This window comes from Catellatospora chokoriensis, from assembly GCF_011297315.1.
GTDB classification, from domain to species: Bacteria; Actinomycetota; Actinomycetes; order Mycobacteriales; family Micromonosporaceae; genus Catellatospora; species Catellatospora citrea.
Window position 1 is genome coordinate 1 of record NZ_JAAOTI010000037.1, and the last position, 57,671, is coordinate 57,671.

General features: G+C 73.4%; 43 protein-coding genes, 1 tRNA gene and 1 pseudogene (1 of these 45 running past the window's edge). 20 read left to right on the forward strand and 25 right to left on the reverse strand.

Annotated elements, in window-relative coordinates:
- Positions 1-890: pseudogene (locus tag HAV39_RS36830) on the reverse strand (amino acid transporter); the annotation flags it as partial.
- Positions 891-1,007: 117 nt separating this feature from the next.
- On the opposite strand from HAV39_RS36830, the gene HAV39_RS36835 reads away from it, so the two are divergent.
- Positions 1,008-1,080: transfer RNA gene (locus HAV39_RS36835), tRNA-OTHER, on the forward strand.
- A 26-nt stretch (positions 1,081-1,106) separates the two neighbouring features.
- Positions 1,107-2,813, forward strand: a complete 1,707-nt coding sequence (locus HAV39_RS43465; RefSeq protein ID WP_191843791.1) for an ankyrin repeat domain-containing protein — start codon at positions 1,107-1,109, stop codon at positions 2,811-2,813.
- Between the two features lie 3 nt (positions 2,814-2,816).
- Here HAV39_RS43465 and HAV39_RS36845 read toward each other — a convergent pair whose 3' ends face one another.
- The 8 genes from HAV39_RS36845 to HAV39_RS36880 form a co-directional block, all read right to left on the reverse strand.
- A complete protein-coding gene (locus tag HAV39_RS36845; RefSeq protein WP_239120402.1) occupies positions 2,817-4,487 on the reverse strand; it encodes a PucR family transcriptional regulator in 1,671 nt (556 codons plus the stop codon).
- Positions 4,488-4,699: 212 nt separating this feature from the next.
- On the reverse strand, positions 4,700-5,857 hold the full coding sequence (locus HAV39_RS36850; RefSeq protein ID WP_239120401.1) for a M20/M25/M40 family metallo-hydrolase: 1,158 nt from the start codon (positions 5,855-5,857) through the stop codon (positions 4,700-4,702).
- Positions 5,857-9,192, reverse strand: coding sequence for a serine hydrolase (locus tag HAV39_RS36855; protein WP_191843792.1), 3,336 nt, complete (start codon positions 9,190-9,192; stop codon positions 5,857-5,859). Before HAV39_RS36855 ends, HAV39_RS36850 begins: the two co-directional genes overlap by 1 nt.
- A gap of 107 nt (positions 9,193-9,299) precedes the next feature.
- Positions 9,300-10,346 carry an ABC transporter ATP-binding protein gene (locus tag HAV39_RS36860; RefSeq protein ID WP_191843793.1) on the reverse strand — a complete coding sequence of 349 codons (1,047 nt, stop codon included), beginning with the start codon at positions 10,344-10,346 and terminating at the stop codon, positions 9,300-9,302.
- Complete coding sequence (locus HAV39_RS36865; protein WP_239120400.1) at positions 10,343-12,259, reverse strand: dipeptide/oligopeptide/nickel ABC transporter permease/ATP-binding protein; 1,917 nt, start codon at positions 12,257-12,259, stop codon at positions 10,343-10,345. The genes HAV39_RS36860 and HAV39_RS36865 overlap by 4 nt, the downstream gene beginning before the upstream one ends.
- 3 nt (positions 12,260-12,262) lie before the next feature.
- Entirely contained in the window at positions 12,263-13,255 is a 993-nt protein-coding gene (locus HAV39_RS36870; protein ID WP_239120399.1) for an ABC transporter permease, read from the reverse strand.
- 184 nt (positions 13,256-13,439) lie between these two features.
- Positions 13,440-15,023: an ABC transporter substrate-binding protein gene (locus HAV39_RS36875; protein ID WP_191843794.1), complete on the reverse strand. Its 1,584-nt coding sequence runs from the start codon at positions 15,021-15,023 to the stop codon at positions 13,440-13,442.
- 109 nt (positions 15,024-15,132) lie between these two features.
- Positions 15,133-16,515 carry a serine hydrolase domain-containing protein gene (locus tag HAV39_RS36880; protein ID WP_191843795.1) on the reverse strand — a complete coding sequence of 461 codons (1,383 nt, stop codon included), beginning with the start codon at positions 16,513-16,515 and terminating at the stop codon, positions 15,133-15,135.
- A gap of 262 nt (positions 16,516-16,777) precedes the next feature.
- On the opposite strand from HAV39_RS36880, the gene HAV39_RS36885 reads away from it, so the two are divergent.
- The gene (locus tag HAV39_RS36885; RefSeq protein ID WP_191843796.1) at positions 16,778-17,425 is read left to right on the forward strand and encodes a hypothetical protein; all 648 of its coding nucleotides are present in this window, start codon (positions 16,778-16,780) and stop codon (positions 17,423-17,425) included.
- Between the two features lie 67 nt (positions 17,426-17,492).
- A complete protein-coding gene (locus HAV39_RS36890) occupies positions 17,493-18,245 on the forward strand; it encodes an aminoglycoside adenylyltransferase domain-containing protein (RefSeq protein ID WP_191843797.1) in 753 nt (250 codons plus the stop codon).
- Between the two features lie 99 nt (positions 18,246-18,344).
- On the opposite strand, the gene HAV39_RS36895 is transcribed toward HAV39_RS36890, so the two are convergent.
- From HAV39_RS36895 to HAV39_RS36940, 8 genes are all read right to left on the reverse strand, one after another.
- Positions 18,345-18,866, reverse strand: coding sequence for a hypothetical protein (locus tag HAV39_RS36895; RefSeq protein WP_191843798.1), 522 nt, complete (start codon positions 18,864-18,866; stop codon positions 18,345-18,347).
- Between the two features lie 70 nt (positions 18,867-18,936).
- Positions 18,937-19,413 (reverse strand): hypothetical protein, encoded by a 477-nt coding sequence (locus tag HAV39_RS36900; RefSeq protein ID WP_191843799.1) that lies wholly within the window; start codon positions 19,411-19,413, stop codon positions 18,937-18,939.
- Between the two features lie 797 nt (positions 19,414-20,210).
- Complete coding sequence (locus tag HAV39_RS36905; protein WP_191843800.1) at positions 20,211-23,231, reverse strand: non-ribosomal peptide synthetase; 3,021 nt, start codon at positions 23,229-23,231, stop codon at positions 20,211-20,213.
- Positions 23,228-26,344 carry an AMP-binding protein gene (locus HAV39_RS42385; RefSeq protein ID WP_203736160.1) on the reverse strand — a complete coding sequence of 1,039 codons (3,117 nt, stop codon included), beginning with the start codon at positions 26,342-26,344 and terminating at the stop codon, positions 23,228-23,230. The genes HAV39_RS36905 and HAV39_RS42385 overlap by 4 nt, the downstream gene beginning before the upstream one ends.
- Before the next feature lie 4 nt (positions 26,345-26,348).
- Positions 26,349-27,635: an SGNH/GDSL hydrolase family protein gene (locus HAV39_RS36925; RefSeq protein WP_239120398.1), complete on the reverse strand. Its 1,287-nt coding sequence runs from the start codon at positions 27,633-27,635 to the stop codon at positions 26,349-26,351.
- A gap of 195 nt (positions 27,636-27,830) precedes the next feature.
- Positions 27,831-29,066, reverse strand: a complete 1,236-nt coding sequence (locus tag HAV39_RS36930; RefSeq protein WP_191843801.1) for a macrolide family glycosyltransferase — start codon at positions 29,064-29,066, stop codon at positions 27,831-27,833.
- Positions 29,059-30,372, reverse strand: coding sequence for a condensation domain-containing protein (locus HAV39_RS36935; protein WP_191843802.1), 1,314 nt, complete (start codon positions 30,370-30,372; stop codon positions 29,059-29,061). Before HAV39_RS36935 ends, HAV39_RS36930 begins: the two co-directional genes overlap by 8 nt.
- A 161-nt stretch (positions 30,373-30,533) precedes the next feature.
- Entirely contained in the window at positions 30,534-31,634 is a 1,101-nt protein-coding gene (locus HAV39_RS36940; protein ID WP_191843803.1) for a hypothetical protein, read from the reverse strand.
- A gap of 57 nt (positions 31,635-31,691) precedes the next feature.
- On the opposite strand from HAV39_RS36940, the gene HAV39_RS36945 reads away from it, so the two are divergent.
- Together HAV39_RS36945 and HAV39_RS36950 are read left to right on the forward strand one after the other, a co-directional pair.
- Positions 31,692-33,491 carry an ATP-binding cassette domain-containing protein gene (locus tag HAV39_RS36945; protein WP_191843804.1) on the forward strand — a complete coding sequence of 600 codons (1,800 nt, stop codon included), beginning with the start codon at positions 31,692-31,694 and terminating at the stop codon, positions 33,489-33,491.
- Positions 33,488-35,263 (forward strand): ATP-binding cassette domain-containing protein, encoded by a 1,776-nt coding sequence (locus tag HAV39_RS36950; protein ID WP_191843805.1) that lies wholly within the window; start codon positions 33,488-33,490, stop codon positions 35,261-35,263. The genes HAV39_RS36945 and HAV39_RS36950 overlap by 4 nt, the downstream gene beginning before the upstream one ends.
- A 4-nt stretch (positions 35,264-35,267) precedes the next feature.
- Here HAV39_RS36950 and HAV39_RS36955 read toward each other — a convergent pair whose 3' ends face one another.
- Positions 35,268-36,236, reverse strand: coding sequence for a hypothetical protein (locus HAV39_RS36955; RefSeq protein WP_191843806.1), 969 nt, complete (start codon positions 36,234-36,236; stop codon positions 35,268-35,270).
- Positions 36,237-36,364: 128 nt separating this feature from the next.
- Here HAV39_RS36955 and HAV39_RS36960 point away from each other — a divergent pair, with 128 nt between their 5' ends.
- Positions 36,365-37,210: a hypothetical protein gene (locus tag HAV39_RS36960; RefSeq protein ID WP_191843807.1), complete on the forward strand. Its 846-nt coding sequence runs from the start codon at positions 36,365-36,367 to the stop codon at positions 37,208-37,210.
- Between the two features lie 42 nt (positions 37,211-37,252).
- Here the strand turns inward: HAV39_RS36960 and HAV39_RS36965 are convergent, their stop codons facing one another.
- Positions 37,253-39,130, reverse strand: a complete 1,878-nt coding sequence (locus HAV39_RS36965) for a sensor histidine kinase (RefSeq protein WP_191843808.1) — start codon at positions 39,128-39,130, stop codon at positions 37,253-37,255.
- Between the two features lie 3 nt (positions 39,131-39,133).
- Positions 39,134-39,802, reverse strand: a complete 669-nt coding sequence (locus HAV39_RS36970; RefSeq protein ID WP_239120397.1) for a response regulator — start codon at positions 39,800-39,802, stop codon at positions 39,134-39,136.
- 201 nt (positions 39,803-40,003) lie between these two features.
- Between HAV39_RS36970 and HAV39_RS36975 the strand changes: the two genes are divergently transcribed.
- The gene (locus HAV39_RS36975) at positions 40,004-40,450 is read left to right on the forward strand and encodes a hypothetical protein (protein WP_191843810.1); all 447 of its coding nucleotides are present in this window, start codon (positions 40,004-40,006) and stop codon (positions 40,448-40,450) included.
- Positions 40,451-40,738: 288 nt separating this feature from the next.
- The gene (locus tag HAV39_RS36980) at positions 40,739-41,914 is read left to right on the forward strand and encodes a damage-control phosphatase ARMT1 family protein (protein WP_203736159.1); all 1,176 of its coding nucleotides are present in this window, start codon (positions 40,739-40,741) and stop codon (positions 41,912-41,914) included.
- A 63-nt stretch (positions 41,915-41,977) separates the two neighbouring features.
- On the opposite strand, the gene HAV39_RS36985 is transcribed toward HAV39_RS36980, so the two are convergent.
- Positions 41,978-42,550 (reverse strand): TetR/AcrR family transcriptional regulator, encoded by a 573-nt coding sequence (locus HAV39_RS36985; RefSeq protein ID WP_191843811.1) that lies wholly within the window; start codon positions 42,548-42,550, stop codon positions 41,978-41,980.
- Positions 42,551-42,639: 89 nt separating this feature from the next.
- On the opposite strand from HAV39_RS36985, the gene HAV39_RS36990 reads away from it, so the two are divergent.
- The 3 genes from HAV39_RS36990 to HAV39_RS37000 are packed head-to-tail and all read left to right on the forward strand — an operon-like array spanning position 42,640 to position 44,414.
- Entirely contained in the window at positions 42,640-43,011 is a 372-nt protein-coding gene (locus tag HAV39_RS36990) for a DUF4267 domain-containing protein (RefSeq protein WP_191843812.1), read from the forward strand.
- A gap of 27 nt (positions 43,012-43,038) precedes the next feature.
- The gene (locus HAV39_RS36995; protein ID WP_191843813.1) at positions 43,039-43,536 is read left to right on the forward strand and encodes a cupin domain-containing protein; all 498 of its coding nucleotides are present in this window, start codon (positions 43,039-43,041) and stop codon (positions 43,534-43,536) included.
- A gap of 11 nt (positions 43,537-43,547) precedes the next feature.
- Positions 43,548-44,414 (forward strand): alpha/beta hydrolase, encoded by an 867-nt coding sequence (locus HAV39_RS37000; protein WP_191843814.1) that lies wholly within the window; start codon positions 43,548-43,550, stop codon positions 44,412-44,414.
- Positions 44,415-44,465: 51 nt separating this feature from the next.
- On the opposite strand, the gene HAV39_RS37005 is transcribed toward HAV39_RS37000, so the two are convergent.
- From HAV39_RS37005 to HAV39_RS37015, 3 genes are all read right to left on the reverse strand, one after another.
- Entirely contained in the window at positions 44,466-46,292 is a 1,827-nt protein-coding gene (locus HAV39_RS37005; protein ID WP_191843815.1) for a hypothetical protein, read from the reverse strand.
- Positions 46,293-46,399: 107 nt separating this feature from the next.
- A complete protein-coding gene (locus HAV39_RS37010; RefSeq protein ID WP_191843816.1) occupies positions 46,400-47,191 on the reverse strand; it encodes a maleylpyruvate isomerase family mycothiol-dependent enzyme in 792 nt (263 codons plus the stop codon).
- Between the two features lie 69 nt (positions 47,192-47,260).
- Positions 47,261-47,905: a M15 family metallopeptidase gene (locus HAV39_RS37015; RefSeq protein WP_191843817.1), complete on the reverse strand. Its 645-nt coding sequence runs from the start codon at positions 47,903-47,905 to the stop codon at positions 47,261-47,263.
- A 149-nt stretch (positions 47,906-48,054) separates the two neighbouring features.
- On the opposite strand from HAV39_RS37015, the gene HAV39_RS37020 reads away from it, so the two are divergent.
- The 8 genes from HAV39_RS37020 to HAV39_RS37055 all read left to right on the forward strand — a co-directional run bounded on the left by HAV39_RS37020 (position 48,055) and on the right by HAV39_RS37055 (position 57,355).
- Positions 48,055-48,519, forward strand: a complete 465-nt coding sequence (locus HAV39_RS37020; RefSeq protein ID WP_191843818.1) for a hypothetical protein — start codon at positions 48,055-48,057, stop codon at positions 48,517-48,519.
- Between the two features lie 70 nt (positions 48,520-48,589).
- Positions 48,590-50,263 carry an NAD-binding protein gene (locus tag HAV39_RS37025; RefSeq protein WP_191843819.1) on the forward strand — a complete coding sequence of 558 codons (1,674 nt, stop codon included), beginning with the start codon at positions 48,590-48,592 and terminating at the stop codon, positions 50,261-50,263.
- Between the two features lie 90 nt (positions 50,264-50,353).
- A complete protein-coding gene (locus HAV39_RS37030) occupies positions 50,354-51,631 on the forward strand; it encodes a hypothetical protein (protein ID WP_191843820.1) in 1,278 nt (425 codons plus the stop codon).
- Positions 51,632-51,806: 175 nt separating this feature from the next.
- Positions 51,807-52,412 (forward strand): TetR/AcrR family transcriptional regulator, encoded by a 606-nt coding sequence (locus HAV39_RS37035; protein WP_203736158.1) that lies wholly within the window; start codon positions 51,807-51,809, stop codon positions 52,410-52,412.
- Positions 52,406-54,139, forward strand: coding sequence for an ABC transporter ATP-binding protein (locus tag HAV39_RS37040; protein ID WP_191843821.1), 1,734 nt, complete (start codon positions 52,406-52,408; stop codon positions 54,137-54,139). The genes HAV39_RS37035 and HAV39_RS37040 overlap by 7 nt, the downstream gene beginning before the upstream one ends.
- Positions 54,140-54,260: 121 nt before the next feature.
- Positions 54,261-56,156: an ABC transporter ATP-binding protein gene (locus HAV39_RS37045; RefSeq protein ID WP_191843849.1), complete on the forward strand. Its 1,896-nt coding sequence runs from the start codon at positions 54,261-54,263 to the stop codon at positions 56,154-56,156.
- A 189-nt stretch (positions 56,157-56,345) separates the two neighbouring features.
- On the forward strand, positions 56,346-57,020 hold the full coding sequence (locus HAV39_RS37050; protein ID WP_191843822.1) for a hypothetical protein: 675 nt from the start codon (positions 56,346-56,348) through the stop codon (positions 57,018-57,020).
- Positions 57,020-57,355 carry a winged helix-turn-helix domain-containing protein gene (locus tag HAV39_RS37055; RefSeq protein ID WP_191843823.1) on the forward strand — a complete coding sequence of 112 codons (336 nt, stop codon included), beginning with the start codon at positions 57,020-57,022 and terminating at the stop codon, positions 57,353-57,355. Before HAV39_RS37050 ends, HAV39_RS37055 begins: the two co-directional genes overlap by 1 nt.
- Positions 57,356-57,412: 57 nt before the next feature.
- On the opposite strand, the gene HAV39_RS37060 is transcribed toward HAV39_RS37055, so the two are convergent.
- Positions 57,413-57,671, reverse strand: partial view of a class I SAM-dependent methyltransferase gene (locus HAV39_RS37060; protein ID WP_191843824.1) — the 3' portion only. The gene runs 470 nt beyond the window's last position; 259 of the gene's 729 nt are visible here — the last part of the coding sequence; the start codon falls outside the window, past its right edge; it ends in the stop codon at positions 57,413-57,415.

Genomic DNA, 57,671 nt, shown 5'->3' on the forward strand with positions numbered 1-57,671 from the left:
TTGCGGGTGTTACGCACCCGCGACGCCATCCGCGCGCGGCCGTCCTCACCCTCGGCGGCGACCAGCGGCATCATGCTCACGCCGGTCTCGAACCCGGACAAGCCCAGCACCAGCAGCGGAAACGCCAACACCGCCGGGCCCAGCATCCCACCGAAACCGCCACCACCACTGATCAACGCATCCGCCCAGCCCGTCCACGCGCCGGGCGTGGTGAACACCTCGACCAGCCCGTACACCGCGATCACCGCGTTCAGGCCCAGGAACACCGCGACCAGGGGGATCGCGACACCGACGGCCTCACTGAAACCGAGCAGGAACACCCCGCCCAGGATCAGCAGCAGCACCACCGTGATCGTGACCGCATGCCCCTCCAGGAAATGCGGGGCCAGGGGGTTCTCCAGCAGATGCACCGACGCGTCAGCCGCCGACAGCGTGATCGTGATGATCCACGACGTCGCCACGAAACCGAGCAGCACCAGCACGAACGCCTTACCCCGCCAGAACGGCAGCAGATCCTCCAGCATCGCCACCGAACCCTGCCCGTGCGGACTCTCCTTCGCCACCCGCCGATACATCGGCAACATGCCCAGCAACGTCAACGCCACGATCAGCAACGTCGCCAACGGCGACAACGCACCCGCCGCAGTCGCCGCGATCGCGGGCAGATACGCCAGGGTCGAGAAGTAGTCGACACCGGTCAGGCACATCACCTTCCACCACGACTGCGGCTTGGCGTGACTCTCATCAGCCTCCGGACCCACCGGCTGCACCCGATGCTGCAGCAACCAGCCACCGAGCCGACCGGCGGGCGGGCGCGCCCCCTCAGGACTGTCGACGACGGCAGGAATGGCGTACTCGACTGCCTTGGCGGTGGTGGTGTGGCTGCTCATGACCTTCCGATGCCCGATGTGCGAACCCGATTCGCGACCAGGGGACACCTTAGGCCTGCCGGTCACGTCCCACACACCCGCGTCCGCTGTCGGAGGCGCTGGGTACGCTGCCGGCGGCAGGCCGTAGCGCAGAGGTCGTCGCGCCACTTCGCGCAGTTGGAGGACGCCGGTTCGAATCCGGTCGGCCTGCCACCCACCGTCGGAGGAGGTGTGCGGATGATCACGCTGCTGCGGCCGGACCTGACGCAGTGGCGGCGCATCCGCGACCGCATGCCCTCCCCCGCGGCGGTCGCCGCCGCCGCGAGCGCCCGCGCCGCCGGTGACTGGCGCGCGGCCGCCGCGTTCGCCGACGCCGACATCGAGGTGGACCTGGACGCGGTGCGGGAGCGGTTCGGCACGCAGGCCGCGGCCGACATCGACGATGATCTCCACCACCTGGCCCTGGACCTGCTGCTCTGGCACCTGCCCCGGCACCAGGGCGGGATGACCACGCTGCGGGCCCGGACCAGCGCCGTGCTCGCGCCGCGTGCCGTGGACCACGGCACCCCGCTGATCCGGGTGCGCCTGCCGCTGTCGCCGACCGGCCCGCAACGGCTGCGCGTGGACGTGCTGACACTCAGCGAGCTGGAATGGCACCGCTGGTACGTGGCACCGCGCCACAACTGGGACGTACGCGAGACCGACGCACTGCGTACCGCGTGGGGCTGCGCGGCGGACCGGCCGCCGCTGCTCGCACCCGACGGCTCGCCGCTGCCCTGGTCCGCGCTCGGGACCGGCGACGACACGGCCGCCGCGACCGAACGTGTCTACCTGATGCTGGCCGCGGGCGAGCACACCGCCGCCTGGCACGCCTGCGGCATCGAGATCCCGTTCACCGAGACCAAGGCGCTGCAGCGCCGCTCCGCCGGGCCGACCTGCCCGGTCGGGCTCGCCGACGAGATCCGCGCCGCGGCCGCGACCTTCGCCCAGCGCCCCCGGTTTCCCGCCGAGCGGGTGGACACGCTGTTCGGGGCACATCTCAACGTGAGCGTCGGCGACGATCTGATCGCGGCGGAGTCCGACCCGCACGAGTACAACGAGGGCCCGCCACAGGTCGCGAGCGGCCCGGTCCCGGCCGACCTGGCCCTGCTCCACGCCGGGCTGCTGACCCCCGCCGAACTGCACCCGCTGCTGCGCGCCGCCCTGTTGCCGGCCCTGCCGCACGCGGCCCCGCCCCGACCGGCCGGCCGCGCGCCGGCCCGCCCCGGACCCGTGGCCGCCCCAGCCCCTGCCATGCCGACCGGGCGTGCGCCGGAACCGGCGGCGGGTGAGCCCGGTGCGCCGGTCCGGGTGCGCTGCCGGGGCGAGTGGCATGTGGTCAGCGTGCGGGACGGGGCGCTGCGGCTGCACGACCACGATGCCGACGAGCTGCGCCGGGAACAGACGCTGCGGGTGCTGGGCGGGCCGGGCGCGGGCTGCTTCGCGGTACGCGACACCTGGCTGTCCGGGGTCGGCCGGCTGCCGAAGGGGCTCACCGCCCAGCGCAGGCGGGTGCGCGAGCAGATGCTCGACGGCGACACCGACTGGCTGCTCGACGCCCTGGCCCGGGGTGTGGTCGATCCGCTGATGCGCGACGGCGGCGGCTGGTCGCTGCGGCACATGGCGATGTGGGTCGACCACGCCCGGCTGCTGCCGCTGCTCGACGCCGCCGGCCTGCCGGTGGACGTGCCCGACCGCATCGGCCGCACCCCGCTGTACGTGGCCGTGATGAACGGCGGCGACCCGGCGCTGATCCGCGCGCTGCTCGACGCGGGCGCGGACCTGCACGCGCAGACGGTGCACGGCGCGAGTCCGAGTAGCGTGGCCCACGATCACGCACGCCGCGACGACCTGGCGTTCCTCAGGCATCGGCGCAGCGGAGGCGACGACGCCGCCCGGCCCTGACCCTCAGGCCCGGCGCTGCTCCGGTGTGATCACGCGCAGCTGGAGCATGGCGGCGAAGCGAGCCTCCGGGTCGGTCAGGTCCAGGCCGCCGACCTCGGCCAGGCGGCGCAGCCGGTAGCGGAACGTGTTCGGGTGCACGTACATCGCCGCCGACGCCGCGATGACGTCGCCGAACGCGTCCAGCCACGCCCGCAGCGTGTCCACCAGGTTCGCGTGGTGCTGCTCGTCGTACGCGAACAGCCGCGCGACCGGCCCGGTCGGCCGGTCGCCGCGCGCCGCCACCAGGTCGCGCAACTCCAGCACCAGCGACTCCACGTGCACGTCGGCCAGCCGCGCCACGCGGTGCCCGTGCGTGCCGTGCGCCGGGCCGGAACGCAGCACCCGCAGCGCCCGGTCGGCCCCGGCCCGCGCGTCGGCGAGGCCGCCCGCGTCCGCCGCCACCGCGCCGATGCCGATCACCGCGCGCACCCGGTCGCCGACCCGGTCGAGGAAGTCGGTCGCGATACGCAGCGCGCGCTGCTCGCCGTCGCCGTCGCGGGGCACCGGCAGCAGCCCGTACGCGACGTCGCCGACCAGCGCCGCGACGCAGCGCGGATGCACGGCGCTCAGGTGCATCGCGAGGCCGTCGGCGAGGCGCTGGCGCTCGCTGGTCAGGTTGACGTCCGCGCCGATCGACTCGTTGCCGGGCGGCAGCATGGCCAGTGCCAGCACCACCACGGGCTGATCGGCCAGGCCGAGGCGGTGCAGCGCCTCGCGCGCTCCCGCGCCGCCCTCCAGCGCGGTGCTCAGCAGGTCGGCGCGCAGCCGCCGTTCCACGTCCGCGCCGGCGCGGATGCGCAGCATGTGCAGCGCCACGAGGCGGGCCGCGTCGCGCAACGCCTGGCTGCGCTCGCCGCTCAACGGCTCGCGCACCGCCGCCCAGATCGAGCCGAGGACCTCGTCGCCCGCGCGCACCGCGACCGCCACCCGCGGCACGCTGAACCCGCCCGGCTCGCCCGGCGGCTCGACGTACACCGGCTGGTCACTGCGGTACAGGTCGCGGAACACGCCGCGCTCGGCCAGCATGCGCGCGTAGTACTCGGGCACCTGGCGACCCAGGATCGTCTCCACCCGGGACGGGTCGGCCTCGTCCTGGCGGCCGGAGAACGCCAGCACGCGGGAACTGCGATCCTCGATCGTCACCGGCGCGTCGAGCAGCGCCGCGACCGCGTTGGCCAGGGCGAACAGGTCACCTGAGGGCATACCCCCGATGGTCTGCGGTTCGGCGTCGCCGACGTCGCCCTCGGCGAGCAGCGCCCGCAGCAGCGCGGCCAGCTGCGCCCACGACGCGCCGCGGGTGAGCGCGAGCAGCGCCACGCCCGACTCGTCGGCGGCCTGGCGGAGCTCCGGGGTCAGCGCCAGCGGCGCGCGCAGCACGAGGGCGGTCGCGTCGTGCCGGCCCAGGGTGCGCAACAGCGTCGCGACCTCGGCGGGTTCGCGCAGGCCGACGCCGAGCACGAGGGCGCGCTGCGGCAGCACGGGCTCTTCGAGGGGGTCGTGGATGGCGACGCCGCCGATGTCGCCGCCGCGGTCCGCGTCGCCGTGGACCAGCTCGAGCAGCGTCGCGCCGAGATCGTCGAGGACGCGGCCGAGGGTGGCCTGGGAACGCAGGTTCATCTTCACTGGCGCGAGCACCGTCCGAACATAGGAGCAGGACGGCAAGGCTAGTTCGTCCCACCCGCCAACACCAGGCCCCCGTTTCGTCCGGGCGCACCGTTCGCGCACAGTCGCCCAAGATCGTTCGACTTGCCTGGCACTCGTGCGAATCATGGAGCGCCATTCGCCCATGTGCCAGGCAAGTCGAACGATCAAGGCGCGCGGGGCGGGCGCGGGGCGGGCGGGGGCGGTCAGGTCAGGAGGTCGGTGGTCAGGGCGGTGAGGAGGGCGGTGCGGGTGGGGAGTTCGGCGATCAGGACGTGTTCGTCGTCGGCGTGGGCGCCGCCGCCGACCGCGCCGAGGCCGTCGAGGGTGGGTGTGCCGACGCCCGCGGTGAAGTTGCCGTCCGACGCTCCGCCGACGGCGGCGCAGGTCAGTGGGGGCAGTCCGAGTTCGGCGGCGAGCTTTTCGGCGCGGGCGTACAGGCCGGCCGAGGACGCGGCGTCCAGCGGCGGCCGGTTCGGGCCGCCCACCAGCTCCAACGCCGCCGCATGGTTAGGAAGGGCACCTTCCGCTACAGATAACGATGGGAAGGTGCCCTTCCTTTCCACGCCGAGGAGGCTGAGGTGGATGCGGGATTGTTCGGTGGGGGTGCGGACGCGGACGTCGATGGCGAACTCGCCCGAGGCCGGGACGGTGTTGGTGGTGGTGCCGGAGGTGAGGAGAGTGGGGGTGACGGTGGTGCCGAGAGTGGGGTCGGCGAGGGCGGCCACGGCGAGGACTGCTTCGGCGAGGGCGATGGTGGTGTTGACGCCGCGTTCGGGTTCGAGGCCGGCGTGGGCGGCGCGGCCGGTGGCGCGTACCCGGTAGAGGGAGACGCCCTTGCGTTCGGTCTTGAGGGCGCCGCCGGGGGCGGAGGCTTCCAGGACGAGGGCTGCGGCGCAGCCGGTGGCTTCCTGCTCGACCAGGGTGCGGGAGCTGGGCGAGCCCAGCTCCTCGTCGCCGGTGACCAGGATCGTCACGCCGTCGCGGTCCGGCAGCGCGGCCACCGCGTGGAAGATCATGGCGAGCCCGGCCTTCATGTCGAAGCAGCCGGGCCCGCGCAGCACCCCGCCGTCCACCGTGAACGGGTGGGTGGCCAGCGAACCGATCGGCCACACCGTGTCGTGGTGGCCGAGCAGCAGCACCCGCGCCGGGCCGGCGCCGAAGCGCCAGCGCAGGTGGGTGCGCCCGTCGCGCACGATGCGTTCCGGTGCGACGCCGAGGCGGCGGCCGCCGACGCGGGCCACCACCTCGGCGCTGCGCGCCACCGCGGCCAGGTCGTCCGACGGGGATTCGCAGGTCACGAGTTCCTCGATGTCGGCCAGTAGGCCCGGCAGCGCGTCGTGCATCCGCGTGAGCAGCGACATCAGCCGACCTTGGGGGTGGCCCGCACGCCGAAGTGCACGTACCGCTCGCCGGTGGGCAGGCCGTAGAACGTCACCGGGGTCCAGGTCTGCTGGCCCGGCTCACGCACGACGTACAGGTCGGGGGCGACCGGGGTCAGCGTGAACTCGTGCACGGGGTCCGGCATCAGCGAGGCCAGCGGCCCGGTGATGGTCACCCGCAGCACGCCGTCGGCGAGCACCTCCACCCGGGAACCGGCCCGCTCGTACACGCCCACGTGCGGCGTCAGGTCCGACGCGACCGGGCCGGCCGGCGGGGCGAGCGGGTGCGGCATGGCCACCCCGGCGAGCTCGGCGAAGATCTCCCGGTACAGCTCCTCGTACAGGTCGCGGGCGTTGCCGCCGTTGGTGAGCATGGTGACGGCGAGACCCTGCGCGGGCAGCATGCGCAGGAACGCGGCCTGCCCGATGGTGTTGCCGTCGTGGCCGATCAGGCGCGCCCCGTCCCAGCCGAACCGGATCCAGCCCAGGCCCCACGAGTCGCCGAGGGAGTGCTTGTCGGGCAGGTCGGCGTGCAGTTCCGCCATCGCGGCGGTGCTGTCCGCGCTCAGCACGCGGGTGCCGTCGGCGGCGAGTCCGCCGGTCAGATGCATCCGCGCGAAGGCGAGCACGTCGGCGGCGCTGGCGCTGATCAGGCCGGCCGGGCCCAGCGCCCGGGGCAGGCCCCAGACCGGGGCGCGCAGCTGCTCGCCGTCCGGGCCTGCCACGTGACCCACGGCGGCACGGTGCAGCAGCGCCTCCTCGGGCAGGGTGCCGGTGCGGGTCAGGCCGAGCGGGGTGAACAGCCGGTCCCGCATCGCCTTGTCCCAGGTGCCGCCGGTGAGCCGCTCGATGACGTACCCGGCCAGCGAGAACCCGGAGTTGCAGTAGGACCACGTCGCGCCGAGCGGGTGGTTCTGCGCGACCTCGGCCAGCAGTGCGGTGTACGCCTCCAGGCAGTCGTCGCCGCGGCCGGTGTCGTCGAACACGTCGCCGTCGATGCCGCTGGTGTGGGTCAGCAGGTGCCGCATGGTCACCTGCTTGGCCACGTCCGGGTCGGACAGCCGCAGCTCGGGCAGCACCTGCGAGAGCGGGGCGTCGAGGTCGAGCAGGCCCTCGTCGACCAGCTGCAGCGCGACGGTGGCGGTCCACACCTTCGAGATCGAGCCGATCTGGAACACCGAGTCGGTGGTGGCCGTCACGCCGGTGTCGCGGTTGAGCAGGCCGTACGCGGCCTCGACCAGCTCGTCGGGCCGCCCGTCGACGCCGACCCGCAGGATGCCGAGCGTCGCACCGGGCACCTTGTGCCTGGCGGCCAGCGCGGACAGGCGGCGCTGCCAGTGCGCGGCGTCGACCGGCGCGCGGCCGGTCCCGGCGTACTGCTCGACCCAGTCGACGACGCGGCGGTTGAAGTCGACGCGGTGCGAGGGCGCGCCGTCGAGGATGAACAGGTGCGAGCCCTCCGGGTACAGCACCAGGCTGGTCGGCACACCGTTCTCGCGCAGCCCGGCGTGCCACTGCTGGGCCTGCCCGACGGGGCAGCGCAGGTCCGCGCCGCCGTGCACCACGAGGGTGGGCGTGCGCACCTGGTCCACCCGCGCGAACGGCGACATCGCGGCATACCGGGCCGGGTCCTGCCACGGCAGCCCGCCGAGTTCGTGCACGGCGAGGAAGTGGCCCTGGTCGGACGTGCCCGCCATGCTGTCCAGGTCGCTGACGACCCCGCCCGCGACGGCCGCCGCGAAACGCCCGTCCCGGCTGGTCAGGTAGCAGGTCATGAACCCGCCGTAGCTGTAGCCGGTGACCGCGAGCCGCGCCGGGTCGGCGAGCCCCTCGGCGACGAGCTGGTCGATCGGCTCCAGGAAGTCCTTGGCGTCGCCGTCGCCCCACGCGCCGACCGCGGCGTTGAAGAAGTCCTCGCCGTAGCCGTCGCTGGCGCGCGGGTTGAGCAGCAGCACCGTCCAGCCGCGGGCGGCGAGTTCCTGGTGGTAGAGGTGGATCTCGTCGGCCGCGCCGTTCCAGGCGTTGTGCGGGCCGCCGTGGATGTCCAGCAGCAGCGGTCGCGGGCCGGTGACGGCGGGGTCGCGAACCAGCCAGCCGTGCACGACCGTGCCGTCGGAGACGGTGAACTCGCGCTCCTCGCGGGTGAACAGCCCGGACAGGTCGGGCCCGTGCGAGGTGCGCACGTCACGCGTGCCGGTCACCGGGTCGACGGTCACGATCTCGCCGTACGACGTGGGGGTGCCCAGCACGATGACGGCGGTGTCCCCGGCGACGGCCATGCCGGACACGTTGAGCCCGGCACCGGCGAGGACCGGGCGGGGCGTGCCGCCGTCGGCGTCCACGGCGTACAGGTGGGTGCAGCCGCGGTCGCGCACGCAGAACAGCACGGTGCGCCCGCCGTCCACGAACCGGGGCACGGCGCCCGGGTAGCCGGGGCCGCCCGACATGACGTTGCGGTCCAGCGCCGCGGCCAGGTCGACGGCCGGACCGCCGTCCAGCGGCAGGCGCAGCAGCCGGGCGTGCCCGACCGGCCCGTCGATGCCGCCGACGACCAGCAGGTGCTGCCCGTCGGGCGTCCAGCCGACCGGGCCGGCGACGCCGTCGGCGAGCCCGACCTGACGCGGCACGGCCGCCGGGTCGGTGACGTCGAGAACGTGCACGGGCACGCGTACGCGCAGGTCGGCGTCGGCTGCGGTGGCCGCGGCGAAGGCGAGCGTGGTGCCGTCGGGCGACCAGGACGGGTCACCGGCGTGCCAGTCCCCCGCGGTCACCTGGCGCACCTGGCCGGTGGCGACGTCGAGCACGTGCAGGTGCTTGCGCATCGTGCGCAGCAGGCCCGCGCCGTCGGCCTGGTAGTCGAGCCGGTCGGCGACGATCGGGGCCTTGGCCCGCCGGGCGCGGGCCGGGTCGTCCTCACCGTCGGCGGCATGCGTGTCGACCGCCGCGCCGAACGCGATGCGGGTGCCGTCGGGGCTCCACACCGGCGCGCCCGCGCCCAGCGGCAGCGTGGTCAGCCGGGTCGGCTCGCCGCCCGCCGCGGGCAGCAGCCACAGCTGCGCCGGGCCGTCCTGGGCGCGCAGGAACGCGACCCGGGTGCCGTCCGGCGACCACGCCGGGGCCGAGTCGGCGTCACCGCGGGTGAGCTGCTCGGCCTCGCCGGTGCGCGTGCCGACCCGCCAGATCGCGTGCCGGTTGCGGTCGGACTCGGCGTCCGCGGTGCGCAGCACGTACAGGATCGTGCCGCCGTCGGGCGACAGCGCGGGCTGCTCGGGCACCGCGAACTTGGTCAGATCGTCGATTCGCTGGCGTGTGGTCACCGGGATCTCCTCGCTGGTCGGTCAGGTCGATGTCGTCGCGCCGCCCGGTGGGGCGGCGACTGCTTCGTCGGGCGGGCCGCGGCCGGGTCGGCGGTGGGCCCCGTGGGTCAGGACAGCGGGTCCGTCGGCGGTCCGCCGGGTGTGGTCGCGCCGGGTCGCTCGGCCGGGTGCGACGTGCGGCCGCTCCCGGATGCGTCGGGCTGCTCGGTGGCGCTCGCCGCGAAGTGGCAGGCGGCCCGATGCCGACGGCCCTCGCCGGTCGGCGCGGCATCGCGGCACACGGCGCGGTCCGCGTGCACCAGCGGACCGACCGGGCAGCGCGGGTGAAACCGGCAGCCGGCCGGCGGGTGGTGTGGATCTGCCGGTTCGGCGTCGGCGACCTGCGGCGGCGGGCCGTCGGGGAACGTCGCGCCGCCCGGCCGCCGTGCCGCGGCCAGCAGTTCGCGGGTGTACGGATGCTGCGGGTCCGCGAGCACCGACGCGGCCGGACCGTACTCGACGATGCGGCCCAGGTACATCACCGCGATGTAGTCGCTGACGTAGCGCACCACGGCCAGGTCGTGCGTGATGAACAGCATCGACAGCCCCAGGCTGCGGTGCAGGTCGCGCACCAGGTTCAGCACGGTGCCCTGGATGGACACGTCCAATGCCGAGGTGATCTCGTCGGCGATCACCACGTCGGGCCGTCCGGCCAGCGCCCGGGCCAGCGCGACCCGCTGCCGCTGCCCGCCGGACAGCTCGGCCGGGTGGCAGGCGGCGCGGTCGGCGGGCAGGCCCACCAGTTCCAGCAGCCGGGCCACCTCGTCGCGGCGGCCCGCCGCACCCGCCACCGCCCCGCGCGGGATCGCCTCGGCGATCGAGGAGCCGATCGTCATCCGCGGGTCGAGCGAGGAGTACGGGTCCTGGAACACCATCTGCAGTGGCCGCCGCCCGCCGCGCGGCAGCGGCCGCCCGTCGAGCAGGATGCGCCCGCCGGCCACCGGGGTCAGCCCGACGGCGGCCCTGGCCAGCGTCGACTTGCCGGAGCCGGACTCGCCGACGAGCCCGACGACGGCACCGGACGGCACCGTCAGGTGCACCCGGTCGACCGCGGTCATGGCCCGCCGCCCGCTGCCGAACCGCACGGTCACGTCCTCGAAGGTCAGCTCGCTCATCGCCCCTCCCCTTCCGTCGCGGCGGACAGCACCGGCTCGGGGCGCTCGTCGGCGTGCCAGCACGCCACCCGCCCGCCCGAGCCGTCGTCGACGAGCGCGGGATCGGCGCGTCCGCAATGATCGTCGGCCAGCGGGCAACGCGGCGCGAAGGCGCAGCCGGGCGGCGGTGCGGCCGGGTCGGCGGGCCGCCCGGGGATCACCACCAGCGGCTGGTCGCGGTCGGTGGCCAGGTCCGGCACAGCCCCGAGCAGCGCCCGGGTGTACGGGTGCCGCGCCCCGCCGCGCAGCCGCGCCACGGGCAGGTCCTCGACGAACCGCCCCGCGTACATGACCAGCACCCGGTCGCAGACCTGCTCGACGACGCCGAGGTCGTGGCTGATCAGCAGGACCGCGACGTCGTCGGCGGCCCGCACCTCGGCCAGCAGCGAGAGCACCTGGCGCTGCACGGTCACGTCGAGCGCGGTGGTCGGCTCGTCCGCGATGATCAGTTTCGGTTCACCCATCAGGCCCATGCCGATCATGGCCCGCTGCCGCATGCCGCCGGAGAACTCGTGCGGGAACTGGCGTGCCCGGCGTGCCGCGCCGGGGATGCGCACCGCGCGCAGCCGGTCGACGGCCCGCGCCAGCGCCGGCCCGCGCCGCTGGCCCAGGTGCTGCTCGGCGACCTCGGCGAGCTGGCGGCCGATGCGCTGCACCGGGTTGAACGAGGTCATCGGGTCCTGGAAGACCATGGTCAGGGACGTGCCGAGCAGCCGCGGCCGGGCCCGGGGCGGGGTGCGCAGCAGATCGTCGCCGAGGAACTCCAGCCGCCGTGCGGCGACGTGCCCCGGCTGCTCGATCAGCTGGGCGACGGCGAGCGCGGTCAGGCTCTTGCCGGACCCCGACTCCCCGACGATGCCGACCGCCTCGCCGCGCCGCAGCGTGAACCCGACCCCGCGGACCGGCGTGACCGGTCCGAAGGAGACCCTCAGATCCTCCACGACCAGCACCGCATCGTCCTGCCCGGCGACACCGGCGCGGTCCGCGCCACGCCGTTCCGCAGGCGCGGCGACGTCGACGGATGCGCCACGGGCAGGCGCCGTCGTGGTGCGCGGCCCGACGGCTTTCGCCGCCGCCTCGCCGACCAGGTTGAACGCCAGCCCCGCCAGCACCACGGCCACGCCGGGCACCAGCGCGGCGGCCGGGTTGAGGTAGATGCCGTTCAGTCCCTCGCCGAGCAGCCGCCCCCAGTCGTAGCCGGGCGTCTGCACGCCCAGGCCCAGGAACGACAGGCCCGCGAAGGCCAGCAGCGAGCCGCCCGCCGCCATCGTCGCGTTGACCAGCAGCGGTTCGGCGATGTTGGGCAGCACGTGGCGCAGCAGCACGCGGACCCGCCCGACGCCGGCGATCCGGGCGGCGGCCACGAAGTCGCGCCCGGCGACGGTCGCGGCCAGGGTCTGCGTCAGCCGGGCGAACCCGGGTGCGATGGCCAGCCCGATCGCCGGGACGGCGCCGCTCGCACCCGCCCCGAAGATCACCGCGAAGGACAGCGCCAGCAGCAGGCCGGGGAACGCGACGGCGATGTTCACCGCGGCCGTGACCAGGCGGCCCAGTCGCGGCCCGAGCAGCAGCGGCGCGGTGCCGAGCAGCAGCCCGACGGCCACACCCAGGCCGGTCGACAGCAGCGCCAGCCACACCGAGGTACGCGTGGCCACCAGCACCCGGAAGAAGATGTCCCGGCCCAGGTTGTCGGTGCCCGCCCAGTGCTCCGCCGACGCCGGGGCCAGGATGTGCGCCGTGTCGACCGCGTCGGCCCGGCCGCCCCACAGCAGCGGCGCGACCACCGCCAGCAGCAGCACCACGCCCAGCAGCACCGCCGTGGCCATGCCCACCGGCGTCCGCAGCACCCCGGCCCACCTCGCCCGCGACGTCACCGCTCAGCTCTCCCTGATCGTGGAACGGGGGTCGAGCAGCGCCAGCGCCACGTCGACCACGAGGTTGACCAGCAGCACACCCAGGCCGTACACCAGCACCACGCCCTGCACCACCGGGTAGTCCTTGGCCAGGATCGAGCTGACGATGGTGCTGCCCAGGCCAGGCCAGGCGAACACGTTCTCGGCCAGCACCGTGCCGGCGACCATGCCGCCGAGCAGCAGCCCGCCGACGGTGATCGTCGCGGTCAGCGCATTGGGCAGCGCGTGCCGCAGGTAGACCCGCCGGTCCGGCAGGCGTTTGGCCCGCGCGGTGCGGATGTACTCGGCCTGCAGCACCGCGAGCGTCTCCACCCGCACGATGCGGGCCAGCACCGACGCCGGTCCCAGCGCCAGCGCGAGCACCGGCAGCACGTACGACGACGCGCCCTGGCGCATCGCCACCGGCGCCCAGCCCAGCTCGACGCTGAACACGTAGACCAGCCCGACCGCGACCAGGAACTCGGGCACCACCGCGAGCAGCACGCTGCCGGAGGTGAACGCCAGCTCGACCGGCCGACGCCGCCCGCCCCGGGTCAGCACCGCCATGACCAGGCCCAGCGGGATCGACACGAGCACCGCCAGGGCGAACGCGAGCCCGGCCAGCTCGGCCGTGGCGGGCAGCCGGTCGCCGATCACCTGCGACACCGGCATGCCCGACAGCATCGAGGTGCCGAAGTCACCGGCGAACAGGTGGCGCAGGTAGTCGGCGTACTGCTGCCAGAGCGGGTTGTTCAGGCCCAGCGCCGCGCGGCGGGCCTCGACCAGCTCCACGGGTGCGGTGTTGCCCAGCGCGGCCCGGACCGGGTCGCCCGGGATCAGGTGGATCATCAGGAACGCGGCCGTGACGAGCACCCACACCGAGAACAGCAGCCGGCCGAGCCGGCGGGCCGCGAAGCGCAGCCAGGGGTTGCCGGTGAGGTTCGCGAACACGGCGGTGGAGGCGGTTGTGCTGGTCACCGGCATGGCCTCCGTCACATCGTCGGGTTCGGTGATCAGATCCTGCCCGCCCGGCCGCCACCCGGTCTTGGTACGCCCGCACAAGGCGACCCGGTCGACCCTGTCCGCCCGCACCACCCCGGCAGGAAACAGACGGTGCCATGACCCGGAAGGGGGTCATGGCACCGTCTGCGGCGCGGATCTGTCAGGCGAGCATGCGGATCGAGCCGGGCGTGACGCTGCCCTGGCTCAGCTCGAACGCGGCGCCCTTGCCGAAGATCGGCACCGTCGAGTCCACGAACGGCACCACGTCGAGCCGCTTGAACAGCGCCTCCTCGGCGGCCTGCCACTTGGCGCAGCCGCCGCTGCCCGCGATCGCGGACGCCGCCTGCACACTGACCGTGTAGTCGGGGTTGTCGATCGAGGCCAGGTTGACGCCGTTGGGCGGGGTCGCGCCGGACAGGAACGGCACCAGCTGGGTCGGCAGGTTGACCCCGAGCGGCAGGATCGCCGCCTGCCAGGCACCCTGCCCGCCGACGACGAGCTGCCCGACCTCGGCGTCGCTGAGGCCCTTAACGGTGACCTCCGCGCCGAGCGCCGTCCACTCCTTCTGCAGCAGCTCCGCCGCCGCCTGGGTGCCCTGGCCGACGCTGGTCGGGAAGTACAGCAGCAGCGCGAGCTTCTGCCCGTTCCTGGCACGCACGCCGTCCGCGCCCGCGGTCCAGCCCGCGGCGTCCAGGGCGGACTTCGCGGCGGTCGCGTCCTTGGCGGGCAGCAGCGCCGCGGCGTTGCCCGGCGGGCAGGGGCCGCCCGGTGCGACGAGCCCCGCCGAGCGGCGGCCGGTGCCGCTGGTGACGACCTGGCCGAGCTGGTCGAGGTCGAGCGCCTGGGTCAGGGCCCGGCGCACGCCTTCGTCCGCACCGGCCATGCCCTTCTTCTGGTTGAACCACAGCTCGCCGAGCGGCGATGCGACAACCCGCTCGTGCAGCTTGGCCGCCCGCAGGCGCTGGGAGTCCGGGCCGACCATGACGGCCGCGTTCACCTCGCCGGACAGCAGCAGGTTCGCCGCGGTGGTGCCGTTGGCGACGACGCGCAGCACGACCTTGTCGGGCAGGCCCGCCTGGTCTTTATTCCAGTCACCCGGACCCCACGCGTACTCCTTGCGCCGGGTCAGCGTGTAGTGGTCACCCGCCACGGCCTCGGCGACGGTGAACATGCCGGTGCCGTCGGAGCCCTGCTTGAGCTGGTCGCGCGCGGCCATGCCCTTCTTGCACACGATCGGCAGCCCGCCGACGTTGCGGTCGAGGAACGCGTCGGGCGACGGCGAGGTCACCGTGACGGTGCCGGCCGCGTCGTCACCCACGGCGGTCGCGCCCGCCGGCACGTAGACGCCGATGCGTGTGGACGCGTTCTTCGGGTCGCCGACGAAGGTGATGTTGGCGGCGATGTCGGTCGCGGTGAGCGGGCTGCCGTCACCACAGGTGACCCCCTTGCGCAGGGTGAACGTCGCGGTGGTGGTGGTCGCGTCCCATTTCTCCGCCAGGCCCGCGACCATGCTGCCGTGCTCGTCGACGTTGACCAGCGAGTCGTAGAGGAACCGCCCGGCCTGCAGCGCGGTGGACACCGAGGTGAAGTGCGGGTCCAGGGTGCCCGGGTCCGATGCCAGCACCAGCGTGAACGTCTTGCCCTCGGCATAGGACCCGCTGCCCGCGGGCTGCCCGCCACCGCCGCAGGCGGCGAGCGCCAGGGTGAGCGCGCCCGCCGCCGTGACCGTCGTTATCGATCTCATCGTGCCTCCGTTAGCAGGATTGTGGGGCGCAGCCTGCCCGCCGCGGCGGCGGCTGTGTTCGTGCCGGACGACCAGCCCCCGGGGCCGGATCCGTACGCCGGACCGAAAGTCAGGCCGTGCGCCGGGTGGCGCGTCCGCTGTGGACGTACCGGGCCCGGCCGTCCTCGTCGCCGACGAAGACGTGCGGCAGGTGCACGCCGTAGTGCGGTTCGGCGGGCAGGAAGACGTCGCCGTGCAGGTGCACCAGCTCGCTGCGCTCGGCCTTGCCGCCGAGCTCGGCCAGGATGCCGCGCGGCGTCTGCGCCAGCCAGATCCGCCCGTCGCCGTCCTGGCTCACCACCAGCTCGGCCACCTCCGAGGCGTACGTGCCCAGGTAGCGGGCCGCGTCGACGCGCGACGGCTCGGCCGGCGGCACCGGCATCACCGGCATCTCGATCCCGGCCAGCTCCCGCAGCAGGTGCGGGAACAGCTCGGTGTACAGCGCGATCGGGTTGCCGCCGTTGGCGTTCAGCGCGATCGCGACACCCTGCTCCGGCGCGATGCGCAGGAACGCGTTCTGCCCGATGGTGCCGCCGTCGTGGCCGAAGACCACACCGCCCGCCCAGTCGAACTGCTCCCAGCCCAGCCCCCACGCGTCGCCCATGAGCCCCGAGCAGGGCACCGTCACCTGGCGCTGCTGCATCGCCGCGACCGAGGCCGGGCTGAGCACCGCAGTGCCGTCTGCGGCACGGCCGCCGTCGAGGTGCATCCGGACGAAGGCCAGCAGGTCGCGCGGCCGCATGGCCAGCATCGCCCCCGCCGGCGCGTTGGACCGTGCCAGCGCCCAGATCGGCGCGGGCACCGGGTCGGCGTCCGGGTCGGGCTGCAGGTGGCCGACGGCGGCACGGTGCAGAATCGCCTCGTACGGGCCGGTCGCGGCGTGGCTCAGCCCCAGCGGCGTGAACAGGAACTCGCGCAGGCAGGCGTCGTACGGCTTGCCGCGCAGCACCTCCACGACCCGCCCGAGCACGCAGTAGCCGGCGTTGTTGTAGGAGAACAGCTCGCCAGGCGGGAACAGCTGCGTGGTGGCGCCCAGCGTCGCGACGTACTTCTCGACGCAGTCGTCGCCCGGGCCGGTGTCGGTGAAGATGTCGCCCTCGAACCCGGCGGTGTGGCACAGCAGCTGCCGCACCGTGACCGCGGCCGCGGCGGCCTCGTCGGCCAGCGCGAACTCCGGCAGGTAGCGGCGCACCGGCGCGTCGAGGTCCAGCCTGCCCTCGTCGGCCAGCTGCATGACCAGGGTCGCCGTCCACACCTTGGTGATCGAGCCGATCTGGAACACCGCATCGGGCGTCGCCGTCACCCCGGTCGCCGTGTTCAGCACCCCGGCGGCATGGTCGACGACCTCGCCGCCGGCGTACACCGCGATCGCCGCGCCGGGCACCCGGTGCTCGGCCAGCAGCTCCGGCAGGCGCACCTGGAGCCAGTCATGGATCTCGCTCAACTTCGACATGCGCCACACCCTAGGTTCGCCCCACCCCCGCGCCGTTCGTCCGCACCAACGAACCCCCGCCCCCGCCTCCGTCGCTCGACACGAAGGAAGGGCACCTTCTTATCGATTCGCGATGCAGAAGGTGCCCTTCCCATCGATTCATCGGCAGACGTCGCGCACGGGCCTGCTGTCGGTCTCGCGACGACGCGTCGCCCGAGCCGCCCCGCCGCCCCTATCGTGCAGTGGCCCGACCTCCTATCCCGCTGTCGCAGAAGGACCACCCATGCCGCTCCACCCCCGCCGCGCCGCCCTGCTGATGATCCCGATCCTCGCCCTCGCCGGGGCGGCAGCCGCCTGCAAGTCCGGCGGTGACTCCCCGTCGGCCGCGCCGAGCGCGGTCACCGTGCTGACCCCGTCGCCCGAGGCGGCGTCACCCAGCCCCGCCAAGCCGGCCACCCCCGTGCCCACCTGCGCCGAGGTCAAGGATGCGATGGTGCGCGGCCTGATCGACCCGTACTACGCGTTCGGCAAGGACGGCGCGCCGCTGACCGAGGGCATGTTCTCCGGTGAGGACGGCCTGGTCCTCGCCGTGCAGAAGCCGTGCGCCACCGGCGACCTGGGCGGCGAGCTCGGCAACGTCACCGTCGGCACGATCATGAGCAGCGTCGTCGACACCACCGGCCGCTACTGGGGCGTCATGCTATGCACCAAGGCCCCCGACCGGGCGCAGTGCGTGGTGCACTTCGTGCTCGGCGACCGGGACCCCATCGAGTCGGTGAGCATCGCCGACCAGAAGCTCACCCTGGTCTACCTGACCCGCCCGGCCGACGCCGGGTCCGCCGTGGTCAGCGTCAAGCGCACCGCCGTGTACGCCGCCGACGGCTCCATCCTCAAGGAGCAGTCCCACACCGACGCGCCCTACACGCCGTGACCGACGCCCGGCGGGTCCCGTGCCGCCACGGGCGGGACCTGCCGGGGCGGCGTGCGATGGTGGGCTGATGACCTTGCCCGCTGCCGAGACGGCATACCTGCACGCGGTCACCGACCGGCTACGTGAGCTGCTCGGCAAGCGGCTCACCGGGGTCTATCCCACCGGGTCCGTCGCCCTCGACGGCTACCGGCCCGGCCGTAGCGACCTCGACCTGATCGCCGTCGGCGAACGCCTCACCGCCGCCGACGCCACCGCCGTGGCCGCCGCGCTGGACCACGCGGCGTTGCCCTGCCCGGCGTCCGGGCTGGAGTTCGTGCTCTACGACCGAGCCCAGCTGGCCGAGCTGACCACGCAGGACGGCTTCGCGCTCAACCTCAACACCGGCCGGGAGCTGCCCGCGCTCGCCGAGTTCGGACCGCAGGGGCGGCCAGGCTTCTGGTATCCCATCGACCGCGACATCATTGCCCAGCAGGACCGGTCGCTGACCGGACCGCCGTTCACCACCCTCGCCACGCGCCTGGCGTATCCGCTGCTGCGGCCCGTGGTCGCCGCGTCGGTCGCCGCGAACGACGGCCCCGACCTGAGCGACGACGCCGTGCTCAACGTCTGCCGCGCGCTGCGCTGGCGAACCACGCGGCACTGGGTCGCCAAGGCGGAGGCGGGACGGTGGGCGGCCGCGGCGGTGCCCGAGTTCGGTACCCTCATCACCGCTGCCGTCGCCGGTCACGGCCAGGGTCGCGCCGGCCGCGCCGTCGACGCCGCCGCGGCGCGCGCCTTCGTCGGCTACGTCCTGCGCCGCCTCGGTGACACGGCGGACTGAGTCCGGTCGCGTGGCCCGCGCGGGCGGGCCTGGGTGACGCCCCGCCCCGGGACGGCCCGGCGGTCGGGCCGGGCCGTCACTCACGGAGCCGATGAGCGATTACGAGACCTGCGGTGATCCGAGCAGGGACCAGATGAAGTCGCCGCCCCCGTCACCGTCCATGTTCCACCGGATGTGGCCGTCGCTGGTCCAGCCGTTGACCGGCGAACTACTGGTGTAGCTGGGAGCGTAGCAATACCTGGTTCCGTCATTGTAGGTGTTGATGTCCGCCGTGTAATTGCAGTAGTCGGTCGTGTAGTCGTCGTCGTTGTGCTCGAGACGCACCCGGGAGCCGAAGTTGTCGAACTTGTACATGTGCGGGTCGGTTCTGGTCCAGCTGATCTGGGCCCACGGCTTGCGCGTGTAGTAGCCGTTGCCGTACGAGCTCTGAACACACATGTAGACCCTGACCTCGACCGGCGAGATGCTCGGCAGGAAGAACACCTTGGTCTGGGAGGAAGTGCATTGCGTTCCCGTGGCGGCGGCTGCGGGAGAGGTCCAGAGAGTGAGCAGTCCGGCCAGCATCAATGCTGCCGCAGTGAGCCCGGAGATGAGTTTCCGAGGCGAGATGAGACGACGCACGGACTATCCTTTCGAGAATCGGTGTCTGGAGGTGGAGGCGAACCGAGATCGGTCGATGCCGGAATGCTTGCTACGAGACCTGCGGAGATCCGGTCAGGCTCCAGATGTAGTCGCCCTCGCCGTCACTGTTGTAGTTCCACCGGATGTGGCCGTCGGCGGTGAAGCCGCCCACCGAAGTCGAGTTCCAACTCGGGGCGTAGCAGATCTCCCTGCCGCTCGTGCTGTGGTTCATCTGGTAGGTGAAGTTGCAATAGTCGGTCGTGAGGTCGTTGTCGTAGTTCTCGAGACGTACGCGAATGCCGAAGTTGTCCCACTTGACGCCGCCGTATGCGCTTTCCCAGGTGTACTCGATCCAAGGTGTGCGGCCGTACATACCGCTGCCCAGGTAACTGCTGTAGATGCACACCTTGACGATGACCGTCACCGGGTGCTTGCCGGGCGGGCTGTAGTTCTTCTGCTGCCAGTTCGCACAATGTGTTCCCGTTGCGGCTTGAGCAGGGGACGCGGTGAAGCCGAGCACTCCGGTCAGCATCAACGCTGAAGCCACGAAAGTGGAGAGTGCTCTTTGGGGGACGGTGATGCGCACGGTTGTCCTTTCGACGATCGGAACCTTGACGGCAGGCCGATGCCTGCCTCTTTCCAGCTCGGGATGACACGGGCATGATGTCCGCGTCGGACGATGTCCGGGCGGCGGAGGGGGCGATGAGAATAGCCGCCACACCGGCCGTCACGGCCAGCGTGAATAGCCCCCGCCGGGGTTGACGCGTAGCAAGATCCTCCCGTGATTGCCGGTCGAGGCCGCGGATTCGGCCTCGTCCTGTCGCGCTGATGGTGAATAGTGGTCAATGGACACACGACGTGTCGAGCCGCTTGAGCAGACTTGAGTAAATCTTGAACTTCAGCGGCGGTCCGTGCGATGTGGACGCGAGCGGCGAGTAGCCGAATCAGCCGGACTCGATGATCGTTTCGTCCGGTGGTCGGTCTCCGAGCTGGCGCGCTACAGGTGAGGAAGCCCGGCGGGCGATAGCGGGTGCCGTCGCGGCCAACTCCTACCGCAACACCGCCTGTGCATAGGTCTCGCCCGGGTGCACGCCGCCGGGGTATCCCTGACAGGCGCCGTCGATGCCTGTCGCATCTAGTACATGGCTGCCGACGACGCCTCGAATGACGTCCTCACTGAGTACGCTCAACCGTTCGAACTGACCGGCACGGGCGGGATCAAAGACGGCAAGGCGCGCCTTCATAGTCGTGGGTGATCAGCCTCTGACGCTCCGCGTACGCAAAGAGGCGGCCGGGATCACCTATGACGGCCTTTTCGTGTGCTGGGCGGCAGTGTCTGGGCCATCACCGGTCTGCGGCGGCGACGATGCCGTTGATGGTGGGAGTGTCGAAGAAGACGTGCAGCGGCAGGTCCACTCCGAGCCGCCGCCGCAACCGGGCCGCGATCTTCGTGACCGTGAGCGAGTGCCCGCCGAGGTCGAACAGGTCGTCATCGGGTCCGATCTCCCCGTGCCCGAGCACCTCCCGCCAGATCTCGTACACCTGCAGCGCCAGCCCCGTGTAGGGCCGTGGCAACGCCTGCGGCACCAGCGGCGTGCCCGTCAGCCCGGCCAGCGCGGCCCGGTCGAGCTTGCCGTTGGCGTTGCGCGGCAGCTGCTCGACCAGCGTGAACACTGACGGCACCAGGTAGCCGGGCAGCCCGGCGGCCAGCTGCTCGCGCAACCGCACCGGGTCCGGCGCGCCGACGATGTACGCGACGAGCGCGTCGCCGTCCGCCGATGCCGTCACCGCCGCGTCCACGACCGACCCGGCCGCCCGCAGGTGCGCCTCGACCTCGCCCGGCTCGATCCGGTGGCCGCGCACCTTCAGCTGGTCGTCGGCCCGCCCGTGGAACTCCAGGGACCCGTCGGGCAGCCGGCGCACCCGGTCACCGGTGCGGTAGAGCCGCCCCCAGGCCGTGTCCACGAACCGCGCCGCGGTCAGCTCGGGGCGGCCCAGGTAGCCGCGGGCGACCCCGGCCCCGCCCAGGCACAGCTCGCCCACGATGCCGTGCGGGACCGGGCGCAAGGCCGCGTCCAGCACGTACGCCGTCGTGTTGGCCAGCGGGCGGCCGATGGTCACCGGAGCGTCACCGGTGAGGTCCGCGGCGGTGGACCACACCGTCGTCTCGGTCGGGCCATACAGGTTGACCAGGCGCTTCGTGCGCGAGCGCAGCTCGACGGCGAGCGGCGCGGGCAGCGCCTCGGCTCCGCACACCGCGATCACACCCGGCTCGGCGAAACCGGCGTCGACCAGTCGCCGCCACGTCGACGGGGTCAGGTGCGCGTGGGTGACCCCGGTCAGGCGCAGCAGCTTCAACAGCAGCTCGCCGTCGCGCGCCTGCTCGGCGGTGGCCAGCACGACCGTGCCGCCAGTGGCCAGGGGCAGCCACAGCTCCGGCACCGACATGTCGAACGCCGCCGACGCCACGGCCAGCCACACGTCCCCCGGCCCGGTCGGCACCACCTCAGGCAGCGCGTGCAGCAGGTTGACCACGCTACGGTGCTCGACCGCCACCCCCTTGGGCCGCCCGGTCGAGCCGGACGTGTAGATCACGTAGCAGAGCCCGGGTTCGTGCCGACCCGGCGCGGCCGGTCCGCCGACCACCGTCGGCCGGGTGGCCAGGTCGCCGGTCACCGGCAGTGCCGCGGCGGGATCGTCGGTGGCGGCCATGGTCTCGTCGAGCACGGTCACCCCGTCGCCGTCGGCCGTCAGCACCGCCGCCGGGCGGGCGTCGGCGAGCAGGCCGTCGCGCCGGGCTTCCGGGTGCTCGGGGTCCAGCGGCAGGTACGCCGCGCCGGTGCGCAGCACGCCGAGCAGCGCGGGCAGCAGCCGCGACGTGCGGGGCAGGCACACCGCGACGAGATCGCCGGGGCCGATCCCACGGTCACGCAGCTGTGCCGCGACCGCGGCGGCCTCGGCGTCGAGCTGGGCGTACGTCATCGCGCTGTCGGCGGCGACCACCGCGACGGCATCCGGCCGGGCCGCGATGCCCGCCTCGACGAGCTCGTGCAGGGTCTGCGGCCCGGGGACCGCCCGGCCGATGTCGTTCCAGGCGGCCAGCAGGTCGTGTTCGGACTGGTCGACGAGGTCGAGGTCGTGCAGCGGCGCGTCCGGCCGCTGGGCGAAGCCGTCGAGCAGGATACGCAGATGCGCGCCGATGCGGGCGGCGTCGGCCGGGTCCAGGCGGGACGGGTCGACGTGCAGCAGGACGGGCAGTTCCGCCGCATCGGGGTCGTCGAGCAGCTGGACGTGCAGGGCGTTGCGGGCGGCGTGGTGGAAAGCCGTCCACTCGACCCGCGTGCCGAGCCCGGCGAAGACCGGTGCGGGCCGGGTCCGGCGGCGGTAGCTGACCGAGACCGGGGTGAGCGCGGCGCGGGGAGCGAGGCCGGACACGGCCCGGGACAGCGGCACGGCGCGCAGCGGGTAGGTCTCGCGCAGCAGCCGCCGCACCTGCGCGACGCGTTCCCGCCCGGTGCGCGGGTCGGCCGGGTCGGTCGCGGGCACGCCGACGGGCAGCTCGTTGACGTGCAGGCCGACCCGGTCGTGCCCGTCGGCGGCCCGGGTGCCGAGGTCGACGCCGATCACGGGGGCCGGGTCGCCGTACCGGTCGAGCAGCGTGAGCAGCCCGGCGAGCACCACCTCGAACGTCGTCGCGCCCAGCTCCGCGGCGACGGCCCGGACCGTCACCGCGTCCAGCGCCAGCGGCACCACCACGCCCGGCCGCGCGCCGGGTGGTGTGGTCGCCCGCAGTCCCGGCAGGCTGGGCTCGCCCGGCGCGCGGAACGCCCGCGCCCAGTGCTCGACGGCTTGGGGCAGCAGCGCGGCCGGGCCGGCAGCCGCCTGGCCGTCGGCGGGCGCCACCGCGCTCGCCGTGCCGTCCGGTGCCGAGTAGGCCGTAGCCAGGTCGGCGAGCAGGATCTCCTTGGACTCGCCGTCGAACACCAGGTGGTGCGCGACGATGAGCAGCAGGTGCCGGCCCGGCCCGGCGGGCACCAGGTCCAACCGGATCAGCGGCCCCGCGGCCAGGTCGAACGGTGCGAGCGTGCGCTCCCGGACGAACGCCGTCAGATCCTCCGGTGCGTCGCCCACCACCAGCGACGGCGGGCAGGCCGCCGGGATCAGCAGCAGGTCCCCGTCGCGCTCGGTGAACGCGCACGACAGCACCGGGTGCCGGGCGACCGCCACCGCGCAGGCGTCCGCCAGCCGGGCCGGATCGAGCGGGCCGTCGAGCCATACCGGCAGGGGCATGTGGTAGGCCGTGCCGGCCAGGCCGAGGCGCTCGGTCAGCCACATGCCGTGCTGGGCGGGGGTGGCGGTGCTCATCGCGGGACCTCCTGCGGTGGTGCGGGGGCGAGCTCGCGTGCCGCGCGCTCGAACAGCTCGGTGACCCGCCCGGCGAGCGTGTCCATCTCGGACCGGTCGAAGGCGTGGTGGTTCCAGAGCAGGTGCGCGACCAGCGAACCGTCCGGATGCTCGACGACGGCGAGTTCGGGTGCCTGCAGGTCGGGCAGGCCCCCGGGGGTGGGCCAGTCCGCGTCGAGCGCCCGGGGCAGCTCGAACGCCTCCGATTCCAGTCCCGGCAGGTGTGCCTGGCCGCCCCAGGTCTCCACCCGCAGCCAGGCCGCGCCGGTGTGCCGCAGGTAGAACTCGGCGAACGGGTAGTGCTGGTGGTCCAGCGCGGAGAGGACGGTGCGCCGGGTCCGGGCCAGCAGCTCGGCGGCGGACGGGGCGCCGGAGGTGTCCACCCGGAGCAGCAGGGACTGGCTCAGGCAGCCGATCAGCGCCTCGCTGCCGGGCCGGGTGCGGCCGGGCACCGGGGACATCAGCACGATGTCGTCGGTGCCGGTGCGTTCCGACAGCGCCGCCGCCCAGCACGACGCGATCAGCATGAACGGGGTCGCGCCCTGGGCCGCGGCGGCCCGGCGCAGCCCGTCGCCGAGCGTGCCGGGCAGCGGGAACTCCAGCGCGGCGCTGCGCAGCCGGACCGCCTCGCGGCGACCGCGGAACGGCGCCAGGTGGGCGGGCGCGCCGTCGAGCGCCCGCCGCCAGTGCGGCAGGGTGACCTGCCACTGTCGCCGGGTGTACGCGACGAAGTCACGCAGCGGCATGCCCGGTGCGGCGGCCAGCGGGGTGCCGCCGCGCAGCGCCGCGTACGCGACGCCGATCTCGTGCAGCAGCGGCCCCATCGACGCGCCGTCGCAGACCAGGTGGTGCACGGCGAGCCCGAGCACGTGGTCGTCGGGGCCGACGGTGGCGACGACCGCCCGCACCAGTGGCCCGCGTGCCGTGTCGAAGCCGCCTTCCCGGTCGGCCCGGCACAGCTGCCCGGCCTGGTCGAGGTCGCGGGCCGCGACGGCGGTCACCACCGGCGGGCAGTGGTCGAGCACCCACGCCCGGTGCCGCCCGTCCGGAGCACGGTCGAACACGGTGCGCAGTGCCTCGTGCCGGTCCGCGACCACGGTCAGCGCCCGTTCCAGCAGCGCGGGATCGAGCTGATCCCGCACCCTGATGCCGACACTGATCGGCCCGACGTCCCGGGGCTCGCCGGTCGCCCACATCCAGGCGAGCATGCTCTCCTGCGTGGACGCCAGCGGCACCTCCTCCGCCGCCACCCCGCCGCTCCCGGCCTGTCCCCCCGGCCCGTCCGGCCGGCGACGATCGCCGGTTCGGGTCGAGAGCTGAGGTCCGGCCTCACTTTCCGATCTGGAACAGCGATCACCGCCCGTGGCGGCCCGCCCCGGCTGGGGGGCGGCGGGCGACTCAGCCGAGAGCCGTTCGGCCTGGGTGGCGAGCAGGGGGGTGTCGAAGATGAGGGAGACGGGGACGTCGCGGGCGAAGTGGGCGGCGGCGAGGGCGGCCAGGCGGGTGGCGCGCATCGAGTCGCCGCCGAGGGCGAAGAAGTCGTCGCCCACGCCGACCTCGGGCACCCGCAGCACCTCGCGCCACAGCGCGGCCAGCGCGACCTCGGCCGCCGTGCGGGGCGCGACCCGGGCCGGGGCCTGCGCGAACAACTCCCGCAGCGCGCCCTTGCGCACCTTGCCGCCGTCGTTGCGCGGCAGCGCGGCCACGGCGACGATCCGGGTCGGCAGCTCGTGGGGCGCGAGCCGGTCGGCGAGGAACGCCCGCAGCCCGGCCAGCGCGGACGGGTCGCGCAACTCGACCGCGGCGGCGACCGTCGCGCCCATCACCGGGTGCGGCAGGCCGAGCACCGCCGCGCCGAGCACGGCCGGGTGCTCGTGCAGCGCCGCCTCGACCCGCAGCGTGGAGACCCGGTGCGCGCCCGCGTTGACCAGATCGGACTCGCGGTCGACCAGGAAGAGGTAGCCGTCGGCGTCGCGGTAGCCGAGGTCGCCCATGCGCACCCAGCCGTCGCGGAACACGGCGGCGCTCGCATCGGGGTCGCCGTGGTACGCCCGCACCGCGTCCCCCGCGCGCAGCCACACCTCGCCGGTCTCCCCCGGCCCGGCGACGGCGCCGTCGGCGGTGAGGATGCGCAGCTCCGCCCCGCCTTCGGCCCGGCCGACCGACGCGGGTCGCGCAGGATCGAAGACCATGCTGGTATGCGCGGGCGCGGCCTCGGTCGACGTGTAGTTGTTGACGATCACGGCTGCCGGCAGCGCCTCCGCCAGCGCCCGGGCCACCGCGGGCGGCAGGGCCGCGGCGGTGCACGACACCAGCTGCACCGCGTCGAGGTCGCAGCGCTCGAAGACGCCCGCCTCCAGCAACGCACTCGCCATCGCGGGCACCAGGAACAGGGTGCCGATGCCGAGGGCCTGCGCGGTGCGGGCGTACGCCCAGGGGTCGAAGGCCGCGACGGTGACCACCGTGGGCCGCGCGACCAGTGCGGTGACCAGCATCGTCTGCGCGGCGTTGGTGCCGAGCGGGAACGCGTGCAGCGCGTGCCGCGAGTGCGCCAGCGGCGGCCGCGCCGGGTCGATGCCGTAGGTGAGGCTGGCGTGGCTCGCGGCCACGCCCTTCGGCGTGCCGGTGGTGCCGGAGGTGTAGACGATCTGCGCGGTCTGTCCGGGTGGCACGGCCGGCAGCGGCGTGCTGTCACCGGCGTCCAGCTCGGACAGCGTCCAGCCGCGTGCGCCGACGACGACCCGTGCCCCGGCGTGTTCGAGCAGCTCCCGCAGCCGAGCCTCGGGTGACGTCGCCGACAGCGGCACGGCCACCGCGCCGATCCCGGTGACCGCCGCGTACGCGACCGCGTAGTCGAGCCAGTCCGTGCCGTCGAACACCAGGCCCACCCGGTCGCCGGGCGCGACGCCCTTGCCGAGCAGGCCGTGCCCGACCGCCGTGGCCCGGGTGTGCCACGCCGCCGCGGTGAGTTCCGTGGGCCCCGCCCCCTCCCCGCCGGCCAGGCGCAGCGCGACATGTCCGGGTCGCGCCGCCGCGAGGGCGGCCAGCAGGTCGGGGAGGGTGCGGGACGTCATCGGGTCACAGCAGCCAGAGCGGTACGGCCGCGGCCAGGGCCTGGGCGCCGGTGTCGTTGGGGTGGATGTGGTCGCCGCTGTCGTAGGCGGGCAGCACCTTGCTCGGCGCGGCCGGGTCGCGCAGGATCTTGTCGAAGTCGACCAGCGCGTCGAACTCGTTGTCGCCGCGCAGCCAGGTGTTGACCGCCTGGCGGACGGCCTCCTTCTCCGGCGTCCAGGTCGAGTAGCCCTCGAACGGCCCGAGCGTGGCGACGACGACGCGCACCCCGCGGTCCTTGGCCTGGACGGCGAGCTGGCGCAGGCCGCCGATGATCTGTTCGGCCGGGAAGCCGGACAGGTGCACGTCGTTGATGCCCAGTTCGACGATCACCGTGCGCACGCCGGGCTGGCTGAACACGTCGTCGTCGAGGCGGGCCAGGGCGCTGTCGCCCAGGGCCGGGGTGTTGATGGCCAGGCCGTCGCGGGTGACCTGGTTTCCGGCGAGGCTCACGTTGAGCACGCCGGGGTCGCCCAGGGCGGGCCAGGTGCCGGTCACGCGGCCGGCGAGGTAGTCGGGCCAGCGGGTGTTCGCGTTGAGCGTGGCGCCCGAGCCGTCGCTGATCGAGTCGCCGAGCACGACGACCGTGCCCAGGCCGGTCTTGGTGAGGACCTCGATGCCGGCCAGGTAGTAGAAGTGGTTGTAGGCGGCGGTCTGCCCGGTGCCGTCGGCGGTCTCGGCCCTGTCGCCGGCGTAGATGTAGGAGGTCTGCCGGGCGGTCCAGTGCCAGGACGTGGCTCCGGTCGGGGTGGGCAGGTACAGCGTCACGGCCAGTTCCTGCAGCGTGGAGACGGGCAGGTCGATCGGGTCGGTCAGCAGCTCCGCGCCCTTGTAGACGGTCGCGGACTCGCTGCCGTTGAAGGTGATCTCGCGGATGCTGCCGGGCTGCAGGGTGGGCGAGCCGGGCGTGGCGGGCAGGCCGACACTGGCGTGGCCGATGGTCAGCGGGCCGGTGCCGTACGCGTTGGTGATCCGCAGGCGGACCTTCTCCCCGCCGATGGAGACCCGCACGAGCTGGCGGATCGACTGGTCGGTGAAGCCGTTGAGCGAGCTGCCGGTGTTGGCCAGGCTCGGCGCGGTGAGTGCGGTCCCCCAGGTCCCCACCCAGTGGCCGGGCAGGCTGCCGGAGGCCGGGCCGGCCGCGGCGACCAGCGTGGTCGCGAGCAGGCCGAGACCGGCGAGGCCGGCGGCGACGCGCCGGCCGACCCGGCGCGACCCGGTACGCGATGCACCGCGCGTCGATTCTGTGATCACTTGTGGAACCTCCGTCGATTCCCGAGGGGGATGTGGCGGGCTGTCCCGCCGACGCGACCACGATGCCAATAAATAGTTAAGTTTCTTAGGTACAAAGCTGTGATCAAGGCTGCCGGTTCGGATGATTTAAATGGCCCCATCTATCGATGGCATCTAGGCGGCGGGCCGCCCGGGGGGCGCCGGGCGGCCCGCCGCCTATCCCTGAGGGGCCAGGGTTCGTACGCCTGCGACGCCGCGCTGGGCGGGCTCTCGCAGGCAGGACTCGATGACGTCAGCGGCCCGGGCGGCCCCGCCCGCGGCCAGCACCTCGGCCCGCATCGCGGCGACGCCCGCCGCGATGCGGGGGTCCTCGGCCACCCGGTGCACCGCCTCGCGCAGGCGAGCCGGGGTGAGCCCGTCCAGGTCCAGCGACGCGCCGATGGCGGTGTCGACGATGCGGGCGGCGTTGAGATCCTGCTCCAGCGTGCGGGCCACGGCCACGTGCGGGACGCCGGCCTGCACGCCCTCCATCACCCCGCCCAGCCCGCCGTGGGACACGAACACCCGCGCGTGCGCCAGCACCGCCAGCTGCGGCACCACCGGCATGACCTGCACGTTCGGTGGCGGCGTGCCCAGCGAGCCCGGGTCGAGGCGGCGACCCACGGCCAGCACCACGTGCCACGGTGTGCCCGCGAACGCCTCGAACACCAGGCGGTAGAAGTCGGGCCAGTGGTTGTTGAGCGTGCCCAGCGACACCAACGCCACCGGCGCGCCGTCGGCAGGCGGCGACCAGGGCACATCACCGGCGCGCGGGGTCGTGCACGGCCCGACGAAGGTGAACTCCTCGCCGAAGGCCGCACCCGCGTACTGGAACGCCCGCGGCAGGAAGGCCAGGTGGCGCACCACCCGTGGGGCGAGGAAGTCCTCCGTGGGCAGCCCGGTCAGCCCGCGCCCGGCCAGGAACCGTCCCAGGCGCGAGGTGTACTCGGCCAGCGTCGGATGTCCGAAGTCGACCGGGACGGCCTCGTTCAGCGACCACGGCCCCGCCGAGACGATCATCGGCCAGAGCTGGATCGCGGGGATGCCGTGGGTGTGTGCGAACACGTGCCCGGCGAACGCCATCCGGTCGAACAGCACCAGGTCCGGCGGGTCGGCCAGCAGGGCCGGCTCCAGCTGCGGCAGGGTGTGCTCGGTCTCGGCGAGGAAGTTGAGCAGGCTGCGTCCGATGTGCTCGGCGCGGGCCGGGGTGCGCGCCTGCGGGTCGGTGTCGCCCGGCCGGGTCGAGGTGTACGGGATCACCCGCGCCCCCGCCGCGGCCACGTACGCGGCCCGGTCGGCGGTGGCGGCGTAGCTGACCCGGTGCCCGCGCCGCACCAGCTCGGCGACCACGCCCAGGGTCGGGAACAGGTGCCCGAGCGCCGGGATGTTGAAGAACGCGACGTGGCTACCCATGCCGGGCCTCCATCGCGAACACCGCCGGCGTCGCGCCCTCGGCCAGGTCCCGCAGCGCCGCGACGATCTCGTCGGCCAGCGCGGCGGCGGTGTCCGCGGTGAACAGCCCGGTGTCGTAGCGCAGCGTCAGCTCCAGCCCGTCGGGCTCGCGCCAGGCGTCCACCCCCAGGTCGTGCAGGATCTGCGGGGCGGCCTGGGCGAACGGCCGCCAGTGCGGGTCGGCCGGCCCGCCGGCGGTGTGCGTGTGCAGCGCCGCGGTCACCTGGAAGACCGGGGTCCGGGAGCGGTCGGCGTCCGGGTCGACCGCGGCGACGACCTGCCCGAACGGCACCGCCTGCCGGGCCAGCGCGTCGATGGTCGCGGCGCGCACCCGGCCCAGCAGCTCGCCGAGATCCGGATCACCGGACAGGTCGACGCGCAGCGCGATCGTGTTGGCGAACAGGCCCACCGTGCGCTCGGTCTCCTCCAGCAGGCGGCCGGACACCGGCATGCCCAGGCACAGGTCGGTCTGCCCGGAACGCCGCGCGAGCACCACCAGCAGTGCGGTGACCAGCACCATGTACGGCGTGGCCCGCCGCTGCCGGGCGAAGCGCTCCAGCGCGTCGGCGTCCGGCGCGGCGACGTGCACGTCGACCTGGCCGCCCCGGAGCGTCTTGGCCGGTGGCCGGGGCAGGTCGGTGGGCAGCTCCAGCGGCGGCACGCCGCGCAGCCGGTCGGCCCACCAGGCCAGATCCTCGGCTCCGGTGGTGTCTGCGCACTGCCAGGCGGCGAAGTCGGCGTAGCCGATGAACGGCTCGGGCAGTGGTTCGCCGCGGTAGAGCGCCATCGCCTCGCGCTGCAGGATCATGGTGGACTCGCCGTCGGCCAGGATGTGGTGCACCGCCAGGCACCAGACGTGGTCCGCCGGGCCGAGGCGGATCAGCCGGGAGCGCACCAGCGTGCCGCCGGCCAGGTCGAGCAGCGTCCCGGCCAGTTCTGCCACCAGCTCCCGCGCCCGGGCGGGCGGGTCGGCCTCGCCGGACACGTCGAGCAGCTCCGTCACCAGACCGCCGGGCGGCGCGATCACCTGCCGCGGCCCGTCCGAGTCGACGGCGAACGTGGTGCGCAGGGCGTCGTGCCGGTCGGCGAGCGCGCTGACGGCCGCCGTGAAGGCGGGCACGTCCAGCGGCGCGGTGATGCGGTCGGCGATCACGACGATCGGCGACGCGTCGCCGTCGTACGCCGTGCACAGGTGCCACCACCGCTGTTGCAGCAGGGACAGCGGCGCGGTGCCGGACGGCGTCGCGCGGTGCGGGATGACCTGCACTCAGCCCACCTCCTCGCCGCCGCGCGGTGCTTGGTGATCCATCGACGCCTGCCTGTCTGCGGTGGAGCCGGGTGACACGGCGCGCCGGGGTGGGCGCACAGGACGGCCCAGCGCCGGAGGTCATCCACACATGGGCATATAACTGATAGCACAGTTAACACTTACTGTAAATATTCCTTCCAGAACTGATCTCCGGTCTGACCAGCGTGTACGCATCCGTCCGATATGGCATGCCGCAGCAGCGGGGCGACGAGTGCGGGCAGCCCGGCGAGCCGATGGCCGGGCACGAAACGGCGCAGCGCGCCCGGCGCGACGGTGCGCAGCGCGGCCGCCCCGCGCACCGTCCGCAGGGCACGGTCCACCGCCGCGACGTCGCCCGTCACCGCGTACGCCGCGACGCCGTAGCAGAACGCGGCCAGCCACAGCTGCAGCAGCAGCGAGTCCGCGACCACCCGGCGCATCCGCCCCGCCGGGTCGCACGCCCCGAGCGCCGCCGCGTGGCGGCCCAGCAGGTCGGGCAGGGTCAGACCGGACGGGGCGAGGAAGACGTCGGCGAGCACGGCCCGCCACCCGTCGCCGTCGGGCACCTGGCACACCACCACCCCGTCGAACAGCAGCAGGTGCGGCACCACGGGAGGGACCAGGATCCGGGCCCAGTCGCCGGGCGGGGCGCCGAACAGCGCGGCGCGGCGCGGGCCCTGCAGCACGTCGTTGCCGACCAGTGACTCGCCCTGCTCGTGCTCGGCCAGGTTCGGGCAGCTGACCAGCGGCGTCATCCCGTGCACCCGGGCGAAACGCAGCAGCAGCACGTCGTCGGGCTCGCCGGGCTCGGCCGGGAATTCGGCGAGCGCGTGCGCGACCGCGGTCGGCAGCACCACGGCGGTCGTCGGCACGTACGGGTCGAGCAGCGGCACCCAGCCCGCGCCCGCCAGCGCCGCCAGCCGCACCGCCGGCGAGGTGCGCGAACCCCACTCGGTGAACAGGCACAGGATGCGGTCCGGCTGCGCCGCCACCGCCGCCCGCACCAGCCGGGCGAACCCGGGCGCGAGCCGCATGTCGTCCTGCACCAGCAACCGGTGCGTGCACCCGGGATCGGCGGTCCGCCAGGCCAGCCGCGCGGTGCGCAGCGCGCTGCGCGGCCCGTCGGGCTCCGGGTCCTCGACGACCTCGAAGTCCAGCCCCGGCTGGCTGGCGGCCAGGGCAACGGCCTCCGGGCGGCGGCGCGGATGCGCGGTCACCGCGGCGGAAATCGACGCGTGCATTTAAGTATCTTAACTGTTAAGTTTGTTGATGTTACCGGCTGTCAGGAGGACGTCACGATGAGGCCCCGACTGCGCCGGTGGCTGGATCTCGCCGGCCTGCTCCGGCACGCGGGCGGCCTGCCCGTCGCGATCGCCCTGCTCGTCAGTGCCGCGTTCGGGCTGGCCCCGATCGTGTTCATGGTCAGCATGGCGCTGCTGCTGGCCCGGGTGCCCGCGGTCGCCCGCGGCGAGGCCGCGCTCGGCACGGCCGTCGCGCTCAGCCTGGCCACGCTCGTCGCGCAGCAGCTGCTCGGTCCGATGCAGACGGCGCTGACCGAGCTGGTCTCGCGCCGCATCGACGGGCACTGCGTGCAGCGGGCGCTGCGGGCGGCGTACACCGAAGCGCCGGTGGCGGCCCTGGAGCGGCCCGGCACGCTCGACCTGCTCGCCGACGTGCGCACCGCGATCGACCGGGCCAGCCCGTCGCCCGGCGACGCCGCCGCGGCGCTGCCCGCGCTGCTGGCCCGCTACACCGGGCTCACCGGGGCGGTCGTGCTCATCGCGGTGGTGCTGTCGCCGCTCGCCGCCCTCGTCGTCGCGGCGACCGCGCTGGTCATCCGGTTCGGCCAGCGCGGCTCGCTCGGGCGTTTCGCGGCGGCCTGGGACGCGCTCTCGCCGCAGCGGCGGCGGCTGGCGTACACCCGCACCCTGACCACCGGCACCGCCGCGGCCAAGGAGATCCGGGTGCTCGGGCTGCTCGGCTTCCTCACCGCGCGCCTGGACAGCGAGCACCGGGGCTACCTCGATCCGATCTGGAGCATGCGGCGACGGCTGCTGCTGCGCCCGTTCCTGGGCTTCGCCCTGGCCGGGCTGGTCGGCGCGACCCTGGCGCTGGCCGCGGTCGCCCAGGCCACCGCCAGCGGCGAGCTGGACCTGCTCGAGTACGCGGTGGCCGTGCAGGCGGTGCTGGTGCCGATCCGGTTCGGCGTCTACTTCCCCGAGGCCGACGTGCAGACCCAGTTCGGCGGGCGTGCCCTGGCTGCCCTGACCGGCTTCGAGCAGGCGGCACGCGGCGAGCCCCTGCCCGGGACCGCGCCCGCGCCCGCCCCGCAGCGCGAGATCCGGTTCGAGCAGGTCGGCTTCGCGTACCCGGGCGGACGACGCGTGTTCAGCGACCTCGACCTGAGCATCCCCGCCGGGCGCTGCACCGCGATCGTCGGGCTCAACGGGGCCGGCAAGACCACCCTGGTCAAGCTGCTCACCCGCTGCTACGACCCCGACCGCGGCGCGGTCACCGTCGACGGCCTCGACCTGCGCGAACTCGACCCCGCCTCCTGGCAGCGCCGCCTCGCGGTCATCTTCCAGGACTTCAACCGCTACGAGCTGAGCGCGGGCGACAACATCGGCCTCGGCGTCGGCGTCCCCGCCGACTGGCACGCCGCCGCGGCCCGCGCCGGAGCCCAGGACGTGCTCGACGACCTGCCCGCGGGCCTGGACACGCCGCTGCACGCACGCTATACCGGCGGCCAGGACCTGTCCGGGGGCCAGTGGCAGCGCATCGCCCTGGCCCGCGCCCTGCACGCCGTCGACCGCGGCGCACGCCTGCTCGTGCTCGACGAGCCCACCGCCGCCCTCGACGTCCGCGCCGAGGTCGAGTTCTTCGACCGCTTCCTCACCCAGACCGAGGGCCTGACCAGCGTCATCATCTCGCACCGCTTCTCCACGGTGCGCCGCGCCGACCAGATCCTGGTGCTGTCCGACGGGCACGTCGTCGAGCAGGGCGACCACGACGCGCTGACCGCCGCGGGCGGCCACTACGCCGAGATGTTCGCGTTGCAGGCCAGCCGGTTCCGCGACGACGTGGCGGCCGTCGTATGAGGACCCTGCGCACCGCGCTCGCCTTCGTGTTCGGCCTGGCCTGGGCCGCCGACCGGCGCAAACTCGCCATCGGCGTCGGCCTGATCACCGGCGGCTACCTGGCCACCCCGTTCATCGGGTTCCTGCTGCGCGACTTCACCGACGCCGCGCTCGCCGGGGCGGCCGGGCCCGCCACCGCGCTGGCCGTCGGCGTCGCGGCGCTGCTGGTCGTGGAGCTGATGCTCGGGCACTTCGCGCACCTGTACTACTTCGAGGTCGGCGAGCAGGCCGGCACCGTGCTCGACCGGCGGCTGCTGGCCCTGGCCAACGGGCAGCCGACCCTGGCCCACCTCGACGACCCCGGCTTCGCCGACACGCTCGCGCTGGCCGCCCAGGACGCCGCGCAGACCCGGCAGTCCCTGGAAGGCCTGCTGCACCTGGGCGGGCTGCTGCTGCGGGCCGCGGTGACCACGGTCATCCTGGCCACCGTCGACCCGTGGCTGGCCCTGCTGCCGCTGGCCGCGGTGCCACCGGTGCTGGTCGCCCGCCGGGCCGCGAAGCTGAACGAGAGCGCCCGCGAGCGCACCGCCGAGGCCGGGCGGCTGTCGAGCCACCTGCTGTCCCTGGCCGCCGACGCCGACGCGGTCAAGGAGATCCGGCTCTGCGGGGCGGACGAGTTCCTGCTGGCGCGGCAGGCCGCCTCCTGGGCGCACGCGACCGAGGTGCGCTGGGCGGCGCAGTGGCGGGCCGCGCTGCTGCGCGGGTGCGGGCAGCTGCTGTTCGCGTTCGCGTACGGCGGGGCGATCCTGCTGGTGCTCGGCCGGGCCGTCGACGGCACCGCGACCGTCGGCGAGGTCGTCCTGGTGGTGACGCTCGCCGTGCAGATCAGTGTGCAGGTGGCCGGGGCGATCGGATATCACGCGACGGTCGCCGCCGCCGCCCGCACCGCGGGCCGCTTCGCCGAGCTGGCCGCCGCCGCGCCCGACCCGGAACCGGCCACCTCACCCGCCCCGCGGCGGCTGCGGCACGGCATCGGGCTGCACGGCGTCACCTTCGCCTACCCCGGCGCGGCCGAGCCGACGCTGCGCGCCGTCGACCTGACCCTGCCCGCCGGGGCCACCGTCGCGCTGGTCGGCGAGAACGGCGCGGGCAAGAGCACCCTGGTCAAACTGCTCTGCGGGCTGTACGCCCCGACCAGCGGCACGCTCACCGTGGACGGCGTGGACCTGCGCCGGATCCCGGCGCAGTCGTGGCACCGCCGGATCGCCATGCTGTTCCAGGACTTCGCCCGGCTGCACTGGACCGTCCGCGACAACGTCGGCGTAGGCGAGCTCACCCACCATGACGACGACGCGGCGCTGCAGGCCGCGATCCACCGGGCCCGCGCCGGGCGGGCCGTCGACCAGGCCGGTGGCCTGGACGGGATGCTCGGCCGGGGATATACCGACGGCACCGAACTGTCCGGCGGCCAGTGGCAGTCCCTCGGCCTCGCCCGGTCGCTGCTGCGGCCCCGCCCACTGCTGCTGGCCCTGGACGAGCCCGCCGCCGCGCTCGACGCGCACGCCGAGAACGCGCTGTTCACCCGGTTCGCGACGGCGGCCCGGCGCGCCGCGCGGGGCACCGGGGCGATCACCCTGTTCGTCTCGCACCGCTTCTCCACGGTGCGCGCGGCCGACCTGATCGTGGTGCTGCGCGACGGCACCGTCGCCGAGCTGGGCAGCCACGATGAGCTGATGGCCCGCGGCGGCCTCTACCACGACCTGTTCGCCCTCCAGGCGAAGGCGTACGCCTGACCGGTCAGCCGGGTGCGGCGAAGCGGATGCACAGCCGTTCGGTGCCCGCGCCGCTGATCAGCAGGCGCTCCTTGGCGTTGCTCAGCAGCTGAGCGGTCCAGTCCGTGAACCCGCCGTCGGTGATCAGCAGCTCGTCGCCGCCGGCCGTCGTCGCATGGACGAAGAAGCAGGCGTCGCGGTAGTAGCCGCGGCCCTGCTCCCGCTCGTCGTCGAAGCCGAAGGCCACCTCCGGGTGCCGTGCGGCGAGCACGTCCAGGACCGAGGTCAGCGCATCTCGGCGTACGCCCTGGCTCAGGTCGGTGACCGAGACCCGGACGCGGTCGATCAGCAGACCCTCCCGCCGTCCCTCGGCCAGCAGCCGCAGGTGCGCGTCCAGCTGCTCGGTCAGCGCCGCGGTCTCGAAGCGGAAGGAGCCCTCATCACGGCCCGCGGTCGTCAGCGCGAGCAGCCGGAAGTGCGGCAGCGTCCCGGGCCGGTCGAAGAACTGGCCGCGCACCAGCCGGTGCGAGGCGCACAGCCGGACCCGGTCCCGGCTGCGCGGGTCGCGGCGCAGCAGGTCCCGGCGACGCGCCGCGGACTCCAGCGCGAGGACGTTGGTGGAGTCGGCGAGCACCTCGCTGTTGCGGCTGGTGGTGAGCACCTTGTGCTGGCTGACGCCGGTCACCGCGCCGACGGTGCCGAGCGGGCTCAGCGGCGACAGTTCGACCCCGGCGTAACCCAGCTCGCCGAGCAGCGCGAACGCGGCGGCGTCGAAAACGGCCAGGACACGCGGGTCCGCGGGCGACGGACCGGCGAAGCGGTTGCGCTCGTAGGAGGCCAGCAGTTCGGCGGGCGCCACCCGGCCGGCGCGCGCGGCGTACACCGCGAGCATCAGGGACTGCAGGTCGGTCGGTGTCAGCCGCTCGGCCAGCACGGACACGAGGTCCGGCACCCCGGCGGCCCGGGTCACCCGCCCCAAGAGCCGTTCTTCCACCCGGCCATTCTGCCCGGCCACCGCGGGCGGCGACCGGTGGTCCCCGGATGCCGGAGGTGAGCGGAGGGCGAGGTCGGATTTGCGACGGGTCCTAGGCAACGCCGGTCGATCAACTTAGCGTGTCGGCCATGACCGCCTCTCCGCTGCGCCACGCCGCCCCCGGCAAGGACGTCGCGCGTACCCATAACCTCGCTCGCCCGCACCGCACCGCCGTCGCCGGCGTGCTCGCCCTGGCCCTGCTGGGCACAGCCGCCTGCGGCAAGAAGGACGAACCGCAGGCCAGTGCCAGCGCCAACACCGTGATCACGGAGAGCCCCGGGGCGAGCGCGAGCGCCCTGCCGTCCGGCTCGGCCGCCGCGACGCCGCAGCCGTCGTCGACCGGTGGCAGCGGCAGCGGCAACCAGCCGCCGACGTTCCCGAAGTCGGCCAAGGACTACGGCCTGGCCGCACTGGCCGCCTGGGCGTCCGGCAGCAAGTCCAAACTCGACCAGTACGCCGTGCAGGCGGCGGTGGCGCAGTTCATGGGCCACGGCAAGCCCAACAGCCAGTGGAGCAACCTCAACTGCGAGTCCGCGGGCAGCGGGCGCACCGCCTGCAACTACCGCAACGCGCACGGCGACGACGCCCGGCTGACCATGGAGGACACCCAGCTGGGCCACCCGACGGCGACCGTCGACGTGTTCCTCAACCGCACTCAATATCCGACGGACGCCGCCGGTTACGTCGGCTTCTTCATGGCCGCCTGGGGCGACGGCAACAAGCAGCGGATGACCCGCTACGCCAGCTCGTCGATCGCGAACATGTTCACCGGCAGGACCCCGCCGACCGGCAGCCAGACCAACGCCACCCAGAGCGGGAGCACCTGGACCGTACAGGTGAACGGCCTGCCGGTGGGCTCGGGAAGCTGGACGTTCACCGTCAGCGGCAGCAAGCTCGGCGGCGGCAACGCGATCACCGCAGCCAAGATCGACTGAGGCGGGGCCGGCGGCCGGACCGGCAGCCACGCCGCAGCAATGTCACGGGGCCACGGGAATCTCCGCGATGACCGTCGCCCCGTCCGCGCCGAGGCGCGCCAGGAACGTGCCCCCGACCTGCTCCACCCGCTCCCGCATCGAGGCGATGCCGACACCGGGGATCCAGTCCGGGACCGCGCGGCCACGGTCCTCGACGGTCACGCGTAGGACGGGACCGTCGACGAGGGTGAAATCGACCGACGCCTCGGCGACGCCCGAGTGCCGGGCCACGTTGGTGAGGGCTTCGACGGCCACCCGGTACGCCGCGACCTCGACGGCGGCAGGGAGCCGCGACACGTCGTCGGCCGCGGCGAAGGCCACGGTGAGGCAGCGGCCGTCGGCGGTCCGCAGCCGCGAGATCTGTTGCTGCACCGCTCCGACCAGGCCCAGCTCGTCCAGCGCACGGGGTCGCAGGCCGTAGACGATCCTCCGGATCTCGGTGATGGCATCGCGTGCCTCGCCCCGCAGCGAATTCAGGATCTCCAGCGCCTCCCCGGGACTGCTGTGCAGCAGGTTGGCGACCGCGTCGGCGCTGTAGGCGATCCCGGTCAGCGCCGGCCCCAGCCCGTCGTGCAGATCACGGCGCACCCGGCGGCGCTCCTCCTCCAGCGCGGTGACCGCCCGGCCCCGTGACACCCGCAGGTCCTCGGTCAGCCGGGCGGCGTGCAGCGCCTGCGCCAGGGGCACGCTCACCAGGCCGAGCACGGCTTCGGTGGCCCGGGCCAGCCGAGGATCGTCGGTCGCCAGCGCCACCACGAGCTCGCCGACGTGCACCGCGCCGGCCCGCAGATCGGTGTGTGCCGTGGGCGAGCCACCGAGATCTCCGGAGGTCGCGATGACCTGCTCGCCGTCGCGTAAGGACACCCCCGGCGCGCCCAGCGCCACCCGGAGCGTGTCGAGCCAGTCGGGCGGTGGGGAGCCGGCCGCCAGCCGGCCGCCGAGCAGCGTCAGGGTACGGACCGGATCGGCGCGCCCGCCGAAGAGCATCTCGTGCACACTGGTCCGCACCCAGCGCATCACCGGGTGGAAGCTCACCGCGACACCGACCGCGATCAGCACCCGGACGCCGCCGGCCGGAGGATCGCCGGTGACGGTGACCACGGCCGCCTCGACCCCGATGAACGCGGCGGCGGCCAGCGCGAACATGAGCACGGCGACGGTGAGCCCGGCCATCACGGCCCGTACGTCCACGATGCGCGGGGCGAGCAGCGCGACCCCGGCGGCGAACGGCAGCGACAGCGACAGCACCGCCGCGGCGACGGCGAGCAGCACGACCGGGCCCCCGGTCCTACCAGCCGAGAGGACCGGGACCAGGACCGACGGCACCGGCAGCAGGAACCCGAGGATCACCCACAGGACCCGCCGCCGCTCGTCGCCCGCGGTCCGCTCGAACCGCAGGGCCGTCGCCACCGGCACCATCCCGACGCCGACCACGCCCAGCAGGATGGCGGGCAGTGGAAGTCCGGCCACGACGGCCGCGGCCGCGCCGAGCCCGGCGGCGGCGAGCGACGTGTCGATCCACCCGAGGCCCGCCGTCCGGCGTGGTCGGACGGCACACAGCAGTGCCAGCGGGATGGTGACGAGCACGGCGCTGACCCAGAGCCCGCGCGCCGGACCGGGATGGCCCGCGACGATCGTCACCGGAACCGCGAACAGGGTGAGCGCCGCCAGGATGAGCAACTGGCCCGTCGCCCGCCTGCGCTCGACGGCCAGCACGACGTGGCCGACCACGGCGCAGCCCAGGCCGACGGTCAACTGCCAGACCAGGGCCCACAGCGGCTCCACCGGCCCGGCCGCCGGCCACACCGCGGCCGCACCGAAGCCACCCGCCACCGCGGTGACCAGCACGCCGATCCGGGCGGATCGCTGCAGGCGGGCCACCGGTCAGGACCCTTCCGCCGTACGCCCGCCGAGTCCGCTCTCGCGCGCCCGGACGATGGCCTCGGCCCGGCTGGCCACCCGCAACTTGGCGAAGATCGCAGACACATGGTTGCCGACCGTCTTAGGGGCCAGGCCGAGACCGGCCGCGATCGCCCCGTTGCCCCTGCCCTGGGCGATGCCCGTCAGCACCTCCCGTTCGCGGGAGGTCAGCTGCGGGAATGGCGCATCCGCGGGCTGGGCGGCGGTGAGCTGGCTGAGCAGCCGCCCGGCGACACCGGGTCCGATGACCACCTGACCGGCCGCCACCGACCGGATCGCGGCGACCATCTCGTCCTGGAGCGCGCCCTTGAGCAGGTAGCCGCGCGCCCCGGCCCGCATCGCCGACAGCACGGTCTCGTCGTCGTCGAACATCGTCAGGACGAGGACCGCGGCGGCGGGCACGACCCTGCCCAGCTGCCGGGTCGACTCGATACCGTTCAGGACCGGCATGTTGATGTCCATGATGACGACGTCGGGCGTGGTCAGTTGCGCCTGGCGCACCGCCTCCACGCCGGTCGTCGCCTCCGCCACCACGACGAAGGCGTCGTCCAGCGAGGCCAGCATCGCGCCGACGCCACGCCGCACCACGAAGTGGTCGTCGGCGATGAGCACGCGGATGGGTGCGGTCGTCACGCCCCGAGCATGGCCGCTGCGCGCGGTCCGCGCATCGGCCTGACATCCGGGAAACCGGGCAGATGTCCCGGTCCGACCGGGAACCGCGCCCTGGGCCCGCCGACCAGCTGGAGTGCACACTCTTCCCATCGCCGGGTCCGATGGCGCGGCGCACCGCCTCCGACCGCGTTCCGCCCCGCATCACCGGAAAGGAGCCCGACCATGAACACCACCGCTCGTCCGCAGCTCACCGCCAGGAACAAGGTGGGTCTCGTGATCGCCGGGGTGCTGGGCGCCGCCGACCTCACCGGTCCGTCACCGGCCGCCGTCGCGACCCTGATCTTCGTTCCGGAGTACTCCATCCAGCCCGTGGAGCTGCTGGTTCTCGGTGGTTTCGGCGTCGCCGTCGGGCTCGGGCTGGCGACGATTGCCGGGGTCGGCCTCGCCTGGGTCAGGGGCAGCCGGGTCGCGGCCCGCATCGTCGCCGCGGCCCGCATCGTCGCCCTGCTGATGACCTCGCTCATCTTCCTGGTGCAAGGGCAGGGGCTGTTGCCGGCGTGGGTGTTCGTGATCGCGGCGGCCGTGGTGATCCTCGACATCGTCTCGATCATCCTGGTGCTGGCCCGCCCGGCCACGCCGTCCCCGCCCGCCGCGGCGCAGCCGGCCTGAGCGGCCCCGGGTGGGCGGCCGTCAGGCCAGGCGCATGGTCGCGCACCTCGTCCACGCTGAGCGGATCACCCGGGATGACCACGTTGTGGACGTGCCGCCAGTCCGTCAGCTCGTCCTCACTCCGCACCGGACGGACGTGAAGACCAGACATGAGGGCAGCGAACCGCATCGGTCCCGCACGGTCAACGCGTTTCGGCAGGACGGTCCACAGCGCCTGCGCCGCCCTCGGCCCGAGCCGTCCGCCTAGACTGGCCGTGATCGGTTGACGGGTGACGCGGGGGGCGACGAGTGTCCGAGGCTGACCACGCGCGGGCGCTGCCCGACGCCCCGCCGATCCTGAGCGACGTCCCCGGCTCGTTCACCTGGCGGGTGCTGCACGACCGGCATCCGGCGATCATCGCGCAGGTGTCCGGGGCGTTCCCCTACCCTCCGCGCATCCGCCAGGCCCTGGCGCGATTGGCGCAGGACGCCGTCGCCGGCGTCGTGGAGCCGCTGCCCGCCGACGCGCACGACGCCGCCGACTGGGCCCGCTGGAGCGCGCCGTACCTGGGCATGAGCTGGTACGACGTGCCGTTCCTGTGGGCGGAGAACTACTTCTACCGGCGGCTGCTGGAAGCCGTGGAGTACTTCCGGCCAGGTCCGTGGCGCGGGCTGGACCCGTTCACTCCGCAGAAGTCGGCGGAGCTGGCCGATCCCGCGCTCGACGCCGACCTCGCCGCCCTGGCCGGCCTGACCACCCGGCCCGCCGAGGAGCAGCTGACCGCGGCCGTGGACGCCGCGCTGTGGGGCAACCGGGCCGACCTCGCCACCCGGGTGTCCGACCCGGAGGCCGAGCACCGCAAGCAGGCCTCCGACCTGGTCGCCGACGACAGCGCAGTGCTGCGGCGCCTGCTCGCGCCCGGCACCGGCGGCACGGTGTGCCTGGTCGCCGACAACGCCGGGCGGGAACTCATCCCCGACCTGGTGCTGGTCGACGTGCTGCTGCGCAACCGCCTGGCCGACCGGGTCGAGCTGCACCTCAAGCCGCAGCCCTACTTCGTCTCCGACGCCATGCTCCACGACCTGCTGTCCTGCCTGCGACGCCTGGCCGACGCGGAGCCGGCGCTGCGCGAACGGCTGTGGACAGCCCTGGACGACGGGTCGCTGGAGGTGGTGACCGATCCGTTCTACTGCGAGCCGCTGAGCTATCACGATCTGCCCGGCGACCTCGCGGCACGGTTCCGGGCGGCGAAGCTGACGATCGTGAAGGGCGACCTGAACTATCGGCGGCTGGTCGGGGACCGTCACTGGCCCGCGCACACCCCGTTCGACGCGGTGACCGCGTACTTTCCCGGGGCGGTCGCGGCGCTGCGCACGCTCAAGTCCGAGGTCCTGGTCGGCGCACCGGACGTCGCGGCGCTGGACGCCGCCGGTGTCGGCTGGCGCCTGGACGGCACGCACGGGCTGATCCAAGTCAGGGTCTGAACCCGCCGTTGGCGAAATCATCGCCGGAGGACTCGGGGCCGCCGCCCGGTGCCGGTCACGGATTCAGCCGCCGAAGCCCTCAAGCAGCAGCGCGAGCCGCTGCTCGTGCCCGTCGCGGCGCAGCCGGCCACCGCGCATGAGCGTCGTGAGCCCGTGCAGACTTGCCCAGAACACCTCCGTGCGCACGTCGAGGTCGTCGTCTCCGATGAGCGGGCGCACCGCCTCGCGCAGTTCGCCGAACGCCGCGCGCAGCGCCGGCGGGGCGGCCGGGGTGGCGAAGGGCAGCCCGACGGCCAGGGTGAACATCGCGTCGTAGGTGGCGGGACGCCGGTCGGCGAAGTCCGCGTACGCGTGCGCCACCGCGGCGAGCGCCGCGCTCGCGTCGGCGGCTTCGGTGCGGACCGCGCGCAGGATGCCGGCCACTTCGGCGAAGCCCTCGACGGCGACCGCCGCCATGATGGCGTCCTTGCCCTTGAAGTGGCTGTAGAGCACGGGCTGGCTGTACTCGATCAGTTCGGCGAGCCGGCGGGTGGTGACGGCGTCCCAGCCCTGTGCTTCGGCGAGGTCACGGGCGGCGGTGACGATGAGCCGTTCGCGTTCGGCCAGTTCGCGCTCGCGGCGCTTCGTCGGAGGCATGGCCTGATTCTAGCGCCGCTAGCATCACTGTCAAAGCTATGTTAGTGTCGCTCGTATTCCTAGCGCCGCTAGATTCTGGAGGAACCGTCGTGCTCACCCCCCTCGCCATCGGCCTCGCCGTCGTGCTCGATCTCTTCGTCGCCTTTATCGGCGTGCGCTTCCTGCTCGCCCCGCGTCCGGCGGCAGCCGGATACGGCGTGCCGGCCAAACCCGACGGAGACCGCGCCTACCTGACCGTCAAGGGCGTACGCGACCTCACCTACGGGATCATCGGGCTGGCCCTCATCGCCTTCGTCGGCGTTCGCGCCGAGGCCTGGTTCATGCTCGCCGTCGCCCTCGTCCCGCTGGCCGACACGCTGATCGTGCTGCGCAACGGCGGCACCAGGGCGGCCGCGTTCGGCATCCACTTCGCCACCGCCGTCATCGTCCTGGCCAGCGCCGCTCTGCTGTTCGCCGTCTGATCCCGTCCCACGCCCAAGGAGTACGCCATGTCCCTGTTCATCCCGCAGTTCACCGACCCGGTCGTCGTCCGCTCGGCCGAAGCCGAGGTGATCGGGCGCGCCCCGACGACCATCCGGCTGCTGGCCGACAGCAGCGCCACCGGCGGCGCCCTGTCGACCCAGCGCGTGACCCTGCTCGACGGCGCCGACGGCGCGAGACCGCACCACCATGGCAACTCGGCCGAACTCTTCTACGTGCTCGACGGCGTCGCGCAACTGCTCTCCGGCGACCAGGTGGTGACCGCCGAACGCGGCGACCTGGTCGTCGTGCCGCCCGGCCTGAACCACGCGTTCGCCGCCGCGTCCGGTGAGGACGCCGACATCCTCATCGTCATCACGCCCGGCGTCGAGCGCTTCGAGTACTTCCGCCACCTGGAGCGCATCGTCTACGGCAAGGTGCCGCCCGAGAGCCTGCTGGAGGTGCAGGAGCTCTACGACACCTACTTCCGGACCAGCCCGGCGTGGGACAGCGCGCGGCGCGCCTAAGATCATCTGCCATGGCCGTCCCCGACCTCACCGAACTGCGCGACCAGATCCGCCTGCGGGCCTCCACCCGGCCCGCAGGCCCGCCGCTGGCCCGGGTGCGCGACCTCGCCGGCCCCGGTGGGCTGGCCCTGCGCCACTACCGGCCCGTCGACGCCGACCGGCCGCTGCTCGTCTACGTGCACGGCGGCGGCTGGGTGATCGGCGACCTCGACACCCACGACCGGACCTGCCGCCGCATCGCCGCCGCCTGCGACGTCGAGGTGCTGGCCGTCGACTACCGCCGGGCACCCGAACACCCGTACCCGGCGGCGATCGACGACGTCACGAGCGTGCTGGAGTGGGTCCGGCCGCACCTCGTCGCCGGGGACAGCGCGGGCGGATACGTGGCCACCATGGCCTGCCGCCGGCTGCGGGACGCCGGGCAGCCGTTGCCGCGCGCGCAGGTCCTGCTGTGCCCGAACACCGATCTGACCCTGAGCCTGCCCAGCGTCGCCGAGAAGGGCACCGGCTTCGGCCTGGACGCCGACTTCCTGAGCTGGGCGGTGCAGCAGTGGACGCCCGATCCGGCGCAGCGGGTGGCGGCCAGCCCGCTGTTCGCCGAGGACCTGCGTGGACTGCCGGAGGCTGTCGTCGTCACGGCCGAGCACGACGCCCTGCGGGACGAGGGTGACGAGTACGCCCGGCGGCTGGCCGCGGCCGGGGTGCGCGTCCGGCACCGGGTGGAGCCCGGCCTCGTCCACGGGTTCATCCAGAACATGGACCTCACCTCTGCCGACGCGGCGGCCGCCCACGAACGGATCTTCGACGACATCCGGCGCATCGCTGCTGGGATCGGCTCCGACGACCTCGCCCGGCCGGTGCTCGAAGCCCATCGGTAGCAGGCGTCTGCGGTCCCTGCCGGCTGTCGCGCCGGGCGGCGGCGACACCGGTCAGCGGCGGCCGAACAGGTTGCGCAGGTTCGCCACGCCGATCGCGACGGCCGCGGCCACGGCCAGCACGCCGAACGCGATCCGCAGGTTGGTGAGCAGCAGCCAGGTCAGCCAGCCGACGCCGACGAGGATGACCAGGCTCAGCAGGAACAGCAGCAGGCGACGGCGCAGTATCGCCTCGACGCCCATCACCGCCAGCACCGCGAGCGTGCATGCGAGCAGCAGCGAACCCTGCTCCAGCAGCAGCGCGAAGCCGAGCAGGAGCAGCAGCACCGACAGCGACGCCCCGGACCAGAACCGCAACAGCGCGCCGGCAGGGGCGGCGACGTCGGGCACGACCCGGTTGCGCAGGTGCGCGTGCGGCGGCGGCAGCGGCGGCACGCCGCCCACCGCCTGGAGCTGATCGCGTTCGTTCACCGCCGCGCGGCGGCGGGCCCGCAACTGCGCCACGGCCTGCTCCTGGGCGAGCAGCGCGGCGGCCGCGCCGTCCCCGCCGCGACGGCTCGCGGTCACCGTCGGCGGCAGCACCTCCAGCCCGGCCGACATACGCCGCAGCTCGTCCTGCCCGTCGGCGATCCGGCCGTCGAGCTCGGCGATCGTGTCCGCCAGTTCGCGTGCCCGGTCCGCCCCGGCCCGCAGCGCCCGCGCGGGTGTCGGTGGCACCTTGTCCAGGCCCGCCCAGCCGACCGGGTCGCCCCACGAGGCCCGGATCGCGCCGCTGCGCTCGTAGCGGGGACCGGCGGGCGCGCGCTCGCCGCCGAACGGGTCGGCCGTGTCCAAGCCCCACAGCCCCCGGTAGTCACGCACCCACGGGGTGCTGGAGTCGATCAGGATCGGGGTCCACGGCCGGGAGGTGCCCGGGCCGATCCGCGCCCCGTCACCGCGGCGGTAGTCGACGTACGGGATGCCCAGGCCCTCGGCGGCCTCGCCGCGGGTCCATGGGAACAGCAGCGCCCGGATCCGGACCACCGTGTTGAGCACGCCCTCCAGCGACGGCGGCTGCACCCGCACCAGGTAGTCGCCGGGCAGGTACGCCCCCGAGTGCGAGCCCGCGCCCGCGTTGGCCACCAGGTGCGTGCCGTCGACCCAGGTCAGGTCGGGGTCATCGGGCCGTCGGCGCAGCTCGTCGCCGACCTCGTCGTGGGAGGACAGCGCCACCCAGGCGAGCTCGAACCCGTCCGGTCCGTCGGGCGACGGCACCAGGTAGAGGGTGAGCTGTTCCCAGTCGGACTCGTGGTCGTTGACGCCGCTGAAGCTCGACCGCCAGTCGTTCATCGCGTACAGGAACCAGAACTGGATGACGACGTAGCCGCCGTCCGAGCTGACGTGGGCGTGGTAGGTGTCGGTCTGCGGACCGGCGGCGGCGTACTGGCGCTGCACCGCGGCCGTGAGCCCGCCGGGCACCCGCCCGCGCAGCGTCAGCGACAGCCGCAGCAGCGAGTCGATGAACCGGCCGAGCAGCCCGACCGCGGCCAGCCGGGACACCCCGGTGAACTTCGGCCGGTCCGGCCTGCGCCGCCATTCCCGCAGCTCACGGCGATGCAGGCCGCGCGGGGCGTAGCGCAGGAACAGCGCGGCCTCGGGATGGGCGCGGGCCGTGTCGGCCAGCCGTGCGGGGTCCAGCTCACCGTGGTCGACCAGCAGCGTCGGGGCGCCGCGCGTGGTGTGGTGCGAGGCCCACAGGGCCGCCCCGGCCAGGTAGGTGTCGACGGGCATGGGGAAGAACATCTCCCCCGCGGTGAAGCACAGCACCGGTTCGTAGCGCTGCACCAGCGCGCGCAGGTCGACTCCTTCGAGCAGCCCCGCACGATCGTCTACGCCGGTCACCACCGTAGTGTCACAGCTCGGACGCGGCGAAAGCGCCGAAACCGGCTCATGCCGGCAGGCCGCCCCGCCCGTGCGGTGACCGGGCGGGACGGCCTGCGCGGGCCCGGTCAGAAACCGCGGAACACCTGCCGGAGCAGCGCCAGGTCGGCCGCGCCCGCGGTCTCGACGGCGGCCGGGGTGTGCTGCGGCGACAACCGGCCGACGATCAGGCGCAGCCAGGCCTCGGCGGGCAACCGCAGCACCCCGTCGGCGTCGGCCGGCGCGTCGATCAGCTCCACCTTGTCCGCCAGCCGCAGCCCGTGCACGGCGTCGGGGCCGGTGGTCTCGACGCGCAGGGTCAGTGCCCGGCCGTCGAGGGCGTCCGACTTGGCCAGCCAGCCGAACATGCCGCCGAGCGTGCCCGTCAGCAGCGGCACCGCCTCGTCCGCGAGCACGGCCTGCGGGTCGCCGCCGACCCGCACGTCCCAGGAGTGGAAGGTGTACTCGCTCAGCCGCAGGCTCGCGGCCGTGGCGACGTCGACCGGCGCGGGCAGGAAGCCCAGGTCGATCCGCAGGTCGGCGAGGGTCGCGGCGTCGAGCGAGGCGTACTTCGCCAGCAGCGCGTCGTTGGCGGCGAGGAAGCCCGCGGCCCGGTCGGCGGGCTCCATCGCGTCCCAGCGCGCCCATACGCCCTTGTTGAACTCGAACCCGGGGTTGGGCCGGCCCTCCAGCGCCGCCTCGACCGTCGCGAGGTGGATCTCGGCGCCGCTGCCCAGGTGGCTGAGCACCTGGGACACGTCCCACTCGGACGCGCCCGACGCGCCGGTCAGGTCGGGATCGCGCAAGCCGCGCACGTGTGCGGCGAGCGAGTCGTGGCCGGACCGCAACGCGGCGATGACGGTGTCGGCGGAGCTGGTCATAGAGGTACTCCTCAGCGATCTCGGGTGTCTTCGGCTGGATCAACCGCGGACCCGCTCCGCTTGTTCCGGTCAGACCGAAGCGACCGGGCCGTACCGCGTCTGCGCCGAACGCGTCTGCAGGGCCCAGTAGCGGTCGCCGTAGGACCAGTGCCACCACTCGGTGGGGTAGTTGACCAGGCCCACCCCCGACAGCACGATCGACAGCAGGTCCCGGTGCTCGCGGGCGGTCGCCGAGATGTGCGGCGAGCCGGTGAAGCAGGCGTCGGCGCTGGCCAGCGGGCTAGCGTTGACCTCGGTGCCCATGTCCAGCTCCAGGCCCTGCTCGGTGCACAGGGTCAGGTCCACCGTGCCGCCGGTGCTGTGCGGCGCGACGTCGGGCGGCGAGACGTACTTGCTCGCCTCGGTGTGCAGCCGGTCGTCGTCCCAGCCCGGGTGGGCGGCCCGCAGCTCGGCCTTGTAGTCCTCGAAGTACGTCGTCTGCAGGCGCAGCGGCCGGTACGCCTCGACGATCAGCAGCCGCAGCCCGTCCGGCAGCACCCGCTGCGCGTCGAGCAGCCGGTGGGCGACACCCTCGCGCAGGTGGGCGTACGCCCCGGCGGGGTCGGCGAGCCGGGAGTCGATCCGCAGCTCCGGCACCTCGCGCAGGTCGATCATGGGTTCACCGGTGTCGCCGAGGGCGATGGCGGAGATCCGGCGGTCGGACAGCAGGATCATGCGCTTGCCTCGCTTGTCAGGTCGGTCACGGCGCACAGTCCACCCGAGCGGCTGCGACGTGGACGTGAGCGGAAGTCCTCACACCCCGCTCACACGACGCCGCAGGCGCGTCACCGGCCGATGGCGCACCGACCGGCTAGCATCCGCGAATGACGATTCTCTCGGGCGCGGCAGGTGCCTGGACCGGGGCCAACGGCTTCCGGCTGATGCCCCAGGACCAGTTCGCCGAGTCGCCGGCCACGCTGGCGCTGGCCACCGCGGCGGGTGGCCACATGACCACCGTCGCCTACACCTGGGCGCACCCGACCGACGGCCCGCAGCAGGGCCTGCTCGCCCTCGGCGCGGGCGAGGAGCCCGGCGCCGTGACCGGGCTGTGGAGCGACTCGTGGCACCAGCAGCCCGCGGCCCGGATCATGCCGGGCACCCTGCGCGACGGCAACCTGGTCGAGCTGGAGGCCGACTACGGCGGCGGGTGGCTGTGGCGGATCATCATCGACGCCACGGGCGCCACCCTGCAGCTGCGGATGGACAACGTGATCCCCGCCGAGCACGCCACGGCCGAGATCGCCGCCGGGCCGTACCCGGCGATGCTCATGACGTTGCGCCGCGGCTGAGCCGACTCAGTTCACCTCGAGGCCACCTGGACGTCACCCGTCGTCGATGCGATGGGCCGACCATTCCGGCATGCCCGCTGCCCGCACGAACCACTTCGTCCTCAATGGATCGGACGACCTGACCTTCCGCCTGGCACAACAGCTCTCGGAGCGCTACCGCGCCGAGGTGGTGGTGCTGATGACCGAGGCGGAACAGGCCACCGCGCGCGACTTCACCGCGCTGGCCGAGGTGGCGCTGGTGGTGGCCGAGCGCATCGACGAGCAGGCGCTGCGCGGGGTCGACGTCGGCACCGCGGCCGGGCTGGCGCTCACCGTGCAGGACGACGTCGGCAACCTCTCGCTGGCCCTGCTCGCCCGCGACGTCGCCCCCCGGCTGCGGCTGGTGCTGCGGATGTACCACACCGCGCTGGGCCAGGACATCGAGTCGCTGCTCGGCAACGCGCGGGTGCTGTCCGATGCGGAGATCGCCGGCCCGGAGCTGGTCGCCACCGCACTCGGCGAGGTCGCGGCGACGCCGGTGCAGGTCGCGCGGCGCACCCTCGTCGTCGCCCCGCGCGCCGACGTGCTGCCCCAGGACGTGGTGTGCGGGCTCGCCGACACCTCCGACGGCGACGCGCCGCAGGTGCTCCCCGCCGACGAGCGCACCGCCGACCTGGTCCTCGCCGAGGACCGCGGTCCGGCGTCGCTGTGGGAGACCTCGCTCGGCCTGAGCCGGCTCACACCGAAGCGGCCGTCCTGGGCCGGCCTGGTGCTGTCGTTCCTGGGCGCGCTGTTCTCCCGCAAGACCCGCATCGCCGTCACCGCCGTACTGGCGATCATCGTCGCGGCCGGCACCGCCCTGGCCGTCAGCCTGGACCTGCAACCGTGGGAGGCGTTCTACGAGGCCGCGGCCACGGTGCTCGGCGGACCCCAGCCGGAGGCCGGTTACCAGCCCCGGCAGCAGGCCCTGCAACTGCTGCTCGGGCTCGCCGGACTGGCGTTCATCCCCCTGGTCACGGCACTGGTGGTGGAGGGCACGGTGCGGGCGCGCCTGGCCGTGGCGCAGCTGCGGCTGATCCAGCCGCGCTCCGGCCACGTCGTGGTGGTCGGCCTGGGCGGCGTCGGCACCCGCGTCATGCGACTGCTGCACGACCGCGGCATCACCATGGTCGCCGTCGCCCAGGACGAGAACGCCCGTGGCGTGCCGCTGGCCCGCGAACTCGACATCCCGCTGCTCATCGGCGATCCGAGCCGGGAGACGACACTGCGCCAGGCGGGCGTGGAGCGGTGCAAGGCACTGCTCGCGGTGGACCGCTCCGACATGACCAACCTGCAGACCGGCCTGTACGCCCGCAAGCTGCAACAACGGGTGCGGGTCGTGCTGCGACTGTTCGACCCCGACCTCGCCGACCGGGTGCGCACGACCTTCGACCTGCCGCTGTCGCGCAGCGTGTCCAGCATGGCGGTGCCCGCGTTCGCGGAGGCGCTGATGGGCCGGGAGGTGATCGGCACCATCGCCGTCGACCGGCGGGTGCTGCTCATCGCCGAGATGTTCGTGCCCACCGGCTCGCCGCTGGCCGGCACGACCACCGCGAACGTGAACCGCGAGGGCTCGATGCGGGTGGTCGCGGTGACCGAGTTCGGCGAGCCCCGGCCGCTGTGGAAACCAGGCCCGACCCGGCGGGTACGCGAGCGCGACAAGCTCACCGTCGTCGCCACCCGGGACGGGCTCACCGAGCTGACCATGCGCAACCGCCGCCGCTGACCGCCCGATCGTGGCACGTCCATCACCAGCGGGCCCGCCGCCAGTTGGTACCGGTGGTGCTGCACATCGGGGTGACACGGGGAGCTTGAGATGTGGATTCGCAGGTCGCTGCTGGCCGCCGCGGGCACGGCGTACGCGCTGCTGCCGTTGACCGCCGCCGCGGGCGCGCCGGCTCCGGTGCCCGTGGTGCCGGAACCGACGGTCCCGGACGCGGTGTATCCGCTGGTCGCGTACGCCGACCCGAAGCTCGGCGGGGCTTCGCAGACGTTCGGCGCGGGTGTGTTCGACGCCGGCTCCGGCGGCCTGGGCGCGGTCGGTGACGACGCCGTCTCCTCGCTGCGGGTGGGCGCGGGCTTCCGGGTGCTGGCCTGCGACCGCACCGCGGCGTCGAGCGCGGACGCCGTCGACGGCCTGGGCTCCTGCCGGTACTTCGACGCCGGCTGGTACGACCGGATCGGCGGCGGCCTCGACGACCACATCTCGCTGCTGGCCGTCGTGGGCGCGAAGGAGACCGGCCAGGGCGTCACCGTCTACGGCGAACCGGCGCTGTCCGGCGGCAGGCTGCGCCTCGGCCCCGGCCGGTACGAGGCGAGCGCGGGTGACCTGGACCGCCTCGACGCGGTCCGCTCCCTGGTAGTGGCCGACGGCCACCGGGCCGTGCTCTGCGACAGCGACCGCACCACCGCCGGCGCCACCGCCACCGCCGGCGCCGGCGGCAACCCCGGCCGGTGCCGGGTCTTCGGGCCCGGCGAGCACCCGTCGGTCGGCACCGGCCTGGACGGGACCGTCTCCCTGATCGCCATCGGCGGCCCGGCCGTGACCGCGGCCGACGGGCCCGCGCTGACCGGGGCGGTCCAGTCGTTCGGCCCCGGCGTGCACCAGGCCACGGCCGGTCACCTGGCCCCGGTCGGCAACGACGCGATCAGCTCCCTGCACGTGGCGGCCGGCCAACGGGTGCTGGCCTGCGCCGACGACCAGGCCGCACCCGCCGCGCTCGGCGAGTGCGCCCTGTTCGGCGCCGGGGTGCACGAGCTGGCGGGCACGGAACTCGACAACGGCGTCTCCCTGCTCGCCGTCTCGGCGGGCCCGTCAACCGGCCAGGTGCTCATCGCGTACGCCGACGGCGGGCTGGCCGGGGAGTCGGGTGGGTTCGGGCCGGGTATGTTCGCCGCCGCCGACCTCGATGGGGTCGGCAACGACGCGATCAGCTCGCTGCGCCTGGCCGAAGGCGGTCGGGCGGTGCTGTGCGAGCACGACGAGGCGGCACCGGGCGAGGTAGGCGCGTGCCAGCTGTTCACGGCGGGCGACCACCCCACGGTCGGCGAAGCCCTCAACGACCAAACCTCCCTGATCTTCGTCGCCTCCTGACGGGGGGGCACGGTTCCCGTTTTTATCGACGTTGGCCCATCTGATCGAGTTCGATCCTTGGAAACTCGATCAGATGGGCCAACGTCTATTGCAAAGCGTGGTCGCGGAGCGGCGGCGACACGCGGCGCGGATATTTGCTTGCGGAGTGAGTGCTCACTCATTTAGAGTCGCCGCCGTGACTGACGCCTCCCCCAGGCGCCGGGTTTCCCCGTTGACCCCCGAGGACCGGCGCGCCGCGATCATCGCGGCGACCCTGCCGCTGCTGCGTGCCGAGGGCGTGCACGTGAGCAGCAAGCGGATCGCCGAATGCGCGGGCGTCGCGGAGGGGACCATCTTCCGCGCCTTCCCCGACAAGGCCGCTCTGATCTCGGCCACGCTCGCCCACGCCTTCGACCCGGCTCCCACCATCGAGTCGATCAAAGCGGTGGCGGGCGACCCCGACGTCAGGTTCCGGCTCAAGACCGCGGTGCGGATCCTGACCCGCCGCTTCCGCGACAACGCCCCACTGATGATGTCGCTGCGCGGCAGCGGCCTGGCCGTGGTCACCACCACGCCCGTGTTCGATCCCCGCGAGGCGCTGACCGGAATCTCGGATGCGGTCGCCGAGCTGATCTCCGATGATGCCGACCGGTTCCGGCTGCCGCCGACCACCGTCGCGTCCCTGCTCATCTCGATGGTGTTCTTCAACAACCGCAGCGAGATCCTCCCCGAAGACCAGATCGTCGACGTCGTCCTGGACGGCGTGCTCTCCCCCGAGGCGAAGAAAGAGCCCGCATGCTGATCACACTCGTACGCCGCCAGCTGCGGCCCTACGGGCGGCAGATATCCCTCGTCGTGCTCCTGCAACTGGTGCAGACGATCGCCAACCTCTACCTGCCCACCCTCAACGCCGACATCATCGACCAGGGCGTGGTCAAGGGCGACACCGGCTACATCATGCGCATCGGCGCCGCCATGATCGGCGTCTCGCTGGTGCAGATCATCTGCTCGATCGGCGCGGTCTACGTCGGCGCGCAGGTCGCCAGCGCGCTGGGCCGCGACGTCCGGGCCGCGATCTTCGAGCGGGTGCAGTCGTTCTCGGCCCGCGAGGTGGGCCACTTCGGCGCGCCGTCGCTCATCACGCGGACCACCAACGACGTGCAGCAGGTCCAGATGCTGGCGCTGATGACCTTCACCATGATGGTCAGCGCGCCGATCATGATGGTCGGCGGCATCGTGCTGGCGCTGCAGCTGGACGTGCAGCTGTCCGGGCTGCTGCTGGCGGTCATCCCGGCGCTGGTCCTCGGCATCGGCTTCATCGTGTACCGGATGCGGCCGCTGTTCCGGGCCATGCAGACCAACATCGACGAGGTCAACCGGGTGATGCGCGAGCAGATCACCGGCATCCGGGTGATCCGCGCGTTCGTCCGCGACCGGCACGAGCAGGAGCGCTTCGCCGGGGCGAACACCGAGCTGACCAACGTCGCGCTGGCCGTCGGCAAGCTGATGGCCTCGATGTTCCCGTTCGTCATGCTCGTCATCAACATCTCGACGGTGGCCGTGCTGTGGTTCGGCGCGCACCGCATCGACAGCGGCGGCATGGAGATCGGCGCGCTGACCGCGTTCCTGAGCTACCTGATGCAGATCCTGATGGCGGTGATGATGGCGACCTTCATGTTCGTCATGCTGCCGCGCGCCGAGGTCTGCGCCGAGCGCATCGAGGAAGTGCTCGGCACCGACTCCAGCGTCGTCCCGCCGACCGCGCCGGTCACCCCGACCGGCCTGCGCGGGCACCTGGAGCTGCGCGACGTCGAGTTCAGCTACCCGGGCGCGGAGGAGCCGGTGCTGCGCAGCATCGCCTTCACCGCCCTGCCCGGCGAGACCACCGCGATCATCGGCAGTACGGGCAGCGGCAAGTCGACGCTGCTGCACCTCGTGCCGCGGCTGTTCGACGCCACCGGCGGCCGGGTGCTGGTCGACGACGTCGACGTGCGCGACATCGAGCCGCAGGCACTGTCCCGGGCGATCGGCTTCGTGCCGCAGAAGCCGTACCTGTTCTCCGGCACCGTCGCGTCGAACCTGCGCTACGGCAAGGCCGACGCCACCGACGAGGAGCTGTGGCGGGCCCTGGAGGTGGCGCAGGCCAAGGACTTCGTGCAGGCGATGCCCGAAGGCCTGGACGCGCCGATCGCGCAGGGCGGCACCAACGTCTCCGGCGGCCAACGCCAGCGCCTCGCCATCGCCCGCGCGCTGGTCAGCCGGCCCGAGATCTACCTGTTCGACGACTCGTTCTCGGCCCTGGACTACGCCACCGACGCGGCGCTGCGCCGGGAGCTGTCCCAGGAGACCGCCGACGCGACGGTCGTGATCGTCGCCCAGCGGGTCAACACGATCCGCGACGCCGACCGGATCCTCGTCCTCGACGACGGGCAGGTCGTCGGCACCGGCACGCACAGCGAACTCATGAACAGCAACGTGACCTACCGGGAGATCGTGCTGTCCCAGCTCACCGAGGAGGAGGCGGCATGAGCGAGCGTAGCGAGCGAATCATGAGCCGCGTGCATCACGACGGAGCCGAGCGCAGCGAGGTGACGGCGTGACCCAGACCCCCGTACGCCGTGATTCAGGGCCTCGCTTCGGACCCGGCGCGATGATGGCCGGCCCCCCGCAGGGCAAGTCGCTCAACTTCAAGCAGTCCAGCCGCCGCCTGCTCAAGCTGCTGGCGCCGCACCGCGCCGCCGTCTGGCTGGCCGTGGCGCTGGGCGTCGTCGGCGTGAGCCTGTCGGTGATCGGCCCGCGTATCCTCGGCCACGCCACCGACGTGCTGTTCACCGGCATCGTCAGCGGCGACCTGTCACCGGACGTGACCAAGGCCCAGGTCGTCGACGGGGTCCGCGCCCAGGGCAACGGCACGCTGGCCGACATGCTCGCCTCGATGGACCTGGTCCCCGGGCGGGGCGTCGACTTCGACGCGCTCGGGCGGGTGCTGATGGTCGCGCTCGGCGTGTACGTCGCCGCGTCGCTGTTCTCCCTGATGCAGTTCCGGATCATCACCACCGTGGTGCAGCGCGCCGTCTACGCGCTGCGCGAGCAGGTCGAGACGAAGCTGTCCCGGCTGCCGCTGAGCTACTTCGACGGCCAGCAGCGCGGCGAGGTGCTCAGCCGGGCCACCAACGACATCGACAACGTCGCGCAGACGATGCAGCAGTCGCTGAGCCAGCTGATGAACTCGGTGCTCACCATCGTCGGCGTACTCGCGATGATGTTCTGGATCTCGCCCCTGCTGGCGCTGATCGCGCTGGTCACCGTGCCGATCTCGGTGTGGGTGACGATGCGCATCGGCAAGAAGGCGCAGCCGCAGTTCATCGCGCAGTGGGCCGTCACCGGCAAGCTCAACGCCCACATCGAGGAGATGTACACCGGCCACTCGCTGGTCAAGGTGTTCGGGCGGCAGCAGGAGGCGGCCGACAGGTTCCGGGAGCACAACGAGGCGCTCTACAACGCGGGCTTCAAGGCGCAGTTCATCTCCGGCATGATCCAGCCGGCCATGTTCTTCATCGGCAACCTGAACTACGTGCTGGTCGCGGTCGTCGGCGCGCTGCGCGTGGCGTCCGGCTCGCTGTCGCTGGGCGACGTGCAGGCGTTCATCCAGTACTCCCGCCAGTTCAGCCAGCCGCTGAGCCAGGTCGCCGCGATGTCCAACCTGGTGCAGTCCGGTGTCGCGTCGGCGGAGCGGGTGTTCGAGCTGCTGGACGCGACCGAGCAGAGCCCGGAGCCGGTCCCCGCGGCCCGGGTCCAGGACCTGCGCGGCCAGGTCAGCTTCGAGCACGTGGCGTTCCGGTACACCGAGGACAAGCCGCTGATCGAGGACCTGTCGCTGGTCGTCGAGCCGGGGCAGACGGTGGCCATCGTCGGCCCCACCGGCGCGGGCAAGACCACGCTGGTCAACCTGCTGATGCGCTTCTACGAGGTGACCGGCGGCCGGATCACGCTGGACGGCGTCGACATCGCCGCGATGGACCGCGAGGACCTGCGGTCCAAGACCGGCATGGTGCTGCAGGACACCTGGCTGTTCGGCGGCACCATCGCCGACAACATCGCGTACGGCGCGGACTCCCCCACCCGGGAGCAGATCATCGAGGCGGCGAAGGCCGCGCACGTGGACCGCTTCGTGCGCACCCTGCCCGACGGCTACGAGACGGTGCTGGACGAGGACGGCACCAACCTCAGCACCGGCGAGCGGCAGCTGATCACCATCGCGCGGGCGTTCCTGGCCGAGCCGAGCATCCTCATCCTCGACGAGGCGACCAGCTCGGTCGACACGCGCACCGAGGTGCTCATCCAGCGGGCGCTCAACTCGCTGCGCAGCGGCCGGACCAGCTTCGTCATCGCGCACCGGCTGTCCACCATCCGCAACGCGGACGTCATCCTGGTGATGGAGCACGGCTCGATCGTCGAGCACGGCTCGCACGACAAGCTGATCGCCTCCGGCGGCGCCTACGCGCGCCTCTACGAGGCCCAGTTCGCCGGCGCAGCCACCGACTGACCAGAACAAAGGAAGGGCACCTTCTTAACGGACGTCCGTTAAGAAGGTGCCCTTCCTTCTGCTTGTCGGGGGGTGCGAGCGGATCGTTGAGAACGTTCTCTTGCGCAGAAAGGTCTGTGATGCAAAGCTAACTGCATGACACACGAGTCCGCTTCCCAGGCGAGTGACCCTCACGAGCTCCTGGCGACCGTGCGCGACCTGACGCGCCAGGTACGCGTCGCCCAGCGTGGCACCTGGTTCCCGCTGCTGGTCTTCGCAGTGATCACCCTGATCGCGATCCCCGTCTACCGGTACGCCCCCTACCTCGACGTGTTCGACGCCTGCCGTTCGGACGCGGAGCACACGGTCTGCCCGGCGCCCAGCCCGACGGAACTCGGGTACTGGACGGTCGCGCTGCTGCTCGCCTACGCGGCGATCGCAGGCTTCTACGTCAGGCAGTCCCGGCAGCGCGGTGTGGGCACCCCGATCCGCCCGTACGTCATCGTCGGTGTCGTGCTGGCCCTGCTGATGGCGGCGGCGTCGAGCTGGCTGACGTTTCATCCGCTCCTCCCCCTGCCCGCCGACCCGTTCTCCGACACTGTCAAGGTCCCGGCCGGGCCGGTCGCCTGGCTGGTCAACGGTCTGGTGAGCCCCATAGCGGTGATCGGGCTGGCGTTGCTGGTGCTCGCGTGGGTCGAACGCCACTGGGCGCTGCTGGCGTTCAGCCTCGTCTACCTGGCGATCGGCGCGGTCATGGGCAGCCAGGTCATCCACGCGTCGTCGCGGTGGTTCTTCCTGCCGCACCTGCTCGTCCCGGCAGCGGTGCTGCTGCTGGGCGCGGCGGCCTTCGCCCTGTGCCGCCCGACCGCAGAGGTTCAGGCGTGATGACCGACCATCCGACCAACGGCCTCGACGACGTGGTCCACCAGCGCGTCCGGCTGGGCATCCTGACCATCGCTCACCAGGCCCGCCAGGTGGAGTTCGGCTTTCTGCGCGCCACCCTGCAACTGACCGCCGGCAACCTCGGACAGCACCTGACCGTGCTGGAGAAGGCCGAGCTGATCCAGATCGAGAAGGGTTACGAGGGCAAGCGCCCGCGCACCTGGGTCACCCTCACCCCCGCGGGGCAGACCGCCCTGCGCGACGAGATCACCCACCTCAAACAGCTCATCCAGCAGGTCGAGCAGGCCGAGACGGCACCGGCGGCCGGCGAGGCGTGACCGGCCGGACACGCCGTCCCGGGTGGGCCGCACCCGGGACGGCGTGCCGCAACGGCGCTACCCGCGGCGTGCGATCGTGACGATCTCACCGCTCGTGCGGGTGACCGGCCCGCGCTGCCAGTCGCCGTACTGGGCCTCGATCACGAAGCCGGCCTCGGCCAGGAACGCCCCCAGCGCCGGCACGCCGAGGAAGCGCAGGCGCGAACGGTCGACCCGCAGCACTTCGCCGTCGAGCCCGCTGGTCGTCTCGACGAGGTTGACCACGTCGCCGACCTGCTCGGCCTGGTGCCAGACCCGCAGGGCGCGGCCGTGCGCG

Bases quoted from the DNA above. Each gene is read 5' to 3' on its own strand.
- HAV39_RS43465 (WP_191843791.1), top strand. From the start codon at position 1,107: ATGATCACGCTGCTGCGGCCGGACCTGACGCAGTGGCGGCGCATCCGC.
- HAV39_RS36850 (WP_239120401.1), bottom strand. From the start codon at position 5,857: ATGTCGCTGCTCACGCGGATGCACGACGCGCTGCCGGGCCTACTGGCC.
- HAV39_RS36860 (WP_191843793.1), bottom strand. From the start codon at position 10,346: ATGAGCGAGCTGACCTTCGAGGACGTGACCGTGCGGTTCGGCAGCGGG.
- HAV39_RS36875 (WP_191843794.1), bottom strand. From the start codon at position 15,023: ATGAGATCGATAACGACGGTCACGGCGGCGGGCGCGCTCACCCTGGCG.
- HAV39_RS36880 (WP_191843795.1), bottom strand. From the start codon at position 16,515: ATGTCGAAGTTGAGCGAGATCCATGACTGGCTCCAGGTGCGCCTGCCG.
- HAV39_RS36885 (WP_191843796.1), top strand. From the start codon at position 16,778: ATGCCGCTCCACCCCCGCCGCGCCGCCCTGCTGATGATCCCGATCCTC.
- HAV39_RS36890 (WP_191843797.1), top strand. From the start codon at position 17,493: ATGACCTTGCCCGCTGCCGAGACGGCATACCTGCACGCGGTCACCGAC.
- HAV39_RS36905 (WP_191843800.1), bottom strand. From the start codon at position 23,231: ATGAGCACCGCCACCCCCGCCCAGCACGGCATGTGGCTGACCGAGCGC.
- HAV39_RS42385 (WP_203736160.1), bottom strand. From the start codon at position 26,344: ATGACGTCCCGCACCCTCCCCGACCTGCTGGCCGCCCTCGCGGCGGCG.
- HAV39_RS36930 (WP_191843801.1), bottom strand. From the start codon at position 29,066: ATGGGTAGCCACGTCGCGTTCTTCAACATCCCGGCGCTCGGGCACCTG.
- HAV39_RS36940 (WP_191843803.1), bottom strand. From the start codon at position 31,634: ATGCACGCGTCGATTTCCGCCGCGGTGACCGCGCATCCGCGCCGCCGC.
- HAV39_RS36945 (WP_191843804.1), top strand. From the start codon at position 31,692: ATGAGGCCCCGACTGCGCCGGTGGCTGGATCTCGCCGGCCTGCTCCGG.
- HAV39_RS36950 (WP_191843805.1), top strand. From the start codon at position 33,488: ATGAGGACCCTGCGCACCGCGCTCGCCTTCGTGTTCGGCCTGGCCTGG.
- HAV39_RS36960 (WP_191843807.1), top strand. From the start codon at position 36,365: ATGACCGCCTCTCCGCTGCGCCACGCCGCCCCCGGCAAGGACGTCGCG.
- HAV39_RS36975 (WP_191843810.1), top strand. From the start codon at position 40,004: ATGAACACCACCGCTCGTCCGCAGCTCACCGCCAGGAACAAGGTGGGT.
- HAV39_RS36985 (WP_191843811.1), bottom strand. From the start codon at position 42,550: ATGCCTCCGACGAAGCGCCGCGAGCGCGAACTGGCCGAACGCGAACGG.
- HAV39_RS36995 (WP_191843813.1), top strand. From the start codon at position 43,039: ATGTCCCTGTTCATCCCGCAGTTCACCGACCCGGTCGTCGTCCGCTCG.
- HAV39_RS37000 (WP_191843814.1), top strand. From the start codon at position 43,548: ATGGCCGTCCCCGACCTCACCGAACTGCGCGACCAGATCCGCCTGCGG.
- HAV39_RS37010 (WP_191843816.1), bottom strand. From the start codon at position 47,191: ATGACCAGCTCCGCCGACACCGTCATCGCCGCGTTGCGGTCCGGCCAC.
- HAV39_RS37015 (WP_191843817.1), bottom strand. From the start codon at position 47,905: ATGATCCTGCTGTCCGACCGCCGGATCTCCGCCATCGCCCTCGGCGAC.
- HAV39_RS37020 (WP_191843818.1), top strand. From the start codon at position 48,055: ATGACGATTCTCTCGGGCGCGGCAGGTGCCTGGACCGGGGCCAACGGC.
- HAV39_RS37025 (WP_191843819.1), top strand. From the start codon at position 48,590: ATGCCCGCTGCCCGCACGAACCACTTCGTCCTCAATGGATCGGACGAC.
- HAV39_RS37030 (WP_191843820.1), top strand. From the start codon at position 50,354: ATGTGGATTCGCAGGTCGCTGCTGGCCGCCGCGGGCACGGCGTACGCG.
- HAV39_RS37040 (WP_191843821.1), top strand. From the start codon at position 52,406: ATGCTGATCACACTCGTACGCCGCCAGCTGCGGCCCTACGGGCGGCAG.
- HAV39_RS37045 (WP_191843849.1), top strand. From the start codon at position 54,261: ATGATGGCCGGCCCCCCGCAGGGCAAGTCGCTCAACTTCAAGCAGTCC.
- HAV39_RS37055 (WP_191843823.1), top strand. From the start codon at position 57,020: ATGACCGACCATCCGACCAACGGCCTCGACGACGTGGTCCACCAGCGC.